The organism is Acinetobacter puyangensis (assembly GCF_900096995.1).
GTDB lineage: Bacteria > Pseudomonadota > Gammaproteobacteria > Pseudomonadales > Moraxellaceae > Acinetobacter > Acinetobacter puyangensis.
This window is the reverse complement of record NZ_OANT01000001.1, coordinates 807,399-865,069: the sequence shown is the minus strand read 5'-3', so window position 1 is coordinate 865,069 and position 57,671 is coordinate 807,399. Positions and strand designations below refer to the sequence as shown.

General features: G+C 40.0%; 46 protein-coding genes, 3 pseudogenes and 1 CRISPR repeat array (2 of these 50 cut by a window edge). Of the genes and pseudogenes, 28 read left to right on the top strand and 21 right to left on the bottom strand.

All coding sequences use genetic code 11. From position 1 onward, the window contains the following. Both csy3 and cas6f read left to right on the top strand, forming a co-directional pair. Positions 1 to 41, top strand: partial view of a type I-F CRISPR-associated protein Csy3 gene (csy3, locus tag CRO21_RS03980; RefSeq protein WP_097078009.1) — the end only. It extends 976 nt beyond the left edge of the window; 41 of the gene's 1,017 nt are visible here — the last part of the coding sequence; its start codon lies beyond the left edge, outside the window; the stop codon is at positions 39 to 41. Positions 42 to 43: 2 nt separating this feature from the next. Then, positions 44 to 637 (top strand): type I-F CRISPR-associated endoribonuclease Cas6/Csy4, encoded by a 594-nt coding sequence (gene cas6f / locus CRO21_RS03975; RefSeq protein WP_097078008.1) that lies wholly within the window; start codon positions 44 to 46, stop codon positions 635 to 637. 132 nt (positions 638 to 769) lie between these two features. Beyond that, positions 770 to 7,163: a CRISPR direct-repeat array (repeat unit 28 nt; unit sequence GTTCACGGTGGCATACACCGCTTAGAAA). A 183-nt stretch (positions 7,164 to 7,346) separates the two neighbouring features. Here cas6f and CRO21_RS03970 read toward each other — a convergent pair. Further along, positions 7,347 to 9,678: pseudogene (locus CRO21_RS03970) on the bottom strand (TonB-dependent receptor). Between the two features lie 346 nt (positions 9,679 to 10,024). Then, a complete protein-coding gene (locus CRO21_RS03965; protein WP_097078007.1) occupies positions 10,025 to 10,909 on the bottom strand; it encodes an SDR family oxidoreductase in 885 nt (294 codons plus the stop codon). Between the two features lie 425 nt (positions 10,910 to 11,334). Here CRO21_RS03965 and CRO21_RS03960 point away from each other — a divergent pair. After that, positions 11,335 to 11,871: pseudogene (locus CRO21_RS03960) on the top strand (hypothetical protein); the annotation flags it as partial. Positions 11,872 to 11,904: 33 nt separating this feature from the next. After that, positions 11,905 to 12,174: pseudogene (locus CRO21_RS17635) on the top strand (hypothetical protein); the annotation flags it as partial. 84 nt (positions 12,175 to 12,258) lie between these two features. On the opposite strand, the gene katE reads toward CRO21_RS17635, so the two are convergent. Beyond that, complete coding sequence (gene katE / locus CRO21_RS03955; protein ID WP_228150359.1) at positions 12,259 to 14,415, bottom strand: catalase HPII; 2,157 nt, start codon at positions 14,413 to 14,415, stop codon at positions 12,259 to 12,261. Positions 14,416 to 14,432: 17 nt separating this feature from the next. Further along, complete coding sequence (locus CRO21_RS03950; protein ID WP_097078005.1) at positions 14,433 to 15,836, bottom strand: iron-containing redox enzyme family protein; 1,404 nt, start codon at positions 15,834 to 15,836, stop codon at positions 14,433 to 14,435. Between the two features lie 676 nt (positions 15,837 to 16,512). Between CRO21_RS03950 and CRO21_RS03945 the strand changes: the two genes are divergently transcribed. Then, positions 16,513 to 17,187, top strand: a complete 675-nt coding sequence (locus tag CRO21_RS03945; RefSeq protein WP_097078004.1) for a DUF421 domain-containing protein — start codon at positions 16,513 to 16,515, stop codon at positions 17,185 to 17,187. Positions 17,188 to 17,218: 31 nt separating this feature from the next. On the opposite strand, the gene CRO21_RS03940 is transcribed toward CRO21_RS03945, so the two are convergent. Continuing rightward, the gene (locus CRO21_RS03940; RefSeq protein WP_097078003.1) at positions 17,219 to 17,647 is read right to left on the bottom strand and encodes a hypothetical protein; all 429 of its coding nucleotides are present in this window, start codon (positions 17,645 to 17,647) and stop codon (positions 17,219 to 17,221) included. Between the two features lie 269 nt (positions 17,648 to 17,916). Further along, positions 17,917 to 18,192: a hypothetical protein gene (locus CRO21_RS03935; protein WP_097078002.1), complete on the bottom strand. Its 276-nt coding sequence runs from the start codon at positions 18,190 to 18,192 to the stop codon at positions 17,917 to 17,919. A gap of 477 nt (positions 18,193 to 18,669) precedes the next feature. Between CRO21_RS03935 and CRO21_RS03930 the strand changes: the two genes are divergently transcribed. From CRO21_RS03930 to CRO21_RS03910, 5 genes are all read left to right on the top strand, one after another. Further along, entirely contained in the window at positions 18,670 to 19,656 is a 987-nt protein-coding gene (locus CRO21_RS03930; protein ID WP_097078001.1) for an acyl-CoA dehydrogenase, read from the top strand. Next, positions 19,644 to 20,429, top strand: coding sequence for a PIG-L deacetylase family protein (locus CRO21_RS03925; protein ID WP_097078000.1), 786 nt, complete (start codon positions 19,644 to 19,646; stop codon positions 20,427 to 20,429). Before CRO21_RS03930 ends, CRO21_RS03925 begins: the two co-directional genes overlap by 13 nt. Then, on the top strand, positions 20,419 to 21,021 hold the full coding sequence (locus CRO21_RS03920) for a class I SAM-dependent methyltransferase (protein ID WP_097077999.1): 603 nt from the start codon (positions 20,419 to 20,421) through the stop codon (positions 21,019 to 21,021). The genes CRO21_RS03925 and CRO21_RS03920 overlap by 11 nt, the downstream gene beginning before the upstream one ends. Further along, the gene (locus CRO21_RS03915) at positions 21,018 to 21,671 is read left to right on the top strand and encodes a glycosyltransferase family 2 protein (RefSeq protein WP_097077998.1); all 654 of its coding nucleotides are present in this window, start codon (positions 21,018 to 21,020) and stop codon (positions 21,669 to 21,671) included. Before CRO21_RS03920 ends, CRO21_RS03915 begins: the two co-directional genes overlap by 4 nt. Positions 21,672 to 22,082: 411 nt before the next feature. Further along, on the top strand, positions 22,083 to 23,270 hold the full coding sequence (locus CRO21_RS03910; protein WP_097077997.1) for an MFS transporter: 1,188 nt from the start codon (positions 22,083 to 22,085) through the stop codon (positions 23,268 to 23,270). A gap of 141 nt (positions 23,271 to 23,411) precedes the next feature. Here the strand turns inward: CRO21_RS03910 and CRO21_RS03905 are convergent, their stop codons facing one another. The 5 genes from CRO21_RS03905 to CRO21_RS03885 all read right to left on the bottom strand — a co-directional run bounded on the left by CRO21_RS03905 (position 23,412) and on the right by CRO21_RS03885 (position 28,680). Next, a complete protein-coding gene (locus CRO21_RS03905; RefSeq protein ID WP_097077996.1) occupies positions 23,412 to 24,839 on the bottom strand; it encodes an alpha,alpha-trehalose-phosphate synthase (UDP-forming) in 1,428 nt (475 codons plus the stop codon). Continuing rightward, positions 24,827 to 25,678 carry a trehalose-phosphatase gene (otsB, locus tag CRO21_RS03900; RefSeq protein WP_097077995.1) on the bottom strand — a complete coding sequence of 284 codons (852 nt, stop codon included), beginning with the start codon at positions 25,676 to 25,678 and terminating at the stop codon, positions 24,827 to 24,829. The genes CRO21_RS03905 and otsB overlap by 13 nt, the downstream gene beginning before the upstream one ends. Before the next feature lie 361 nt (positions 25,679 to 26,039). Next, a complete protein-coding gene (gene fba, locus CRO21_RS03895; protein ID WP_097077994.1) occupies positions 26,040 to 27,074 on the bottom strand; it encodes a class II fructose-bisphosphate aldolase in 1,035 nt (344 codons plus the stop codon). 116 nt (positions 27,075 to 27,190) lie between these two features. Then, positions 27,191 to 27,466 (bottom strand): hypothetical protein, encoded by a 276-nt coding sequence (locus CRO21_RS03890; RefSeq protein WP_097077993.1) that lies wholly within the window; start codon positions 27,464 to 27,466, stop codon positions 27,191 to 27,193. Positions 27,467 to 27,486: 20 nt separating this feature from the next. Beyond that, positions 27,487 to 28,680 (bottom strand): phosphoglycerate kinase, encoded by a 1,194-nt coding sequence (locus CRO21_RS03885; protein WP_097077992.1) that lies wholly within the window; start codon positions 28,678 to 28,680, stop codon positions 27,487 to 27,489. A gap of 143 nt (positions 28,681 to 28,823) precedes the next feature. Here CRO21_RS03885 and CRO21_RS03880 point away from each other — a divergent pair, with 143 nt between their 5' ends. Beyond that, on the top strand, positions 28,824 to 29,207 hold the full coding sequence (locus tag CRO21_RS03880; protein ID WP_097077991.1) for a DUF2237 family protein: 384 nt from the start codon (positions 28,824 to 28,826) through the stop codon (positions 29,205 to 29,207). Beyond that, the gene (locus CRO21_RS03875; protein ID WP_097077990.1) at positions 29,207 to 29,797 is read left to right on the top strand and encodes a Maf family protein; all 591 of its coding nucleotides are present in this window, start codon (positions 29,207 to 29,209) and stop codon (positions 29,795 to 29,797) included. The genes CRO21_RS03880 and CRO21_RS03875 overlap by 1 nt, the downstream gene beginning before the upstream one ends. A 3-nt stretch (positions 29,798 to 29,800) precedes the next feature. On the opposite strand, the gene CRO21_RS03870 is transcribed toward CRO21_RS03875, so the two are convergent. Continuing rightward, positions 29,801 to 30,202 (bottom strand): type II toxin-antitoxin system VapC family toxin, encoded by a 402-nt coding sequence (locus tag CRO21_RS03870; RefSeq protein WP_097077989.1) that lies wholly within the window; start codon positions 30,200 to 30,202, stop codon positions 29,801 to 29,803. A 1-nt stretch (position 30,203) separates the two neighbouring features. Beyond that, on the bottom strand, positions 30,204 to 30,509 hold the full coding sequence (locus CRO21_RS03865; RefSeq protein WP_213064394.1) for an antitoxin: 306 nt from the start codon (positions 30,507 to 30,509) through the stop codon (positions 30,204 to 30,206). Positions 30,510 to 30,705: 196 nt separating this feature from the next. On the opposite strand from CRO21_RS03865, the gene CRO21_RS03860 reads away from it, so the two are divergent. Continuing rightward, entirely contained in the window at positions 30,706 to 31,872 is a 1,167-nt protein-coding gene (locus CRO21_RS03860; RefSeq protein ID WP_097077988.1) for a cupin domain-containing protein, read from the top strand. Between the two features lie 53 nt (positions 31,873 to 31,925). Here the strand turns inward: CRO21_RS03860 and pstB are convergent, their stop codons facing one another. From pstB to CRO21_RS03840, 4 genes are all read right to left on the bottom strand, one after another. Beyond that, a complete protein-coding gene (pstB, locus tag CRO21_RS03855; RefSeq protein WP_097077987.1) occupies positions 31,926 to 32,843 on the bottom strand; it encodes a phosphate ABC transporter ATP-binding protein PstB in 918 nt (305 codons plus the stop codon). A 13-nt stretch (positions 32,844 to 32,856) separates the two neighbouring features. Then, entirely contained in the window at positions 32,857 to 34,254 is a 1,398-nt protein-coding gene (gene pstA, locus CRO21_RS03850; protein ID WP_097077986.1) for a phosphate ABC transporter permease PstA, read from the bottom strand. After that, complete coding sequence (gene pstC / locus CRO21_RS03845) at positions 34,251 to 35,630, bottom strand: phosphate ABC transporter permease subunit PstC (protein WP_097077985.1); 1,380 nt, start codon at positions 35,628 to 35,630, stop codon at positions 34,251 to 34,253. The genes pstA and pstC overlap by 4 nt, the downstream gene beginning before the upstream one ends. 103 nt (positions 35,631 to 35,733) lie before the next feature. Further along, a complete protein-coding gene (locus CRO21_RS03840) occupies positions 35,734 to 36,765 on the bottom strand; it encodes a substrate-binding domain-containing protein (protein WP_097077984.1) in 1,032 nt (343 codons plus the stop codon). Positions 36,766 to 37,083: 318 nt separating this feature from the next. Between CRO21_RS03840 and ppk2 the strand changes: the two genes are divergently transcribed. From ppk2 to CRO21_RS03785, 11 genes are all read left to right on the top strand, one after another. Beyond that, a complete protein-coding gene (gene ppk2 / locus CRO21_RS03835; protein ID WP_097077983.1) occupies positions 37,084 to 38,004 on the top strand; it encodes a polyphosphate kinase 2 in 921 nt (306 codons plus the stop codon). A gap of 79 nt (positions 38,005 to 38,083) precedes the next feature. After that, positions 38,084 to 38,563 carry a 23S rRNA (pseudouridine(1915)-N(3))-methyltransferase RlmH gene (gene rlmH / locus CRO21_RS03830; protein WP_097077982.1) on the top strand — a complete coding sequence of 160 codons (480 nt, stop codon included), beginning with the start codon at positions 38,084 to 38,086 and terminating at the stop codon, positions 38,561 to 38,563. Positions 38,564 to 38,604: 41 nt separating this feature from the next. Continuing rightward, complete coding sequence (locus CRO21_RS03825) at positions 38,605 to 39,192, top strand: hypothetical protein (protein WP_097077981.1); 588 nt, start codon at positions 38,605 to 38,607, stop codon at positions 39,190 to 39,192. 156 nt (positions 39,193 to 39,348) lie between these two features. Next, positions 39,349 to 40,314: an ABC transporter ATP-binding protein gene (locus tag CRO21_RS03820; RefSeq protein ID WP_097077980.1), complete on the top strand. Its 966-nt coding sequence runs from the start codon at positions 39,349 to 39,351 to the stop codon at positions 40,312 to 40,314. Continuing rightward, a complete protein-coding gene (locus CRO21_RS03815) occupies positions 40,311 to 41,084 on the top strand; it encodes an ABC transporter permease (RefSeq protein WP_097077979.1) in 774 nt (257 codons plus the stop codon). The genes CRO21_RS03820 and CRO21_RS03815 overlap by 4 nt, the downstream gene beginning before the upstream one ends. Further along, positions 41,084 to 41,896 (top strand): NADPH-dependent 7-cyano-7-deazaguanine reductase QueF, encoded by an 813-nt coding sequence (gene queF, locus CRO21_RS03810; protein WP_097077978.1) that lies wholly within the window; start codon positions 41,084 to 41,086, stop codon positions 41,894 to 41,896. Before CRO21_RS03815 ends, queF begins: the two co-directional genes overlap by 1 nt. A gap of 48 nt (positions 41,897 to 41,944) precedes the next feature. Beyond that, on the top strand, positions 41,945 to 42,610 hold the full coding sequence (locus tag CRO21_RS03805) for a hypothetical protein (RefSeq protein ID WP_097077977.1): 666 nt from the start codon (positions 41,945 to 41,947) through the stop codon (positions 42,608 to 42,610). A gap of 129 nt (positions 42,611 to 42,739) precedes the next feature. Further along, positions 42,740 to 43,885 (top strand): rod shape-determining protein RodA, encoded by a 1,146-nt coding sequence (gene rodA, locus CRO21_RS03800; protein ID WP_097077976.1) that lies wholly within the window; start codon positions 42,740 to 42,742, stop codon positions 43,883 to 43,885. A gap of 25 nt (positions 43,886 to 43,910) precedes the next feature. Next, a complete protein-coding gene (gene mltB / locus CRO21_RS03795) occupies positions 43,911 to 44,894 on the top strand; it encodes a lytic murein transglycosylase B (RefSeq protein ID WP_228150349.1) in 984 nt (327 codons plus the stop codon). A gap of 328 nt (positions 44,895 to 45,222) precedes the next feature. Further along, the gene (locus tag CRO21_RS03790) at positions 45,223 to 45,852 is read left to right on the top strand and encodes a septal ring lytic transglycosylase RlpA family protein (protein WP_097077974.1); all 630 of its coding nucleotides are present in this window, start codon (positions 45,223 to 45,225) and stop codon (positions 45,850 to 45,852) included. Between the two features lie 358 nt (positions 45,853 to 46,210). Then, positions 46,211 to 46,678: an Mpo1 family 2-hydroxy fatty acid dioxygenase gene (locus CRO21_RS03785; RefSeq protein WP_097077973.1), complete on the top strand. Its 468-nt coding sequence runs from the start codon at positions 46,211 to 46,213 to the stop codon at positions 46,676 to 46,678. Positions 46,679 to 46,732: 54 nt separating this feature from the next. Here CRO21_RS03785 and CRO21_RS03780 read toward each other — a convergent pair whose 3' ends face one another. From CRO21_RS03780 to CRO21_RS03765, 4 genes are read right to left on the bottom strand one after another with little or no spacing between them, the layout of a single operon-like run. Beyond that, complete coding sequence (locus tag CRO21_RS03780; protein ID WP_097077972.1) at positions 46,733 to 47,467, bottom strand: proteasome-type protease; 735 nt, start codon at positions 47,465 to 47,467, stop codon at positions 46,733 to 46,735. 16 nt (positions 47,468 to 47,483) lie between these two features. Then, positions 47,484 to 48,263 carry a transglutaminase family protein gene (locus tag CRO21_RS03775; protein ID WP_097077971.1) on the bottom strand — a complete coding sequence of 260 codons (780 nt, stop codon included), beginning with the start codon at positions 48,261 to 48,263 and terminating at the stop codon, positions 47,484 to 47,486. Next, positions 48,260 to 48,862: an alpha-E domain-containing protein gene (locus tag CRO21_RS03770; RefSeq protein ID WP_097077970.1), complete on the bottom strand. Its 603-nt coding sequence runs from the start codon at positions 48,860 to 48,862 to the stop codon at positions 48,260 to 48,262. Before CRO21_RS03770 ends, CRO21_RS03775 begins: the two co-directional genes overlap by 4 nt. Positions 48,863 to 48,886: 24 nt before the next feature. Further along, positions 48,887 to 50,398, bottom strand: coding sequence for a circularly permuted type 2 ATP-grasp protein (locus tag CRO21_RS03765; RefSeq protein WP_322853226.1), 1,512 nt, complete (start codon positions 50,396 to 50,398; stop codon positions 48,887 to 48,889). A 247-nt stretch (positions 50,399 to 50,645) separates the two neighbouring features. Here CRO21_RS03765 and CRO21_RS03760 point away from each other — a divergent pair, with 247 nt between their 5' ends. The 4 genes from CRO21_RS03760 to CRO21_RS03745 form a co-directional block, all read left to right on the top strand. After that, the gene (locus tag CRO21_RS03760) at positions 50,646 to 51,683 is read left to right on the top strand and encodes a helix-turn-helix transcriptional regulator (RefSeq protein ID WP_097077968.1); all 1,038 of its coding nucleotides are present in this window, start codon (positions 50,646 to 50,648) and stop codon (positions 51,681 to 51,683) included. A 141-nt stretch (positions 51,684 to 51,824) separates the two neighbouring features. Continuing rightward, the gene (gene lon, locus CRO21_RS03755; protein WP_097077967.1) at positions 51,825 to 54,251 is read left to right on the top strand and encodes an endopeptidase La; all 2,427 of its coding nucleotides are present in this window, start codon (positions 51,825 to 51,827) and stop codon (positions 54,249 to 54,251) included. 194 nt (positions 54,252 to 54,445) lie between these two features. Next, positions 54,446 to 55,699 carry an exonuclease SbcCD subunit D gene (locus CRO21_RS03750; protein ID WP_097077966.1) on the top strand — a complete coding sequence of 418 codons (1,254 nt, stop codon included), beginning with the start codon at positions 54,446 to 54,448 and terminating at the stop codon, positions 55,697 to 55,699. 9 nt (positions 55,700 to 55,708) lie between these two features. After that, a protein-coding gene (locus CRO21_RS03745; RefSeq protein WP_097077965.1) for an AAA family ATPase crosses the window boundary here: on the top strand, positions 55,709 to 57,671 show its 5' portion. Its footprint extends 1,661 nt past the window's final position; the window shows 1,963 of its 3,624 coding nt (coding positions 1–1,963); the start codon lies at positions 55,709 to 55,711; the stop codon falls past the right edge of the window.

Here is a 57,671-nt window from a genome sequence, read left to right as displayed (position 1 = left end):
TAGTTCGTGGTGGTGTTTTTGGCCAAAGTGGTAAGGAGTAATTATGCTCTATTACCAAGAAATCACCCTCATTGACCAAACTGAAATATCTTTATATTTCATCTGGTCCAAACTTTATACTCAACTCCACCTCGCTTTTGTCGAACATAAAGACGAGCAGGAAAAGATTCACTATGGGGTTTCTTTTCCACAATATCGAATTGATGAAAAAAAACATATTGGTTTTTTAGGTTCAAAAATTCGTATTTTCGCTAACTCTGAAAATGAACTACAACAGCTTTATCTCGATAAATGGCTTGATCGTTTCACAGATTATGTACATACCACAAGCCCAAGAGAAGTCCCACAAGCAAAAATTACAGGATATGCTTGTTATTTTAAAGCAAATCCTAAATTGACGACTGCACAACGGATTGCACATCAGGCAGCTCGACGTAATATTTCATTAAATGAAGCAGAAGCCCATTTTAAAGATTTAAACCAACAGCCTAATGCTGAACCTTATATCAATTTAAAAAGTTTAAGCCATGATATAAAGTTTAGACTTTATATCGGGAAAACCCTCGCTGATGAAGCGAATAATGAAAAATTTGGGACATATGGACTCAGCCGAACAGCGACTGTTCCTGAGTTTTAACCCAATATTTTTTGATCTCTTTAACAGCTTAATAAAATCAATAAGTTATAGCTTTGCTTAAAAACTTTGGGTATTTATTACTTTTTAGAGTTAAGGCACTGTTATAACTTTATTTTTTGCTTTATGATTACTGTTCACGGTGGCATACACCGCTTAGAAAACCCCAGCGTTTGACATCCTCTTGAGAGAAGAGTTCACGGTGGCATACACCGCTTAGAAAATTAGCAGGTTCAGTAATTTTTTCGTAACGTAGTTCACGGTGGCATACACCGCTTAGAAATTTAACATTGGCAAATGTCTTAAAAATGACTAGTTCACGGTGGCATACACCGCTTAGAAATACTTCAAAAAGTCCTGATACAAATATGGTCGGTTCACGGTGGCATACACCGCTTAGAAACTGATGATATTTTTAAAAGAGGTAAGCAATTGAGTTCACGGTGGCATACACCGCTTAGAAACTAAGCCTGTATTAATTCGTCGTCCTGCAAAAAGTTCACGGTGGCATACACCGCTTAGAAAAGCAGGGTCATATTTTCCACCAAAGCCTGTATGTTCACGGTGGCATACACCGCTTAGAAAACTCACAAACAATACTAGCCCAAGAACAAAACGTTCACGGTGGCATACACCGCTTAGAAACATGAAATCGTTTGACCATGAAAATTGTAATCGTTCACGGTGGCATACACCGCTTAGAAATATTTATCAATTGCTTATTTAATTCAACACACGTTCACGGTGGCATACACCGCTTAGAAAAATTAATAATGCAGACAATATTACAATTAAAAGTTCACGGTGGCATACACCGCTTAGAAACTGCGGTTGAACACTTGCTGTTGTTACACCATGTTCACGGTGGCATACACCGCTTAGAAATCTTGTCACCCGTAGATTTACAAACTGTTGTAGTTCACGGTGGCATACACCGCTTAGAAAGCCAATCGCCAAGCCTTGACCTATGGTTAAAGGTTCACGGTGGCATACACCGCTTAGAAAGTATCTATGAACGGGGTAAAAAAGAAGGTGATGTTCACGGTGGCATACACCGCTTAGAAACAACTAACCTTTGGCAACTTATTCGTTATCAAGTTCACGGTGGCATACACCGCTTAGAAACAACTAACCTTTGGCAACTTATTCGTTATCAAGTTCACGGTGGCATACACCGCTTAGAAAATCTTTAGAGTGGACTTAAGTCCGATATATCGGTTCACGGTGGCATACACCGCTTAGAAATTACACAACAGTTTGTAAATCGACTGGTGCAAGTTCACGGTGGCATACACCGCTTAGAAACCACTGGTTCTACATTCTCATATACATTTTCTGTTCACGGTGGCATACACCGCTTAGAAATTCTACATTTTCAGAAGTTGCTTCAGATCAAAGTTCACGGTGGCATACACCGCTTAGAAAGCCTGAAAATACAGGAACTTGTTTTACTTGATGTTCACGGTGGCATACACCGCTTAGAAATACACAACAGTTTGTAAATCGACTGGTGCAAAGTTCACGGTGGCATACACCGCTTAGAAATGATAATCTTGTTCTCGTTGTTCTGTAGTACGGTTCACGGTGGCATACACCGCTTAGAAACAAGCTCGGATTGATCAAAAGAGAATGTAACCGTTCACGGTGGCATACACCGCTTAGAAATTCCATAGCTACAGCAAGATTGCCAGCCATTAGTTCACGGTGGCATACACCGCTTAGAAAATAACAGGTGACATTAAGAATGTCAACTTGTCGTTCACGGTGGCATACACCGCTTAGAAATTCATGCTGAGCAGATGGCATTAAGTGGAACTGTTCACGGTGGCATACACCGCTTAGAAAGAACCATGCGCAAACACATATTGCACGACATGGTTCACGGTGGCATACACCGCTTAGAAAACACCAAAGAAAGAACGTGAACAGCTTTTATCGTTCACGGTGGCATACACCGCTTAGAAATGCTGCGTCCCAACTTTTCGACGAGGCGCGTCGTTCACGGTGGCATACACCGCTTAGAAAATTGACCACACTGGACGCATTACAAGAACAAGCGTTCACGGTGGCATACACCGCTTAGAAATCTGTATTTCTAATGCATGCTTAATTGTGCTAGTTCACGGTGGCATACACCGCTTAGAAATATGAAGGTTAGGCATATCAGAAGAAATAGAAGTTCACGGTGGCATACACCGCTTAGAAAAAAGGATGCGAACGGCAATGTCTTGTTTTCTGGTTCACGGTGGCATACACCGCTTAGAAATGTACGCGCTGTTGCTCTGTTCCAAATCCCGTGTTCACGGTGGCATACACCGCTTAGAAAAAAAGTACGGCTTTGAAGTCATGAAGACTAAAGTTCACGGTGGCATACACCGCTTAGAAACTGCTAAGAATGCTGACCATATTACTGTTTATGTTCACGGTGGCATACACCGCTTAGAAAGTAAAGCTTGATGAAGCCGATCACAAGTATTTGTTCACGGTGGCATACACCGCTTAGAAAAGACATGTATTTTTTACAATCAGACTGCGAAAGTTCACGGTGGCATACACCGCTTAGAAAGAATATAAAAAGAATTCTTAGCATTAATCATCGTTCACGGTGGCATACACCGCTTAGAAATTAACATAAACTTTACGAGCAAAACGCTTGCAGTTCACGGTGGCATACACCGCTTAGAAATTCAAGATGAATAATACTACCAGCCCCAACTCGTTCACGGTGGCATACACCGCTTAGAAATACCGTTATAATGCGCTTTATCGCGCTAATCAGTTCACGGTGGCATACACCGCTTAGAAAGTCGCTGCCCAATGCGGGCCAATCATGGGCTCGTTCACGGTGGCATACACCGCTTAGAAAATTATTGCCACTCCTCTAGCCCTTCAGCCAAAGTTCACGGTGGCATACACCGCTTAGAAAAGAAGGTGTAACGCTTGATGAAGCCCTAATAAGTTCACGGTGGCATACACCGCTTAGAAAGAACTCGTTCCAAATCCCCAATGCATTTGTAGGTTCACGGTGGCATACACCGCTTAGAAATCCTATCACTAGGGCATATATGCCTAGGAAAAGTTCACGGTGGCATACACCGCTTAGAAAACCCCATGAGATGCGATCCGAGTATTCCACCAGTTCACGGTGGCATACACCGCTTAGAAATGACCAACCTTTGGTGAGAGAATCAACCTTAAGTTCACGGTGGCATACACCGCTTAGAAAAAGATGCAGCAAGCTAGGGAACAAGGTTTAATGTTCACGGTGGCATACACCGCTTAGAAATCGTTAAGTATTGCAGCAGCATGCATTAATCCGTTCACGGTGGCATACACCGCTTAGAAAAAAGTCTTTAGATAGATGAGAAAGACGAACCGGTTCACGGTGGCATACACCGCTTAGAAATGATAAAGAGCAACAAATACAACAAATATTAAGTTCACGGTGGCATACACCGCTTAGAAAATTACTCGCACACCAGCCACCACACCCTAAGGGTTCACGGTGGCATACACCGCTTAGAAATGAACCCCTGAAAGATTTTCACCCTAACCACTGTTCACGGTGGCATACACCGCTTAGAAATTGCAAACTTGGCAACGTATGGCAACCAGTGAGTTCACGGTGGCATACACCGCTTAGAAAAGTCGAGCGTTAATTGTGTTGTTAGTCGTGGTGTTCACGGTGGCATACACCGCTTAGAAAAATATTTGCAAGGTACATACGGCGAAGGAGAAGTTCACGGTGGCATACACCGCTTAGAAAAAGGACAAGTTGCACAGCTTGTAAATCACCCAGTTCACGGTGGCATACACCGCTTAGAAATGGCTAAATCCTGATGTGGCGTAAAATGCCAAGTTCACGGTGGCATACACCGCTTAGAAACGGATAATCTTTGTAAAACTGCCCATACGTGTGTTCACGGTGGCATACACCGCTTAGAAAATTACCCCCATATTATAAAAGGGGGCAGCTTCGTTCACGGTGGCATACACCGCTTAGAAAGGGGCAATTTTAAGTACAAATACCGTTGAACAGTTCACGGTGGCATACACCGCTTAGAAAGGACGGAATTTTTTAAGACTATTTCGGACTCGGTTCACGGTGGCATACACCGCTTAGAAACAAATATTGCATAAACATCTTACCTTTTATATGTTCACGGTGGCATACACCGCTTAGAAAAACCTCATGATCTTGAAGATGAACACGTACACGTTCACGGTGGCATACACCGCTTAGAAAATACGTTCCTAATTCCGTTGAAGTCAGTACAGGTTCACGGTGGCATACACCGCTTAGAAAATTTTTACTCAAATGACGAAAGTAGCTCGTACGTTCACGGTGGCATACACCGCTTAGAAAAATCAGCTTTTAAAATAAGAACAGCACCATTCGTTCACGGTGGCATACACCGCTTAGAAACAACAACAAATCCATACGGCGCGGGTCATAACGTTCACGGTGGCATACACCGCTTAGAAAGACGATTGAACTTGTCGAACCAAAGGTCAAATGTTCACGGTGGCATACACCGCTTAGAAATTCGGAAGATTCCGGTTTTTATTCATTGGGTTGTTCACGGTGGCATACACCGCTTAGAAAATATTCAATTTACGAACTAAATCAGAAAGCGGGTTCACGGTGGCATACACCGCTTAGAAAGATGGGTTCTAGTTGATAAACCCTAAATTGGCGTTCACGGTGGCATACACCGCTTAGAAACAATTAAATGAGTATGATCAAGCGGGCTGCCGGTTCACGGTGGCATACACCGCTTAGAAACCTAGGTGGCTGCGATGCCCGTCATCATATTTGTTCACGGTGGCATACACCGCTTAGAAAAACTGCTGGTTTTACAAATTTCAAAGCATCAAGTTCACGGTGGCATACACCGCTTAGAAAGTCCGACGTCGACGCAAGCGCCGCATCCAACAGTTCACGGTGGCATACACCGCTTAGAAATGCATAGGACAAGGTTCTAAATTATAGGCTTGGTTCACGGTGGCATACACCGCTTAGAAAGGCATTTAAAGCATCAACTTTCGCATTCAAAGGTTCACGGTGGCATACACCGCTTAGAAAAGTGGAAAATCCATATTTGGTAAAGTATCAATGTTCACGGTGGCATACACCGCTTAGAAAATCCAAAGAAAAATATGCATTATTGCAGCAAGAGTTCACGGTGGCATACACCGCTTAGAAAGCCGAGAACTGGTAAATCACTCTATATGGTCTGTTCACGGTGGCATACACCGCTTAGAAAATAAACGATCTGCATCTTAAATGATGTTGATAGTTCACGGTGGCATACACCGCTTAGAAAGACCCTGTGTATGTGAAATTTGTACCGGAAATGTTCACGGTGGCATACACCGCTTAGAAACATGGAATATTTTCCCGGAAGACTACGCCACCGTTCACGGTGGCATACACCGCTTAGAAACATCGCCAATTTGATTGCATTTTGGGGACTGAGTTCACGGTGGCATACACCGCTTAGAAAAAACACCACCATCCCAACCTGTTGTCGTACGAGTTCACGGTGGCATACACCGCTTAGAAAGATGTAAAAATGTTCATAAACTGGTGTACCGAGTTCACGGTGGCATACACCGCTTAGAAAAGTCAAAGGATTTCAGAGTGATGTGTTAGATAGTTCACGGTGGCATACACCGCTTAGAAAAACCCATACATATTAAATGGCGTTTCATAATAGTTCACGGTGGCATACACCGCTTAGAAATAACTTTTCAGCAGAAAAAAACAAGGATAGTGGTTCACGGTGGCATACACCGCTTAGAAACTGATTCCAAGCCCAATCTGGTGAAATCAAATCGTTCACGGTGGCATACACCGCTTAGAAACAGTTCTTTACGGATATTTTCAACAATGCCGTGTTCACGGTGGCATACACCGCTTAGAAATAGGGCAATCACAACGATTGCAATAATTACAAGTTCACGGTGGCATACACCGCTTAGAAAAATCATGCGGTTGATTCATCTCACTGGAGAAAGTTCACGGTGGCATACACCGCTTAGAAAAGACACCACCAGTGTCGATGTATGCTGTGGTGGTTTACGGTGGCATACACCGCTTAGAAATTTGTCTGCATCAATGATCAATGCTTTGTTTGGTTCACGGTGGCATACACCGCTTAGAAACTTACTTACATCAAAAGCACCAGATTTAGTTTCGTTCACGGTGGCATACACCGCTTAGAAAATGCGAGCAGGGGAGTTAATGGGGCTTGAATGGTTCACGGTGGCATACACCGCTTAGAAATTTGATTCCTTTACTGTTATTGTTGTAATTGAGTTCACGGTGGCATACACCGCTTAGAAAATTTAAGTAATTTTCCATACGTTTTGATAAGTGTTCACGGTGGCATACACCGCTTAGAAAACAAGGCATGGCGATTGATTTTGAATCAGCTGGTTCACGGTGGCATACACCGCTTAGAAAACCACCCGTTCGCGTAGTGATTGCTGATGTTGGTTCACGGTGGCATACACCGCTTAGAAATTTACGGGATAGAGCATCTTAAAAGCGTCGTGGTTTAGGTGGCATACACTGCTTAGAATCCTTAAAAATTCTTTACTCTACCGCATAGGTCGCTTACAAAGATGTAAAACTTCATCAAGACAACCTAATAATCCTTAAGATCATAGGCTGTCTTGATGTTATCAAACAAAAATTATTCAATACTTAAAGTTTCATGCTTACACCAATTTGAAATCCACGCCCGGGAAGTGGTGCAATATATTTTAATGGTGAATTTTGTGGTCGGGCATCTTCATCTAACAAATTTGAACCATTTAAAAACACATCAAAATCTGCATTATGTAGTTTTAAATGTTTACGAATTTGTAGATCAACCATGTTATATGCAGGTAAAGGAATTTCCTGAGATACATTTTTACCCAGATACTGAGGTTTATCATAATAAATACTGGATAATCGGGCCGACCAATCATTTTTCTCCCATTCAATATTTGCCCCATAACGGTTGGTCGGCATATTCGGTAAATAATTGCCGTCATTAAACAGGCTATATTGATTCGGATTAAGGTTCTTGTTTTTGACTAAATCTGCAAAAGCAGAAAGAATCAAATTGCCATAATAGTTTAAATCAACTTTTTGTTTGACATCAATTTCAAAACCAGTAATTTCAGTATCTACCTGTGTCCAATATTTGAGCGGCAAGCGATTTGCTGTTTGTAAACCTGAATGGGTCAGATATAGATAATTATCATATTTCATCTTATAAACAGTCGCCTCAAAATTGAAATCCTTATAATGAATCAACCCTGATAATTCTAGATTCTTAGATTTTTCTTCTTTAAGATTTTGATTCCCTTCTTCTTGTAGCATAATCGAATAATGCGCATTACTTGCATATAACTCATTAATTTCCGGCGCTCTTTCCGAAACCGAATAACGTAATTTTACGTCCGATTAAATCATTAAATTTTAGATATGATCCAACATTAAAACTATCCAGATTAAATTTACGATCCTTTAATTCTACATTGGGTGAATTTCTGGACGTCTTAAAATCACTGTCCTGAACTTTATGCTCTACCCGCTCTGTACGATAGCCTGCGTCTAATTCTAACCAGTTAAAGTCCAACTTTTCTTTAATAAATATTGCCTGCGTTTGTGTGTTGAGATCAGGTAGATAACGTAACTCCCCCTGCCCTTTAACTTTGCGATCGACGTAATTCAATCCAATAAAACCACTTAACAATTTCATCGGTTGATGTTTGAGTAATAACTCTGCCTGTTGCGTATCAAATTTATAGCGATTGGCAATTTCTGCCCCTAAATATTCACTAGAAGTGTTGATCAATTTATTGGTGTTAAACTGGATTTGGTTTAAAAAAGGTGATTCAAAATTTAACTGGCTTTGTAGTGTATATTTTCGTTGGTCAGTTTTGACACCAACGGGCAATCCATCATCATAATGGGCTTGAAATGATTTATTTTCCAGCGAAAATCCCGGTACCCCATATTCACTTTTTTTCGAATCCGCACTGATACCAATATAGCCGCGATCAAATAAATAAGTGCTCCCAATGGCATAATGCTGATTTTCAAAATAACTATTCCCCAGTTTATTTTTATAGTCGGGTGTCACATCTCTATTGATTTTATTTTGAGTATATTTGGGTGTATCCGGAACATAATCAGGGTTTTCCGGATTGATATAGTTTTTACCACTCCAAACAGAAGTGGGTTGATCGGTATAAAATGAAAATGTACCATCTGCCCAGTCTGGATTTTCTGTCATAAATTGATCAATATAAGGCTGTGAAGCAGTGTTATATACCTGTTGAACCCGCGCTTCTTTTTGGCAGGCATCAGCCAATGCAGTATTGGTGCCCCCACTGACAGGAAATAAAGCAGTATTACATACGCTTGCTTTGCTATTTCCGGGAATTTTATAAGAAGAAATATCCTGCGTAGAAAACAAAAAATTGGTCGAAAAATTATGCTGATTATTTAAATTAAGCTTAAACCCCTTGGCATTAAAATCATTCCAGCCTTTTTTTGCCACTACTTCCAGATTGGCATTTTTATCCGACATATCCATATCAATCAAGCCTGTATCAATATTGACACTTCCACCAATGGCATTACCGCCATAACGCACACTATCTGACGATTTATTGACTGTGATGGTTTGGCTAAACAAAGGATCAAAAGGAATGCTAATATCACCGCTGATAGCATTCATACCATAGATTGATGCGCCATCTTCCAGAATTTGTACACGATTCCCACTTAAACTTCGGATGACTGGTGCTCCTGCATTTGGACCAAAAGCACTGCTTTGTACGCCAGAGATATGTTTTAGTGCATCTCCCAAAGTTTTATTATCTGCATTCCGGTTTTCAACCTTTACCACATTGTCCACCAAAGTAAGTTGTTCTGCATTAACCTGAATCAGCGGTAGAGAAATAATTTCTTCTGTTTCAGAAGCATGTGCATGATGGATTGACAGTAAAATTGCAATGGATAAAGCATGAGGGCGCACAGTAATCTCCTATTTATACTAATTGTTATGTTATAATATTACATTATGTTATACAACTGTTATTCTACTGTGTATCAGGCATCGACCATTCGCGTTACAGATACACTGGCTTATTACGGCTGCTTTAGATGCCTATGCAGGCGAACGGCATATTTATAAAAGACTAATGCAAAAATAGCGCGAACGTTTATTGATATTTATTTTCTTGGATTATTTATAAAATGATGGAAACCAATTTTCATTTTAGATCATTGGCCCCATCATTTTTGTTTAAATCATTTCTATAGATATATGAGACTAAATATTATAGAAATCAGATATATTCTTATATGCTATATACCATTGATTATCCATTCACAATCGTTCCACCATTGACATGAATGACTTGTCCGCTAATATAACTGGCATCATCAGAACATAAAAATAAATAGGCTGGCGCAACCTCGCTGGGTTGCCCCATTCTTCCCATCGGAGTATCTTTCCCAAATTGTGCAACAGTTTCAGCATCAAAAGTACTTGGAATTAAGGGTGTCCAGATCGGCCCGGGAGCAACGCCATTCACACGTATACCTTTTTTCTGTTTCATCAGATTATTGGAAAGGCTACGAGTAAATGTGGTAATGGCACCTTTTGTACTGGAATAATCAATGAGCGCATCATTTCCCTGATAGCTGGTAATACTGGTACTATTAATGATGCTATCGCCCTCATGTAAATGCGGTAGAACATACTTGGTTAAATAAAATATCGAAAAAATATTAGTATGAAAAGTTTTGGCTAATTGCTCATCGCTAATGTCTGTCAGATCAGATTGAGGATATTGCACCCCAGCATTATTAATTAAGATGTTAATTTTACCAAATACCTTGATTACCTCCTCCACATGCTTTTCAGCGGTTTGGCTATTGCTCAGGTCGCCTTTTAACAATAAACATTTACGCCCCTCTTTTTCTACCCATTGTTTGGTTTGTTCTGCATCTTCCTGCTCTTCTAGATAAATAATTGCAACATCTGCCCCTTCCCGAGCAAATAATACGGCAACCGAACGACCTATCCCACTATCACCCCCACTAATCAACACCACTTTATCTTTTAACTTGTCACTTCCCCGATGCGAAGCTTTAATAATTTCTGGTTCAGGATCCATTTTGTCCTGTAGACCTGGTTGATGAGTTTGATGTTGTTTTGGTGGTACTGAAGGATATTGATTCTCTTGATTTAAATTGACCATTTTATATTTACCTTAATCTATAAAAATAGGGTCTATTTAAAGTAGCAAAAAAAATCGTCTTATGTTTTTTATAAATGTTTTATCAAGTAATCTTATATAAATAAAATATAATGATATGTGACATAAACGATATTTTTGCAACATTAATTTTCTCCACCAACAATAAATGCATTAATAATGCTTAAATTTCAAAAATATAGATAAATATATTAAATTGAAAAATTACATTGTTGTCTTTTTTAACATATATTTAGTAACATCTTAAGTGAATAACAAACAACAGAATTGACATATATTCACCTAAAAAAATATTCACAACCTATATTGTAACAACATATAGGTTTATATTCATAAAAATGCCATTTATATTTAAGTTATTGAGCAATTTATTATGGTTCAATTTTAATAAATCAAGGAGTAAAGAAATGACAAATTCTCATATTGATTCAAATAAATTAAATCCAGATTCAGACAAAGAAGCATTAACCCCGGAACAACGTGATGCATTAAATGCTGATCCGATAACCGATGAACCTGGTTCTCATCCTGTCGGAACTGGTATAGGCACTGCTTTTGGAGCATCAGCAGGCGCAGCAATAGGCTTGGCCGGTGGTCCAGTAGGTGCTGTGATCGGTGGTATTGCAGGTGGTATTGCGGGTGCGTTGGCAGGTCATAATACTGCGGAGAAATTTAATCCAACGATTGAAGAAGCGTATTGGCGTGATACTTATACCAAACGGCCTTACTACCAATCCGCTGCCGAAAAATATGGTACACTGGATTATGACCAAGACTATGGTTCAGCTTATCGTTTGGGTTATGAATCTCGCATTCATTCACCTGATTATAATTTTGAAGATATCGAACCTGAACTTGCCACAAAATGGGAGCAAGCGAAAAATAATTCCCGTTTAAACTGGGAAGAAGCGCGTGAAGCCACGCATGATAGCTGGAATCGAGTCAATGGTTATCTCAATACCGCAGATGGTGATCCAGAAGATATTTATTGGCGGGAAAATTATATTTATACCCCTTATTATCGTCGTAATCAGGAAGTATATGGCGATTTAGATTATGATCGGGATTATCGAAATGCCTATCAATTCGGTTATGAAAACCGTCCGAATTATGATAAGAGTAAAAAATTTGAAGACGTAGAAAATGATTTATCCAGCAAATGGGAACAATTTAAAGGCGAATCGCGTTTAAAATGGGAACACGCAAAATATGCAGTGCGTGATGCATGGAATCGCTGGACCAATTAAATACAGATCAATTCGAGATTAAAGATAGAGAAAATACCCTGAAAATTAATTTTCAGGGTATTTTTATTAAATGATAAAATTTATTTAAGCCGGAATACTTTTAACCACTTCCTCTCTTGACCAGACACGATGATGACGAATACGCTCTGTTAATTCCTTTTTAACAGCAGTAAATTTATCCGCACTCAATACGCCTTCATCCACCTCTAAATCCAAAATTTCAGTTAAGCCAGATTTATCACCCAGTAAAACAATCGGCTTAAGATGTTTATAGGCTTCAAGAATATAATGCTTGGCAACCCCATCTTTTTGCACTTTATCCAGATTATCACCATCCACAACGATAACAGCATCATAGGTAATCGAAGGCTCAGCCTTTTGCATCCCATCTGACGCAACCAGTTGCCCGTTTACATCTTTTACTGGTGCAGGTAAAGGTGTTAATACATGGGCGACGGCATGCTCCTGTGCTGCCCAGTCTTTAATCGCTGCAATATTGTCGGGATTTACACCATCATGAACCAATACCGCAATTTTTCTGGCGACAATATCTTCCGGTATAAACGCCAGCATGGAAAGTTTTTTAGATTTTTCTGCAACTTTAGGCAAAGTCTGGTCAGTCTCAACTTCAATTCCCAGATTATCCCCAACCTGTTTAGCCAAATCCAGATCAATCTGCGCCAAAACCTCCTGCACTTCTCTTTCCCGAATATGTTGACGCTGCACTTTGCTCAATTCAAAAGTATAGGCATCGACAACATGGCTTTGTTCATGTGGCGCTAGACTTTGATAATACAAACGTGCCTGAGAAAAATGATCGGCAAAAGATTCACTTCTCTGGCGAATTTTATGACCATCAATGCGCTCCTGATAACTTTCAAAACCGCCATTTTTTTCGGCTGGTGGAGTTTCAACCGGCCAGTTATTATCAATCGAATTTGGTTGATAAGATGCTTGTCCTTTGTGAATAGTAGTTTGATGTATGGCATCCCGTTGCTGATTATGAAATGGACATACCGCTTTATTGATTGGAAGTTGATGAAAATTAGGTCCGCCCAATCGACTGATTTGCGTATCTGTATAGGAAAATAAACGCGCCTGGAGTAAAGGATCATTACTAAAATCGATACCCGGAACGATATGTCCTGGACAAAATGCAATCTGTTCAGTTTCAGCAAAGAAATTATCGACGTTACGATTCAGTACAAATTTGCCGATGGGAATCACAGGCACCAATTCTTCCGGAATGATTTTGGTCGGATCAAGAATGTCAAAATCAAAATCCATTTCGTTTTCTTCTTCGACAATTTGTATACCGAGTTCCCATTCCGGATAAAAGCCATTTTCAATCGCTTCATACAGATCTCGTCTATGGAAGTCCGGATCTTTTCCTGCCAGTTTTTGTGCCTCATCCCAGACCAAAGCAGCTAATCCCTGTTTTGGCGTCCAATGGAATTTTACAAAACGACCTTTGCCCTGTGCATCAATCAAACGAAAGGTATGTACCCCAAAACCCTGGATCGAACGCAAATTTCGTGGAATCGCACGATCCGACATCGCCCACATCACTGCATGCGCAGATTCCGGTACCAAAGAAACGAAATCCCAGAAAGTATCATGTGCTGAAGCACCAGTAGGCACTTCAGTATGTGGTTCCGGTTTTACCGCATGCACAAAATCGGGAAATTTAATACCGTCCTGTATAAAAAATACCGGTGCATTATTTCCGACCAGATCAAAACTTCCTTCCTGTGTATAGAATTTAATGGCAAAACCACGGATATCTCGTACTGTATCAGCAGAACCACGTGGTCCCTGTACAGTTGAAATACGGACAAAAACCGGTGTTTGAATATCTGGATCAGTTAGGAATCCAGCTTTGGTAAATTTTTCATTGCCCGCATAGGCTTGGAAATATCCATGTGCCCCGACACCACGCGCATGTACGATGCGTTCCGGAATACGCTCATGGTCAAAATGAGTAATTTTTTCTCTTAGAATAAAATCCTCAAGTAAAGTTGACCCACGTGTACCCGCCCTTAAACTATTTTGATTATCAGAAATCTTGACGCCTTGATTGGTGGTCAATGCCTGATGCGAAGCATCACTACGAAATTGATCTAACTGATCCGATTTCAGACTATGGTTTTCTTTATCCGGAGAATCTGTTCCAGCGACTTCACTTGCATTGTTCTGTTTTGACTGATGCTTACTCATATGGCTACCTTCATAATTGGCTATACGTTAAAAATTCAGATTTAAAGCTGGATTAAGTGTGGAAAGAGTAATGTGGTATAAACCTGGGCACTCCATAAACCCATCTTTTGATGATGTGCATGTGGCGCAAGATAAGGAATCAATTGCGCCATCTTGCATGAAATATCGGGTGAATGATTAATAATTGATTGTCTCTTGTCATGCTCTAACTGTGAAAAATAATCAAAACTGAATGTACTCATTTCGTGTAAATGGTGAGCTGTGTGCTGGTGAGAAAGCGTTCTAAATCTGGAAGGAAAATCCCCTCGAATCCAATCATAAATAATTTGTCTTTCTGCTAGATTAAATACTCCGAACATGCGTCCACTTTCGCTATGGATTAATCTCCAGAAACGACTTTCTTCCGGATCACTACCAAATTTGATCCATTCTGATTCGGCTAAATATTCAATAAATAATTCGACTTGCTCTGGGCTGGAAAGCCATTCGTTCACAGTCTTATAATGAAAAATACATTTATTATTATGAATAAGTGATCCGGTCACGGCTTTTTTCTTTAAAATTTTATGCACAAAATTATTCAGATTCAACTCACGAATAATTTGAGTACTGCCAATTCCCAATTGATTGAGTGCATAACCCTGCTTGAGCTTTTGATAAAAACTTTCCTGATCTTCATATTTAGAAGCAAATTTCTCAACCATTTTAATGGAACGATCCGCATGACCATTATCCAAATTATCAATGGTAATATGCAGGTTAAAATAAGATGAATCAATTCCCAATTCGGCAAGTTCAAAATTGGTAATTAATAAGTGTAGTGGTAGCTGCTCATATTCAAGATTATATCCCATAATTTCTGGTAAAAATTCCGCAGGTGCGTAACCTAAAGCCAGCTGTATCGCAGCCTGTTGATAATATTCATCTTCAAGATATAAGTTCCACTCATCAAGGCCCAAACATTTTAAAAGATGATGATATAAACATACGTGGTTGGCGGTCGCTTTCCCTGTCCCTAGTTCTTCAAGATAAATCAAAATCAAATCATGTAAATCTTCATTATTCCAGTAATTAACTGCACTATATAACCATGCACCATCGACCTGTTTAAGCGGTGCAATTTTGGTTAAAAACTCAAATGCCTGCCCTGTATTGGTAAAATATTGTCTTTTTCCACCATCTTTACGCATACCAAGATAATTTTGATATGCTTCACGAGTTACTTTATTTTCTTGTTCAAACCACGTTCTTAATTGATCCAATGAAGGGAATTGTAAATTTTTCATATTAACTTTATCAAGTTCTCGCAGCAGAAAACTTTTCGATTTTATATTTTTATCTTCAATCGAAATATCTCCATCAAGAAAAAAATTAACCAATTCATAGTAATTTTCAGGCACTTCCCGTAATAGTTTTAATAATCTTTCTTTTGCAATTGTTGGCATTTTAACTTCCTTATAAGTTCATATTTAAGTTATTTATATTAAATGTACTAATTTATTTTATAGGATAACTTTGTAAAGTTAAGTATCCAAAATTACATTCAAATGTAAACAATCTAACTTTCAATTGATTATAAAGCCAATATTTTACAATGAAACATTTAGAATCATTATAAAGTAAAATTATAATTTGACTCATCATAAAATTAAATTTAAAACACTATATTGATAACTTTTTTTAAAAATAACTGAATAAAATTGAAATAGATTAAGTGAGACTAAACATGTTTGAAGAACAATGTGGTAATATGATGAGTAATTCAAATCAAAATTAACAAAAAACCTATTCCAAATCAACAGGGTGAAGAACCCTGTAGTCCAGATCATTCTGGTCATCAACCACAACAAAATGATCAACAATCGACTCAAGGAGATGATAAAACAGAAAAATTAAATCAGCGTGATCTGTAACAGAATTAATTAGGTTATGAACAGGCCAATAGTTTCATCTCGAGTCCTTAATTAGCGCTATAGCATATAATCAAGCTAAAAATATCGTATAAAATACTTAAAAATTAAATTTCTTTTTTAGGTCTAATCCTAAAATTAAAGGTTAAATCTTTATTTTTTTATAATATTTATTTATGCTAGTCCAATACAAAATTGAGTAATTATTAAAATGGATCTTTTTAAAATATTTATTTACGATACTTCTTTTGATTTTATGCTGGAAATACTCATCCGATGTACAGTCATGTTTATTCTTGTGCTTATATTCCTACGTATTTCGGGAAAACGAGGCATCAGGCAACTTTCTATATTTGAACTTGCTATTATTTTATGCTTAGGTTCTGCGGCTGGCGATCCAATGTTTGTGAAAGATGTTCCGATTATTCAAGCCTTTTTAGTCATGTGCAGCATTATTATATTATATCGTATGACCACATGGCTGATGATGAAAAATAAAAGAATAGAAAAATTGTTAGAAGGTGAACCTTTATATATTGTAGAAAATGGTATGTTAGTGATCTCAGATGTCAAAAAAGAAAAATATTCTCATGATGAGTTTTTTGCGGAAATGCGCCAACAACATACCGAACATTTAGGGCAAGTAAAATATGCGTTATTAGAGACAGATGGATGTTTAAGTATTCTTTTTTATTCCCCTGAAGATACTCGTTGGGGATTGCCTTTATTTCCTAAATCTTATTTTGTCGCAACAGATTATGAAAAAGAATTATTTTATTCCTGTATGTACTGTGGAATGACTCAGTATTTGCAGCAACTTGATCAGGTTTGTTCACGCTGTGATCATGCACAATGGGCAAAATCATTTAATTGTCCACATGCCTAGATATTGAGCTAGACATGTAGAATAAAACAGATTAAGTCGTTTTCCCGTTGACAAAATACTCGACTATTTTCTCTGCATGATTTATCGATGGAGAAGCAGATATTAAGTCTTGATTTACCTGATCTGGCAATTTATTCTCGGTCACCACTAGAGGCGGTAATCTGCGCGTTCCCCCGGTAGTAATTTTCTCTACAAATCCTGCCAACCATAAAATAAATTCCTGGGAATTTTTAAATTTTGGGATCAAGCTTAAATCCAGTTTAATTTGACTTTGCGATCCACTCATTATCAATGTATCGAAGTCAATACGATTGTATAAGAGTTTTAATTCGCTACCTTTAATTTCATTTCTGATCTCAATCATTAATGTATTGAGATCTGTATGAGTTTCACCTATAAACCCCTTGTTTTTTTCAAGTTTTTTATAAACTTTTTCTGCTACTCTTAAATATTGTGGCATTTTCTTAACCCTAGAATTATAAAGTCAAAATGGAGTATGAATGACTTTAAGTAATTAAATGTTAGTATTTTTGTAATTATTATTTAAAATAAAACATCATTGTTACACATTAATTACAATACATGCCTATAGACAAGATTCCTACCACATTATTTCTTTCAACAAGCCATTTTTATCAATATAAATAATTTTAAAAATAAAGCCAGCTTTATCATAAAAAGCTGGCTTTATTTTAACAAAATCTATAGCTTATAACTATATGCCTTGTTTTAAGGGGTCGAATTTGTTGATGTCGTCCCAGTTGTTGTGGTATCACCTAATGCTGTCGGAGATACTTCATCAGCCACCTCACCAGCACGAGGCGCATCACTATTATGTACTGGCGCTTGGACATTCGGTGTGCCAGCATCGTTGCTATTTTCCTCATGAAGTGTATGCGGAGTAGTCGTTTCAGGTTCATTGACTGGATCATGATTTTTTCTATCCTGACATGCAGTCAACCCCATGATCAACCCAATACTTAATATAGGAATAATTTTAAACATATAAAACCTCACAAAATAGAGTTAAACTGTTATTTTTAATTTAAAGTAGATTTCTGAATTAAAATACCATAGAGATGTTTCAATATCTTATAATGTACCCAATATATTTTACCACCCACCACAAACTCATGATTTAAAACAAAATACTAAACCCGACAAATTACCAATCCGTTTAATTTCTTTACAACAACTTACTATTTTAAAGTAATTATTGCGTATAAATATCCTCTCTACAGTACAATTTCTGATTTTTATTCGAGTTAATAAGATAAAAAATTTAAATATTCTTCACTCAATTTCTATAGTATAAAATTATTTTTAGAAATTACATCTCGTTATTTAAGTTACAAATCACTCTATTTATCACTAAAATTATTTACTTAGTATATGGCATACATTGTTAATATTAAATTAATATATGTGTAGATCATATTTTTGACTTAACAATATGTATTCTAAAATAATATGAGAGTTTAAATGACAAATTTTAAAACGATTTTAATGAAATTTGAGCAGGAACAATGTTTTTCCCCCTTAAATTTATCTAATACCTTAAAAAAGCTGGTTTTATTTTCAGCAAAGATTCCACAGCCGGGCAGTGGCCAAACCTACCAGCGTTGGCAAATTCTGGCAAATCTTGCAGCCACTGACCTAACCTTAGCAAAATGGTTTGAGTCCCATCTGGATGCCTTAAGTATCCTGCATGAATTAGGACATGAAGTTGATCCCCATAAGTTATGGGCCGTCTGGGCAGCCGAAGGTGGTCCCAATCCGATCAGGTATCATGATGGATATTGTGCTGGAATAAAACCATGGTGTTCTGCGGCAGCACTGGTCGATTATGGCTTAATGACTTATCGGGACCAGAATGATCAATCACAATTGTGTATTCTCGACATGCAGCAATCCACCATCAATTTTAATGATGAAGATTGGCATGCTATAGGAATGCAAGCGACCCAAACCGCAAAAATCAGCTTGCAACATACTGCGGTAAAAAATGTTGGAGAACCGCAACAATATTTAACTCGAGCCGGTTTCTGGCATGGTGCTGCGGGTGTGGCGGCTTGTTGGTATGGAGCAACTGTACGTTTAGCAGACTTTCTACAGCAGGCTTGTCAGGAAAAATCTAATCCGTTTCGCATGATGTATTTGGGCAAAGTCAGTCAGACACTTGCGGTGACCCGACAATATTTTAAAGATGTTGCCCAACAGATTGATCAATTCCCCGATGAAAACCACGAATTTAAAATCCGAATTTTACGCGCTCAGACCGAACTTGCAGCACTCATTGTACTCGAACAAGTCGGACAAGCCTTAGGGGCAAAACCTTATTGTGAAAATGCCATTTTTGCCCGATTAGCTGCGGACTTACCGGTTTTTATTCGCCAGAGTCACGCTGCTTTCGATCTGGAACGTATCGGTCAACTTGCCTTAGAGGAGACATCTACATGGACTCTATAAAACATGAGATTGTCGATGACCGGATTATTTATGGTAATGGCACGGATAAACAAAGCTGGCTCGACTGGAAAAACCTGTCTGAATTACCCCAACTTGATATTACACAATGGGTATCTGAATATAAAAGAGTGGTTATTGTCGCCCCACATCCCGATGATGAAATTCTAGGCTGTGCAGGATTATTACAACAGCTTGCTGCATTCAATCTTGAGATTCTTCTACTCGCTGTGACCAATGGAACGCAAAGCCACCCACAATCCAGTCGCTATTCTACACAACACTTAAATCATATACGTCCGCAGGAATCACTGGCTGCGTTAAATGTGCTGGGTCTAGGTGGTCGTGTTCAGCGCATTGCATTGAATTTAGAAGATGGTCAGGTGCATGCGCAGCAAAAGCAGCTCTATGATGCTTTAACGGCACAGATCAGCAATGAGGATTTACTCATTTGTACCTATGCAAAAGATGGCCACCCTGATCATGAAACCACAGGACAAGTCGTTCAAACTTTTGCTAATCAACAGCATCTACCCTGTTATCAGGTATTGATCTGGGCTTGGCATTGGGCCAGTCCAAATGATCCTCGCATTAACTGGCAACAGGCATGGCAACTCATCCTTACCCCTGCTCAACTTGAATTAAAACGTCAGGCCATTGCGTGTTTTAAAAGCCAGACCGAAGCAGATAGCAGCATAAACCAACCGCCTATTTTGTCAGCCTCCACCATTGAACGTATTTTACAGCCACGTGAGGTCTATCTTTATGCAGGATAAATTAGCTTATTTTGATCGCCTGTATCATGATAATACAGATCCGTGGGGCTATGCCCAGCGCTGGTATGAACAGCGTAAACGACAAATTTGTCTGGCTGTACTGTTAAAGCCGATGTACCAGCATATTCTGGAAATTGGCTGTTCCAATGGTTTTTTTAGTCAATATCTGGCTGCTCATGGTCAGCAACTTACCTGTGTTGATGCCAATACCACCGCCATTCAACTTGCCAGCAATCGATTGAAACTTTTTAAACATGTACAAGTACTGCAAAAACAAATGCCTGAGCAATATCCAACCCAACCATTTGATCTGATTGTACTCAGTGAAATGGCTTACTATCTAACTGAATCTGAATTAATTCTGCTAATTAAAAAAATTCAGAACAGTATGCAGCAGACACAGGGCACCCTTTTATGCTGTCACTGGCGGCACCCTATTTCAGGTTTTGAACTCAATGGTGATCGGGTACATGAACTGATCCATCAACATTTAGAGATACCGCATTATTTAAGTTTAAATGATCCGGATTTTCTGGTGGATATCTGGACATATGAGCAAAACAGTCTGGCACAACAAGAGGAATTAATATGATTGGTATCGTGATTCCTGCGCATAATGAAGAAACAGATTTACCCGCCTGTATACACGCCATGCAAATCGCCATTGATGAAATTGGCTCACTCGCCATAGACGTCCGTATTCTGGTGGTATTAGATAATTGTACCGATCAATCCTTAAATATTATTCAACAGGCTGGTATCGATTATCTGCAATGTGATGCGCAATGTGTCGGTATCGCCCGTGATCTTGGTATACGTCAAATGATTGCAACAGGCGCACAATGGATTGCCTGTACCGATGCCGATAGTCGTGTTGATCGATACTGGCTGCAACAGCAATTACAGCATCAACCTACCGATGTCATCTGTGGCGTGATAGAACTGGATTGCTGGCAACACTTGAGTCAAACAGCCAGAAAAAAATATTTATCCCATTATCAGGACCGTATGGATCATCGCCATATTCATGGTGCAAATTTAAGTTTTAGTGCGACAGCCTATTTACAGGTCGGTGGTTTTGAAGCACTCACCTGTCATGAAGATGTAGGGTTGATTCAACGCTTTTTAGATGAGGAATATCAAATCATCTGGAGCAATCTAGTTCGGGTCACCACAAGCAGCCGTTTAAATGCACGTGCACCGAATGGGTTATCTGCATTTTTAAAGCAACTGGAAGCATAGTATAATCCCTATTCTTTCACTCTCTATACAAGTTAAAATTAGATTTTTTATTTCTTGAATAAATACTGCCATCAATACAAAAAATATTATACTGTTCTTAAATTTTCAGTTTTTAAATAAATTACAATCCATTGTTTTTAAATTAAAAATTTATTTATTCACAGGGAAAAAATCTATTAAGAAAACGGATTTTTTTCTATTCATTACTGCGGATTCAATGAGCATTTTCTCAGTTACAAAATTATTTTTCTACTTGCCAAAAAAGTGATGTACAACCTTGCAAATTGTGTATAATTCCGCCAAATAAAGCCTCTGTAGATTTGTAGCTAGTTCTATAAACATACAGAGGTTTTTTCTATGGATAGAGCTTTGGAATGGAATGCCCTGTACATTTAATGTGGTGGGACACAGATGATTTTTTCCAAAACAGCATTTTTCGATACCTCGACCGATCTCAATGCACAATGTTTATCAACCCGACTGAGTTTTTTCAGTCTAGGGCTCGGTACTGCTGCCTGGGCGCCACTCATTCCGTTTGCACAGCAAAGATTACATCTTAGCCATGCCGACTTTGGTCTATTGCTGCTGTGTATGGGCATCGGTTCCATGCTGGCCATGCCGGTGACTGGAAAATTGATCAAATATGTTGGTTGTAAAGCGATTATCGGTCTGGCAATCCTCGCCATTGCGCTTATTGTACCTTTATTGACGATTTTTAATACGGCCTTACTGATGGCTGCCCTGTTGTTTGTTTTTGGTGTTGTGGTTGGTAGTCTGGGCGTTGCCATTAATTTACAGGCGGTCATGGTAGAAAAAAATAGTCCCACTAGCCTGATGTCTGGTTTTCATGGTATGTGCAGTCTGGGCGGTTTAGCAGGTGTAATGCTGGTCACTGCTTTATTGTCCATCGGCATCTCACCGTTGATTAGTGCCTTTGCCATCAGTGCAATATTATTGGGTATTGGTATGCTGGCAGTACCGCATTGCCTGACAGAACTTATGGATGAACCTCCTGTAGATCCAGTGGCTGAAACAAAACCTGCTCAGCGCCTGCCTAGTCCGTATATTATTTTAATGGGTATCGTGTGTTTTATTGCTTTTCTGTCCGAAGGTGCAGCAATGGACTGGAGTGGAATTTATCTGATTAGTGAATTTGGCATCAATGCCTCTTTTGCAGGTCTAGCCTATACTTTTTTTGCCATCACCATGACTCTGGGACGTTTTACTGCGCAATACTGGCTAAGACTATGGGGTGAAAAAAATATTATTAGCTATAGTGCAGCAGGCGCAGCATTGGGTCTGGGAATCATCATTGCTGCACCACATTGGAGTGTGGCACTTCTAGGCTATGCCGTACTGGGTTTTGGTTGTTCCAATATTGTGCCAGTGATGTTTTCCCGTGTAGGTCGGCAGAACATCATGCCAAAAGCTGTGGCCTTATCTGTAGTGTCTACCATCGCCTATAGTGGTTCACTGAGTGGCCCTGCGCTGGTTGGCTTTTTAAGCGAAATGATTGGCTTAACTACCGTGTTTATGTTGATGGCAGTTTTACTGGTCAGTATTACCGTCCTAAATCGTTTTACTCAGGTAAAAGCCTGAAAATTATATCTAATTATGCCTTAAATTAAAAAACCAGTAACCGATGACAGTTACTGGTTTAATTATAAATATAATAACGATCTGAATGATACCGATCATGTCCTTTCAGATAACGGACAAATTTCAAATACCACCACATACTTAGAACACTATATGCGCTGTACGATGTATCGGCTGTTTAATGCAATGCTCAAATAATTGATGATTATGCATCAGATCCCATAGAAACTGATTTCGCCAGTCATTAATATCAAACTGATACAACCCCTTAATCAATTGTTGATAACGCTGTATACGTTCTGCTTTTGACATTTCCATCGCTGTCTTTAATGCTTCACGCATATCAACAGGATCAAGAGGATCGACAATCAGTGCAGCGGACATCTGTTCGGCAGCGCCTGCATATTTTGACAGAATCAATACGCCTGGATCCAAGGGATTCTGGGCAGCAATGTATTCTTTAGCCACCAAATTCATGCCATCACGTAATGAGGTCACCCAACACATATCGGCAGCACGATACACTTGCATCAATACATCATGTTCGATCACCTCTTGATGATAATCAATGGGTTGCCAATCATCACGAGAAAATTGTCGATTGATTCGTTCTACCTGCTGATTTAAAGAACGATTCAAATCCTGATACGCCTGAATATCCAGACGACATGGACAAGCAATCTGTAGAGCCGTCAGTTGGGTCTGATAGTGTGGATAATGAGTAAGAAAATCAGCTAGCGCATCAAAGCGTTGCAATAAACCTTTTGAGTAATCAATTCGCTCAACCCCGATTATGGTTTTTTGTGCCAAAGGTTTATTCAGCATAGCCTGCACCGACTGATCTGTTTTTATGCTCAGCTCCTGAATGGAATCTGGATGGATACCGATCGGATAACATTTTATCGTGGTTAAATGGCTTTTATAACTGATTAAATGTGCATTAATCTGCATGGCCTTTAACAAAGAGGTGCATACCTGCATACAGTTTTTCTGATCATTTTCGGTTTGTAAACCAATCACATCATAATCGTGTAAATCTTCAATCAATGCAGAAGCACGTGGCAACATTTGCCACATGTCAATTGGCGCAAATGGAATATGCAAAAAGAAACCAATCTTGTTATGCATGCCTAATTCGCGGCAATAACGGGCCATACTGAAAAAATGATAATCATGAATCCAGATCACATCATCAGGTTCAGCAATTTGCGCAAGTTTTTGTGCAAACAAATAATTGACCTGTTGATAAGCTTCGTATTCATCATTTTTAAATACAATCAAATCAGCTCGATCATGCATTGCAGGCCAAAGTGTATTATTGGCAAAGCCACAATAATACTTACGATAATGCACGTGTTGTAAAGGACAGGTAATATATTCTACTTGCCCACACTCGACATGCTCAAAAACCGAAGCCTGACCATCTTCAACTTGCGTACCATTCCAGCCTAGCCATACGCCGCCAATTTCATTTAAAGCATCATGAAGTGCCACAGCCAAACCACCAGCAGAAGGTTGATCCGAATGCGGTAAACTGACTCGGTTTGACACCACAATTAATTTAGACATATTGATTCTCCATTTACCAGTTGAGACTTTGTTATAAGGCGTGTAGCTAAAACTTCTGAAAATGACGCCAGAAAATCTGCGACTTTTTCAATATTCTCAAGCCTAAATCTAGCTTGAGTTTCTCCCTGTCCGACTTTTATACTGATGCCGTCCAGCCTATTTATTTTTATAAAACCTGTTTCATCGGTACGATCATCACCGATAAATATAGGTAAAACCTTCGGTATATTTAAATAATTTAAAATGGTTTGAATGGCTTCTCCTTTATCAGCCTGTTTTGGTAATAGCTCAAACACATATTTCCCTTGATTTAATTTCAAGGCAGAATAACGTTGCAGAAGCGTTTGCATAATCTGCTGTGCGATTTCTGCAAATTCAGGATATTGCCGATAATGCAAAGCTACAGCATATTTTTTATTTTCAATCAACAGCTCAGGAGAAGATTGACACAATACTTTTAATTCTTGCTGTATTTGTACAAAATCATCAGCCTGTACATCGGTTTGCAACGTCGTGGTTTGATCCATCTGAATTTCTAATCCATGCGTCCCTGCAATGGGCACTAGCATCGGACTAAACAGCTGTTGAGCAACCTGAACTGAACGACCTGTCACAGCAATAACAGGCACTTTATGCTGTAGAATCCGCTGAATCACCTCAAGCGTATTTTGTGGAATAAAGGTATCTTCAGGATCAAGCTGAAAATCTGCTAAAGTGCCATCGATATCAAGGAATAGACAATATTTATTTTGCTGGCTAGAAATAAAATCAACCAAATCATTCGGTGAACAATAATATGAATCATAAGATTGAAGATTTTTAACGTACTGGTTACCCATTATTAGAATCCTATTTCAACTTTATTTATTATCATTATATTAAGCAGATGATGATTTCAATCAGATTTATGATTAAGTCACCATAAGCATAAGTAAACTTACATCTTCACAATTTGAAATAAATTTATCATGTTTCATTTTATGACATAAACGATATTAAATAGATTGGTCTTGTAAGCTTTAGTTAAGTTCTAAAGAATTAATATATTGCGAATTTATTTTATATTATATATAAAATCATCATGTTATCACGCTATTATGATTTTCAGAAAAATCTAAATCAATATTGCTATTTTTAAGCTGCAATAAAAAACCGCCTTAATCTGAAGATTAAAGCGGTTTTTGTTACAATAAAATTAAATTAATAACGCTCGACCATTTTCTCTAACGAAATTGCACGAATTTGATCTGCATGACCTGCTGTACCAAAAGCAACATAACGGTCAACACACACCTGTTTCATGGCATCAACAGTTTTTGCGAGGTATTTACGTGGATCAAACTCGGCCGGATGTTCTGCCATAAAACGACGGATGGCACCGGTAGATGCCAAGCGCAAGTCGGTATCAATATTGATCTTACGCACACCGTGTTTAATTGCTTCAACCAGTTGTTCAACCGGAACACCATAGGTTTCGCCAATATCGCCACCAAACTCGTTAATGACTTTTAACCATTCCTGTGGTACCGAACTTGAACCATGCATAACCAAATGCGTATTTGGCAATGCTGCATGAATTTCTTTAATACGATCAATCGCCAGAATGTCCCCTGTCGGTGGACGGGTAAATTTATAGGCGCCATGCGATGTTCCCACTGCAATTGCAAGTGCATCAACATTGGTGTCTGCAACAAATTGCTGTGCTTCTTCTACAGAGGTCAGCAGTTGAGAGTGATCCAGCACGCCTTCTGCCCCAACACCGTCTTCTTCCCCAGCCATACCGGTTTCAAGGCTACCCAAACAACCGATTTCGCCTTCTACGGAAACACCACAGGCATGTGCCATGGCAACAACCTGACGGGTAACGTCAACATTATATTCATAGGTGGTTGGTGTTTTACCATCTGTACCGAGTGAACCATCCATCATGACTGAGCTAAAGCCCAATTGAATTGAGCGTTGGCAAATGGCTGGGCTGGTGCCATGATCCTGATGCATCACCACAGGAATATGCGGCCATTCTTCTACTGCCGCCAGAATAAGATGACGCAAAAACGGTGCGCCAGCATATTTACGTGCACCGGCAGATGCCTGAACGATGACAGGAGAATTAGTTTCATCTGCTGCCATCATAATGGCACGCATTTGTTCTAAGTTATTCACGTTGAATGCAGGAACACCGTAAGTATGTTCGGCTGCATGATCCAACAATTGGCGTAATGAAATGAGTGCCATAATATCCTCCAAAAACTTGCCGTATTTTACCTTGAGAATGATTTTAATTCAGCTAAAAATACGTTTTTTATATAAAAATCCTCGCATAAGCGAGGACTTGTCAACAAAACGGCCTATTACTGTGCAGGTTGTTCTGTTGCGGATTCAGTTGGTGCAGCTGCTGCATCTTCAGAGGTCGCTTCTGTTGCATCAGTTGTAGCAGCCTCATCAGTGGCAATTGCTTCCGGATTTGGCTGATCGACAGAATCAATCGCTGCTTGTTGTTCTGCTGATGTTGCGGCGGCTGGCGCAGTCTGTTCAGCAGTATCTGTAGCAGGTGCTTCTTTTTTGCTACAGGCCACAGCAACTAATGGAAGTGTAATCAATAAACCCGCTAATAATTTAATGTTCATAGAAAAATCCTAATTCAAAATTAATTCTTGGCACGTTGCAATAACGCTGCAACCGCTGGTAAAGTTTTCCCTTCAACAAATTCCAGAAATGCGCCGCCACCTGTTGAGATATAACCGATTTGATCTGCAACCTGATATTTATCAATCGCAGCCAAAGTGTCACCACCACCTGCAATCGAAAATGCAGCACTGTCTGCAACAGCTAAAGACAAAGTTTTGGTACCTTCACCGAATTGGTCCACTTCAAATACACCAACTGGACCATTCCACAAAATAGTTTTCGATTGCTTGAGTATCGCGGCAAAATTCTGGGCAGTTTCAGGACCTACATCTAAAATCATATCATTATCAGCAACATCTTCTACTTTTTTTACAGTCGACTGACAATTTGATAACGAACCTAAAAAGTCTTCAAAGTGAATGCTCGTTGCATCTGCGACGACAACATCTGTAGGCAACGGTACACTTACTTTTGCAGCAATTTGTTTGGCTGTATCAACCAGATCTGCTTCATATAGAGATTTACCAACGTTAAAACCAGCCGCAGCGAGGAAGGTATTGGCGATACCACCACCGACAATCAGTTGATCACAAATATTGGCCAGAGAATTTAACACATCGAGTTTGGTAGAAACTTTGGAACCTGCCACAATCGCCACCATAGGTTTTTCCGGAGTTTCCATGGCACGGCCCAATGCATCAAGCTCGGCTGCCAATAAAGGTCCTGCGGCAGCTTGTTTGGCATAACGTGCGGCACCTTCGGTTGACGCTTCAGCGCGATGTGCAGTACCAAAAGCATCCATCACAAAGACATCACAAAGTGCTGCATATTTTTGTGCCAGTTCTGGATTGTTTTTCTTTTCTCCATGATTAAAACGGACATTTTCCAGTAGCACCACCTGACCCGGCTGCACTGCAACACCATCGAGATAATCTGTAAACAATTGAACTTCCTGCCCTAACGCTTCAGTTAAATAAGCAGCAACAGGCGCAAGTGATTGTTCTGGTTTTGGCTCGCCTTCTACTGGGCGACCTAAATGAGAAAACACCATCACTGCCGCACCTTGATCAAGCGCTTGTTTGATGGTAGGTAAAGCTGCACGCAGACGGGCATCACTGCTGATTTTGCCATCTTTCACGGGAACATTTAAATCTTCACGAATTAAAACCCGCTTACCAGCCAAATCCAAATCTGTCATGCGCTGAAAATTCATATACTTCTCTCTTTTTGTCTAAATAAAATTGGGCAAATTTTAAATCATTCTCAATAAAAAGGTAGTTATATTTCGATATTGTATGAAAATCATGGTAAATATCATTTATCATGATAGTGCTTTATCGTTTTTAGGTGTGTTGTATGTCGTACCATCCCGATCCAGAAATCAATCGTTTAAATGTACTGGGTGAACCTTTAGCCAGTTGCTGTTTTGATCCCATCACAGGCTATTATCGAGATGGTTTTTGTCATACCGGCTATAGTGATTACGGTTTACACACCGTATGTGCCCAGATGACTTCAGAATTTTTAAGTTTTTCACAACGACTTGGCAATGACTTGATCACGCCATTGCCCGAAGTCGGCTTTGCTGGATTAAAACCGGGTGATTTCTGGTGTATCTGCGTTGAACGCTGGGTTGAGGCCTATCAACATCAGGTTGCGCCGCCCATTAAAATACAGGCTTGTCATCAAAGTGTACTAAAATTTGTCGATTTAAATACCTTGATGGAATATGCAGTGTAATGGCACAACAAATTATTCTCGCTTCCAGCTCTGTTACCCGTAAAGCATTGCTTGATCGTTTAAATCTAAACTATCTTGCCATCAGTCCTGACATTGATGAACGTGCTCAAGCGGGTGAAACCGCTCAACAACTTGCCTATCGTCTAAGTATTGAAAAAGCCAGTGTCATTGCAGCGCAATATCCGGATGCCATTGTTATTGGTTCCGATCAAGTGGCATGGCTGGCCGAATCTCCTACAGAATTGATTGGCAAACCCTATACCGAACAGGCGGCAATCCAACAATTACAACGACAAGCTGGCAAAGTGCTTAATTTTAGCACGGGCGTTTCGGTACAATGTTTGGCAAAAAATTATCGTCAAATCAGCGTGATTTCTTTTCAGGTTAAATTCCGTAGCTTATCAAACGATGAAATCCAGCGTTATGTTCACTTCGATCAACCTCTGCAGTGTGCAGGCAGTTTTAAATGTGAAAGTCTGGGCATGACTTTGTTTGAATCAATGCACGGCGATGACTATACGGCATTGATGGGTTTACCACTGATTCAACTGTGTCAGTATTTGCGGGAGTTAGAGGTTCATTTACCTTAAATATTAACAACCACTCACCCAGTTTTCCCATGTTAAATTCGGATAGTCTTTAAAATCTGCTTCATTATTGGTCACCAGAATACAATCTGCTGCAACTGCATGAGCAGCAATTAATCGGTCTAAAGCATCCTTACGCCTGTCTGGAATGGCTGCCCTTAATTTTGCATAGCTAAATGTAATCGTTTCATCAAAGGATAATACTGGGATATCCTCTAAAAGCCCTAAAATTGCTTGTTCTTCTTGTTCTCGATATTTTGAAATGAATGCACCAAAACGCAACTCTGCCAAAGTAATCACTGAAATCACCGCATCACCATAATTCAAATGAGCAAACTTCTTTGCCACATGAGCAGGGTCATTTTTTATTAAATAAATACAAATATTGGTATCAAGCATATAACGCATATTATTTGTCCTGGGAATCTGCTGTTATTTCTCTTATTTGCGGATCATTATCCTCATCCAATATACCCGACCAATCCCGTTCTTTTTGCTCATGAAGTTCTCGTCCATTTGGCATAAAATCAGGTGAAAATGCTTTAAACCTAGCCATTAACCCTGCTAAAGATCGCTTTTGAATCGGGCGAATTACCCACTCTCCATTGCGCCACTCTATTGTTACTTCTTCCGGAATTTCAGGAGGTAATAAATCTTTAGGAATCCGTATCGCAAAAGAATTGCCACTTTTGAACATTTTCGTTTTAGTGTTCATTGTTATTCCTCTCAAATCGCACTGTAAATACAGTATATACAACCATCAAAAAATAGACAAATTATTAAAAACCGTCATCCTAAAATAAGACAACCGTGACACTTCACTCAAAAAAAGAATCAAACAGCGCATCACAACTTGCAGCATTGTTGAACTCAAGTAACAATATGCAATCTCTTGCGTATTGGCGATTTTCATGTCCGAACAACTTTCCATTTTAGGTGGTTTAACTGCCGAACAATTCCTCGCAGAATACTGGCAGAAAAAGCCGCTTTTGGTCCGTAATGCCCTGCCTGAAATTGTCGGTATGTTTGAACCAGATGACATCAAGGAACTGGCGCTAGAAGACTATATTACTGCCCGTCTGATCACTCAAAATGGCAAACAGCATGATGAATGGAAGGTGAAAAACTCACCGCTGAATGCAAAGGATTTTAAAAAACTACCGCCCTACTGGACCTTACTGGTTCAGGCTGTTGACCATTATTCCATTGAACTGGCGGAACTCTGGAAACAGTTTGCCTTTATTCCGCAGTGGCGACGCGATGATATTATGGTGTCTTATGCGCCTAAAGGCGGCTCAGTTGGTCAACATTTTGATTTTTATGATGTATTCCTATTGCAAGGCTTTGGACATCGTCGTTGGCAACTTGGACAATGGTGTGATGAATCCAGTGCGTTGATTCCTGATCAACCGTTAAAATTATTGACAGACATGCAGATTGATTTTGATGAGGTACTGGCACCGGGCGATTTACTTTATGTCCCACCTCGTCTTTCGCATTATGGTGTAGCACAAGATGAGTGCCTCACTTTTTCCTTTGGCTTTCGCATGCCCAATCCGGCACAATTGATTGATCGTGTCAGTGACCGCTTTGCCGAGCAAATGACGACCAAAACACCGATGATCGATATCAACAGATCATCTTCTCAAGACATTGGTGAAATCAAACAAACTGAATTTGACGAGTTAAAACAAAAGTTATTACAGCTTATTGCGCATAATGCAGGCTTTGAATCGGCAGTAATGGAACTGATCAGTGAACCTAAATATCCGGATAACATTCCCGAACTGGATGAAATGCGACTGGATGACTTAAAAGAATTGGAACATCAGGGATTTTATATCACCCTTGAACCTGCCAGTCGCTTACTGTATCGCGCACTGTCCGACCAAAATCTGGAGTTCTGGGCAAATGGTGAAAAGCTGGAAATTAGCTCTAGCGCACAAGATATTTTTAAAACACTGGCAGATGGCGAAAATATTCTTTTAGATAATATTTTAACAGACGAAACTCAGGCTGAAGATATTTTAGATGCAATCAATCAGGCGATATTGATGCTGAATGAACCCGAAGAATAAAAAAAGAGCCACGATCGGCTCTTTCCCTTCATACCTAAACGCTAACTAAACAATTAACCGAAACGACCTGTAATATAGGCTTCTGTTAATTGATGGTCAGGTTGGGTAAATACTTTCTCAGTGGAGTTCACTTCAATCAAATCACCCAGATGGAAATAGGCGGTGCGGCTTGATACACGTGCCGCCTGTTGCATAGAATGCGTTACAATCGCAATGGTATATTGATTAGATAATTCAGAAATCAATTCTTCCACTTTTGCTGTTGCAATCGGGTCAAGTGCCGAACATGGTTCATCCATCAGAATCACTTCCGGGCTAACCGCAATGGTACGTGCAATACATAGACGTTGCTGCTGACCACCAGATAAACCCGTACCAGGCTGATTCAAACGATCCTTCACTTCTTCCCATAGGCCGGCTTTACGCAAACTATTCTCGACGATCTCTTCAAGATCGTATTTGTTTTTTGCCAGACCATGCAGCTTGGGACCATAAGACACATTTTCAAAAATAGATTTTGGAAACGGGTTCGGTTTCTGGAATACCATACCCACTTGCGCACGTAACAGTACCACGTCCAGATTCGGATCATAAATATCACGGCCATCAAGTGTAACTTTACCCGTCACACGACAGCTATCAATGGTGTCATTCATACGGTTTAAAGTACGCAGGAATGTGGATTTACCACAACCTGACGGACCGATAAATGCAATCACTTCATTTTCATAGATATCAAGATCAATGCCCTTAATCGCTTCAGCTTCGCCATAGTACACATGAACGTCCTGTGCACTAATTTTGACACTTGCATTGTTTTTTTTCTGCTTATTCTGCACATCAAACTGTGCAGAGGCATAATGTGTATTTGGACTCTGTGCAATCACATCGTTGGCGTTGGGCTGAGACGTACGTGGATTATTCACTGCTGTATCCTGTGTATCAATATTCTTTATTTCAGTTGTTAGCATAATCTTTCTCCAATTACCAACGAACTTCGAACTTTTTACGTAACCAAATTGCTAGGCTGTTTAAACCAATCATCAATGCCAATAGCACAATGATTGCAGCGGCAGTACGTCCCTCAAAGAAATTACGTAATTCATTACCCTGCCATAAATAAATCTGTACAGGTAATGCAGTTGCCTGATCAAGTGGTGTAGATGGAATACTGGCAACGAATGCACTCATCCCGATTAATAACAATGGCGCAGTTTCACCGAGTGCCTGAGCCACACCAATAATCGCACCGGTTAAAATACCCGGTAAAGCAAGTGGCAAGACATGATGAAATACGCTTTGTACTTTAGAGGCACCCAAGCCTAAAGCCGCCTGACGAATAGAAGGTGGAACCGCTTTTAATGAAGCACGTGTGGTAATAATCACTGTTGGCAATGTCATTAGACTGAGCACCAGACCACCGACCAAAGGCGCAGACAATGGTAAATGGAACCAGTTGATAAAAATCGCTGCGCCCAATAAACCGAAAACGATCGAAGGTACAGCAGCAAGGTTATTGATATTCACTTCGATAATATCTGTCAGCCAATTTTGTTTTGCAAATTCTTCTAGATAAATCGCACTTGCTACACCAATCGGAATCGAGATAAAGATCACGATCATCATCATAAATAATGACCCCATGAAAGCACCGGCCAAACCACTGAGCTCTGGTGCACTACGAGAATCCGGATTAGTAAAGATCTGGGTATTAAAGCTTCGGGTAATGATGCCGTCTGCTTTCATTTCATCCGCAAGATGACGAATTTCAGGACTCAGTTGTTGTTGCTCATCCGGTAAATCACGATCAATTTTCCCTGTTAACCAGACATCAATATTGGCAGCAGTCAAGAATTTAATCTCTTCTTTTTTACCGATCAGATTCTGATTGGCCAATACCATGTCACGCAAACGATAACTTTCCGAACTACTGAAGATGTTAATAATCTCATCTTTCTGGCTGGCAAGTTTTGGATCTTTGGCGATCACACTGTTGACCAATAAACTATCCCAATCCACCATGGCAAACTCACCTTGCCAGGCAATGAAACGCTCTTCAAATGCGGCTGGAGATTCACCCGAACGTGGTATAGGCTTTGGCCCCACCTTGATCTCATTGGGATCAAAATAGACAGTGGTTGTCATTGAAGATTGCCAGAATGCCGGTAAGCCACGAATCAAGATGCTTCCGAATAACAAGGCAACAAAGAACAACCCAATCATCACTGCGCTAAAACCCATCGATTTAAATACTTTTTCTTTACGATGACGTTTGCCTAAAGAAGCCTCGATACGACGACGACGCTCTTGCTGTAATTCTGCTGCTTTTTTGGGATCAAATTCTGGCAGCTGATCCACTGTTGGATTATTCGAAGTACTCATTCGTATTGCTCACGATATTTACGCACAATGTAAAGTGCAATAATGTTCAGACCCAAAGTAATCACAAATAAGGTCAGACCTAAAGCAAATGCCACCAATGATTGCGGGCTGGCAAAATCTGTATCGCCGGTTAACTGATTAACGATTGTTACTGTGACAGTAGAGATCGCCTCTAACGGATTGGCATGCAGTAATGGACTATTCCCGGCAGCCAGTACCACAATCATGGTTTCACCAATGGCACGAGACGCTGCCAATAAAAATGCCCCCACTACCCCGGGCAATGCTGCCGGCATAACAACTTTCAAAATGGTTTCAGATTTTGTCGCTCCGAGCCCCAAAGAACCATCACGTAAAGAACGCGGTACCTGAGTAATAATATCGTCTGACAAGGAGGAAACGAACGGGATAATCATGATTCCCATGACAAAACCTGCGGTCAAGGCACTGGTCGCATTAATATTTAAACCCAGCACTTCCCCCATATGATGGAAAAATGGACCAATCACCATCAAAGCAAATACACCATATACAATGGTTGGAATCCCGGCCAAAATCTCGATAATCGGTTTTACAATCGCGCGAAAACTAGGTTTTGCATATTCTGCGAGATAAATCGCGGTCATCAGACCGACTGGTACAGCGACCAGTAAGGCAATAATACTGACCATGATTGTGCCCCATAACAAAGGCAACAGACCATAACTTCCTTCGGCCGATCCAGTGGTACTAAAGCCTGGATTCCACTCTGTACCCAAGAAGAAATCTGCCGGACTAACAAAATCAAAGAAATGTAATGCTTCACTGAGCATCGACATCACGATACCGACAGTGGTTAAAATTGCGATACCAGAACAAAGAGCCAAAGCAATACTAATGATTTTTTCGACTTGATTACGTGCACGGAATTGACCGGAAATACGCTGTCTTGCATAGGCCAAACCGAATAAAGATACAGAAATAATGATTGAAAATTTAGCAATTAAAGCAATCATTTGATAATTTTTTAATTTTTGTGCTGCGGCAACCTCATAAGCTTGTGCTGTATCACTTACCCCAAAGCCTGAAGCAATCGATTGGACGCGGCGGACCAATACGTCTATTTCTGATGCAGATAAACCGCTTACCACTTGCGCAGGCAGTTGGCTAAGTGCAATATGTTTTAAAATAGATGGCTCTGCAATATTCCAAACAACTAATAAAATCGCAGCGGGAATCCCACACCACAACGCCACCAAACTACCATAATACCCCGGACGAGAGTGCAAAATTGCAGAATTATTACCTTTACCAGCAATCGACTTACTTCGTGTTAAGCCGATCTGATAGGCAACTGCAATAATTGCGAGTAGGATGCCGATTAGTAATAAATTCATCGATGCTCCAAGTTTGCTGTTTTACTGGGTCACAACCCATATTCTTTTATTGACGAAAAGCCGATGATAGAGCAACCCCATCATCAGCTTCATTGTTCAGCAATTACTTCACTGTTTTTCCGGCTTTAAAATCGGCCAGGATCTTATTACGTTCGGTAGAACTTAATGGAATTAAGCCAGCTTTTGACAACTTACTGTTTTTACCGGACACTTTTTCACTTAAGAAAAATGTTGGGAATTGTTCTAAACCTTTAATGGATTTCAAATGCTCGCCTTTTACATAGATAAACAAAGGACGAGATACAGGATATTTACCACTTAATACAGTCGCTTCAGATGGTGTAACACCATTGACTGTTGCAACACGTAAACGGTCTTTGTTTTCATCATAGAAACTTAAACCAAACACACCGACAGCACTAGGAGAAGTTTTCAGACGCGCCAATGTTTCTGTATAATCACCGGCAATCTCAACCACACGACCATCTTTACGGAAAGAAGTACATGCTTTCTTACGTGCATCATCATCCAGTTTTTTGAAATAATCGTATGCCTCACAGCCTGCATCTACCATTTTTTCTTGGAATACTTCACGCGTACCGTGGTTAGATGCCGGAATTACCAAAGTAATCGGTTCTTTTGGTAATTTTGGATCAATCTGATTCCAGTGTGTATATGGATTAGCAATCAATTTGCCGTTTGATGGCATTTGTGCAGCCAGTGCAGCAAACACATGGTAAGGTTTTAATGCATAGGCAGCTTTATTTGAGTTTGACGCAAAAACGATACCGTCATAACCAATTTTCACTTCCTGAATTTTAGTTACACCGGCTTTTTTACAGCTTTCAATTTCACTTGATTTGATTTTACGTGAAGCATTTGCAATATCAATAGTGTTATCACCAACACCTTGACAGAACTGGCGTAGACCACCAGAAGTACCGCCTGAACCAACAACTGGCGTTTTAAATTGCGGATAAGTATTACCGAACTCTTCTGCAACAATACTTGCAAATGGCAATACCGTAGAAGAACCTGCGATTTGAATAGTTTCGCGCGCAGCATGTGCAGTTGTCAAAGTCGTTGCTGTTACCACAGCCAAAGCCAGACCTAATTGACGTTGAGTTAAACGCATTCTTATCTCTCTTTTCTAAAAATAGATGATGGTTGAGAAGCCGTTTTGGCAATGCTTCTTGTGTATGCTTATTGTGAAATTTAAATATGACAATTAAGTGACAAAAAGATGACCTTTTTGTGAAAGGCTTGTATCAAGCGCATTTATGCACGATGCATAATTATTTTGAAGGGCTGTTAGATTTTTATTTTATCCCAAATCTCATGTTACTTCAAAGACTTTCCATCACTACATATTCACATCTTGCCATAGCAATAATTCCCTAAATAATTTATGGTTATTACATTAAATTATGACATTGACCCAAGAGGACAGCGAATGACCAACCATCAATTAGAACCATTTGAACATGTAAAAGAACCTGAAGGCGAAAAATTGCCAATTTTTGAAAATGCTGTTCTCAATTATACCGGACGAAAACTCTCCGAAGATGGTGCGGTTAATGACCTCCCTGAAAGCTATCCTTATAAAACCCGAATGACGCGCAAAACCTATGAAGCGCAAAAGAAATTATTACAGATTGAATTATTAAAGGTACAAAGCTGGGTCAAAGACACTGGACAAAAAGTCGTCTGTATATTTGAAGGAAGAGATGCCGCAGGTAAAGGCGGAACCATTAAACGCTTTATGGAGCATTTAAATCCGCGGGGTGCAAGAGTAGTGGCATTGGAAAAACCCAGTGAAGCCGAACGAGGTCAATGGTATTTTCAACGTTATATCAAGGAATTACCGACTGCTGGAGAAATGGTGTTCTTTGACCGTTCTTGGTATAACCGTGCCGGTGTCGAACGTGTTATGGGATTTTGCCAGCCTCATGAATATTTACAGTTCATGCGCCAAACACCGGAAGTGGAACGTATGCTGGTCAATAGTGGTATTCATTTATTTAAATTCTGGTTTTCGGTAAGTCGGGAAGAACAATTACGTCGTTTTGTCGCACGTCGTGATGATCCATTAAAACACTGGAAACTATCTCCAATTGATGTGCAATCGCTGGATCGTTGGGATGATTATACTGAAGCAAAAAACCAGATGTTTTTCCACACCCATACAGGTGATGCACCTTGGACCATCATCAAATCCGATGATAAAAAACGTGCCCGTTTAAATTGTATCCGTGCTTTTCTACATCAACTCGATTATCCGGATAAAGATTTAAAAGCCATCCAAAAAGTCGACCAACTGATCGTACATGTCCCCAATGCACAAATGAAAGGTCATATGGAAACCAACGACTAAGTTCTTTTTTAAATTTTTTATTTAATTACTCGCCAAGCTGACTCATAATACTTGGCGAGTATTTTTTTATTAAAAGTTTATGAAAATTCGGATATTAACCATCGGACAGAAAATGCCTGCCTGGGTTTTACAGGGCTTTGAAGATTATTTCAAACGCATCCAACCTTTCGTCACCACACAGCTGGTCGAATTACCCATGGCAAAACGAGGCAAGAATGACTCCCCTGCCGATATTTTAAAATATTGCCAAATCGAAGGTGAAAGTATTTTAAGCAATATCAAATCCAACGAGTTATTGATTGCGCTGGAAGTGGGTGGCCGGGAATTAAGTACCGAAAAACTTGCCGACACCATGCAGGACTGGATGTTACAAGGACAGGATGTGGTACTGGCAATTGGCGGTCCGGATGGCTTATCTGACGATATCCGCAAAGCCGCAGCATGGCACTGGTCTTTGTCCAAACTGACATTGCCGCATCCAATGGTACGCATTATACTGATTGAGCAGCTGTATCGTGCCATGAGCATTAATCACCACCATCCCTATCATCGAGCTTAATGCTTAAATCTACTGATTAAAATTACTGACTGGAGCATGTTGTGACGGATACACCGCAACCCAAAATGATGGAAAAATTTGCACAGGAATACGTCACCGCAAATTATCGCTATATTTCTGCATATAATGAACTCAATGCCAGAACCTCACAACGGCAGCAGGCATTGACCATTTTTATCACATTTTTTATTGGTTTGCTGGCAGCACTGATTGCAGCACACAATGTCACCACCAACTTGAATTCGCATATTGAATGGATCATGTTTGGCTTTCCGGTCGCATCTGCAACCTTTGCTTTTTTAAATTATAAGTATGAGCGTATCATCACCAATTTACGCAGTTTCTTGTCCTCTTTAGAACGCTATCACGATGCCCATCTGGAGATACCCAGCTATAACACCAATCAACAATGGGTCAATGATTCCAATCATGCCCGACGTTTTCATGATTATGCCTGTGCTATTCTGATTCTGGCCTGTAATAGCATTGGAATTAGTGCATTTTATGTGTTATTTCCCGAACACGTTGCACAATCTTATTTTGTCATTTTCTTTGTGGTATTGATTGCCATGTTAACCGCAATTCTGCACTGGTTTTTACCAAAATTCGGTTATCAACCACCTGCGTAAAAAAAGCACAATATTTGATAAGATAAATTATTAATCGCTAACGGTATAAAATGATTTTTATGCGATATTACTTACATCGTCATTACAGATGACACTTGGTTTCTTGTCACAATTAGCGCACAATATCGTCCTTTGATTTACAAAGGGTGCAAAAACATGTCTGATGCCTTGGTTTTAAAAAATCTTTGCAAAACCTATAAAAATGGTTTTCAAGCCTTAAAAGGTATCAACTTGACTGTACCGCAAGGTGAGTTTTATGCACTACTCGGACCCAATGGTGCAGGAAAATCCACCACCATTAGTATTATCAGTTCCCTTACCAAAAAAACATCAGGTTCGGTTGAAATTTTTGGACATGATCTGGATACGCAGGCATCACTTGCCAAACAATATTTAGGCGTGGTACCACAGGAATTCAACTTTGGACAATTTGAAAAAACCTTTGATATTTTAGTTACTCAGGCAGGTTATTACGGCATTCCCAAGAAAATTGCCGAACAACGTGCCGAGCATTATCTGGAAAAACTGGGACTTTGGGAAAAACGCAACAATCAGGCACGTTTGCTCTCAGGCGGAATGAAACGTCGTCTGATGATTGCCCGTGCCATGATGCATGAACCCAAACTCATGATTCTGGATGAACCGACGGCCGGTGTCGATATTGAGCTGCGTCGCTCGATGTGGGATTTTCTCAGTGAACTCAATAAAAATGGTACGTCTATTATTCTGACCACCCATTATCTTGAAGAAGCAGAAATGTTGTGTCGCCGCATTGCCATTATTGATCGGGGCGAAATCAGGGAAGATAACAGCATGAAAGCCTTTCTCAATCAATTGTCAGTTGAATCCTTTATTTTTGATCTGGAACAACCACTTGAGCAAATCGAGATTAATATTATCGGTTTTAGCTTTAGCCTGCTTGATGCCATGACCTTACAAGTCACCATGGACAAATCACACAGTCTAAATGACTTATTTGCCATCTTTGAAGCCAGTGGTATTCAAATCAAAAGTATGAGAAATAAATCCAATCGTCTGGAAGAGTTATTTGTGAATCTGGTGGAGAAAAATCTGACCGAAACACATGTCGTTGAGAATAATGTACAAGGAGAAGCATCATGAATGCTGAACAACTCCGTATTGCATTTATGACCTTGTTACGCAAGGAAATTCGGCGTTTTCTACGGATCTGGCCACAAACCCTGTTACCACCTGCGATCACCATGAGTCTGTATTTTGTGATTTTTGGCAATCTGGTGGGTTCACGGATCGGAGAAATGGGCGGCTATAGCTATATGCAGTTCATTGTGCCAGGTCTGATTATGATGGCAGTCATTACTAATAGTTATAATAATGTCTGCTCCAGTTTTTTTAGTGCAAAATTTCAGCGCAGTATTGAAGAACTGATCACCAGTCCAGTCCCAAATCACATCATTTTGCTGGGCTATGTCCTCGGTGGCGTGGCGCGTGGTTTATGTGTGGGATTAATCGTGACCATCATGAGTCTGTTTTTTACCCAGCTCGAACTGCACAATATTTTCGTGACGATTTATACGGTACTGATTACCTCGATGCTGTTTTCAATTGGTGGTTTTATCAATGCAGTCTATGCAAAATCCTTTGATGATATTTCGATTATTCCGACATTTGTATTGACGCCACTCACCTATCTGGGTGGTGTATTCTATGCCATTAGCAGTTTGACGCCGTTCTGGCAAAAACTGTCGCTGATTAATCCTATTGTGTATATGGTCAATGCCTTTCGTTATGGCATTCTAGGCCATAGTGACGTGAATGTCTGGCTTTCGCTTGGTGTGATCAGTGCAGGCTGTTTTTTAATGTATGCGATCGCTTATCAACTATTAATTCGTGGTACAGGAATGCGTGAATAATGAGTGTAGAAACATCACAACTGGGTAAAGAAACTGAATATCCAACACAATATGCACCTGAAGTGTTATTTCCGATTGTACGTCAGCAGGCAAGACAGGCTTATGCCAATATCGCAGGCATACAACAAGGGATAGACTGGTGGCATGTCTTTGAAATCTCTTGGTTGGATCTACAAGGCAAACCTCAGGTTGCCATCGGACGCTTACACATTCCTGCCAGTTCGCCCAATTTAATCGAATCAAAATCGTTAAAATTATATTTTAATAGCTTTAATTTTGAAAAACTGAGTCGCCAGCAGTTTATTGATACGGTAGAACGTGATCTGACTCAGGCAGCTGGTGCATCAGTTCAACTTGAATTACGTTCAGTGGATGATCTGGCCATCACCATACCAGAGGGGATTTGTCTGGATGAGTTTGAACCCAGTACAATTGAATATCATCCCAATGCACAACTGCTCAAGCATGATTCAGGTCATGATGATGTCATAGAACAAAGCTACTATTCACATTTATTAAGAAGTAACTGTCCAGTCACCAATCAACCCGATTGGGGCACAGTTTTTATCCGATATCGTGGTAAAAAACCTTGTGAAAAGGCATTGTTAGCCTATATTATCTCTTACCGTCAGCATAATGGTTTTCACGAACAATGTGTCGAACATATTTTTGCTGATATATGGACCCTGCTTCAACCACAACAACTCATGGTTTATGCAGCTTACACTCGTCGAGGTGGACTAGACATTAATCCCTGCCGAGTGTCTGATCTATCCTGGATGCCAACGCCTATACGTTTGGCGCGACAATAGAGCGTGGAATACGCTTTCACAAAAAATACAAGTTTATCGAGGTTAGTTATGCCAAGCTTCTTTGGATTTATCCCATCAGAAACATTATTAAAAGATATTAAGGAAGCGCAAGCGAATCGCAATAGCAGCGAGCCGACGTATCCACTTCGTGATAAAATTGCCATGCAATTAAATGACGAAATTCTTGATAATGTATTGACCAACATGATTCATCATTTTCCGCCTAGCGAAAAAAGAGATACCGCCGAAAAACTGGTGGGTTATGTCAAATCAACCGTGCATGTGTTGCTAAAACAATTGTTAAGCAAAACGCCTAATGAACAGGTGCTACAGTCTCTAGCATTTATTGAACGTAGCCTGTTTACGGATGAAGAAGGTCAATTACGTGTTGGTGCACCATTAGATGCAACCGTTGCTGCACAGCTTAAAAGTAGCTTTGCTGCAATTTTAAATGGTGGCAATCCTAAAGAATTGCGTCCCGTTCTGGTTGAGCAATATAAAAAGTTTGCAGACCAACTGGTGCATCACTTTATGATTGATTTTAATAAAACCCTAGATCTGGGTATGATCAAACGCAAAGCCGCAGATATTGGTGCCAGTGCCGTGACCAAAGCGATTCATATTGGTATCGATAAGCTAATTCCTAGCCTCAATAGCGAAGAATTAAAAGTGCTTGCCCGTGAGCATGATGCGTTAATCCATCAAACCCACTAACACACGTTAATTCCGTTTAAAAACCTGACAAATGTCAGGTTTTTTTGTTTCAGCACATTTTCTTGTGCTTAATCGAAAGTTGTGACTGTGTTAGCATAAGTCGGCTTTTTTTACTTCTTTAAAGTACCTATGTCTCAGCTTACGCCCCCGAATAGATTTCTTCGTTATGCGCCACGTGATGGTTCGCAGGTTCGCTATCCTTTATCTATGTGGGAGCGTATTCATTTAGACCCTTGGCTGTTAAGTTTTTTATTATTAAATGCCTTATTGGGCCTTACAGTCCTCTACAGTGCATCTGCGCAAGATACAGGAATGGTATTAAAACAAGCCATGAGTTTTGGGATTGGCTTTATTGTCATGTTTATCATGGCACAAATTCCTCCAAAAATTTATCAGGGTTTTTCACCCTATTTTTATGGCATTGGCGTGATCTCGTTAATTGCTGTGGTGATCTTCGGTGAAGTCCGTATGGGCGCACAACGCTGGATTGATATCCCCGGATTTGGTAGTGTTCAACCCAGCGAATTTCTCAAAATTGGTATGCCAATGATGGTGGCATGGTATCTGTCACGCTATCCCCTTCCACCACGCTTTAAACAGGTTTTTATTAGTCTGATTCTGATTGGTATTCCTTTTTTGCTTATTGCAGAACAGCCTGATCTGGGTACCTCCCTTCTGGTTCTGGCAAGCGGCATGTTTGTGTTATTTTTAAGTGGCTTATCCTGGCGTTTGATTTTGGCTGCACTGGGTGCGGTAGCAATCATTATCCCAATTGCATGGGAATTTTTACTGCATGATTATCAAAAACGTCGTGTCTTAACCCTCTTTAATCCCGAAGCCGATGCTTTAGGCTCTGGCTGGAATATTATCCAGTCAAAAACAGCGATTGGTTCTGGTGGATTCTCTGGTAAAGGTTTTTTGGAAGGGACACAATCACATTTACATTTTTTACCCGAAGGTCATACTGATTTCATTATTGCTGCCTATTCTGAAGAATTCGGTCTGATCGGTATCGCTGTACTCATGCTGATTTATTTTGCCATTATCATTCGTATTTTTCAGATTAGCCTATATAGTTTTCATAATTATGGCCGTCTGGTCTCAGGTGCATTAGGCTTGTCTTTCTTTGTTTATGTATTTGTCAATGCAGGCATGGTCAGTGGTATTTTGCCTGTGGTAGGCGTTCCGCTACCCTTTATGAGTTATGGCGGTACAGCGATTATTACACTTATGGCAACCTTTGGATTGATTATGTCCATACATACACATCGTTAATATTTAAAATTAAGGAGTTACTATTTTGCTTAAACAATTAGCCCTCACGACAATACTTACAGCCTTTACACACACTGCGTTTGCAAATGACTTTGCTACTCACCCAAACTATTTTGCATTCAAACAAAAAACCATGCAGAACTATGGCTTGTCATCTGAACAAATCGATAATGCCATGTCTGGTGCCAAACAAATTGACCGGATCTTAAGTCTTATGAGTAGCCCCGGAGAAAGTAAACCATGGTATGAGTATAAAAAGAACTTTCTGGTTGAAGGGACCATTCAGCGTGGTGTACGTTTTAAAAATCAGTATGCAGACACCTTACGGCGTGCAGAACAAGTCTATGGCGTACCACAATCAGTCATTCTGGGTATTTTAGGTGTAGAAACTGGTTATGGTGCCAATAAAGGCTCTTTTGTAACCCGTGATGCGCTGGCAACACTGGCTTTTGGCTATCCCCGCCGTGCCGAATACTTTGGTGATGAACTATCTGCCTTAATTGCATGGAGTTATCAGGACGGACGCCCAACCTCCAGCGTTGTTGGTTCTTATGCCGGTGCTATTGGCTATCCACAATTCATGCCAAGTAATATCAATAAGTTTGGTGTGGATTTTGATGGCAATGGACATATCGATTTGATGAATTCAGCAGTAGATGCTATTGGTTCAATTGCAAATTATCTGGCAAAAAATGGCTGGCAAAAAAATCAGCCAATTGGTTTTGCCGCATCTTATTCTGGTAACAATCCCGATGACATCATTGCCAAGCCATTTGAGCTGGGAAATACAAAACCTTATGGACAAATGAAACAATTGGGTTTACAGCCACTCAATCCAATTGTCAAAATTGATCCACTGGATATGGTCAACGGTATTCAACTGCAAGATGTACAAGGCATGATTTACTATATTATTTACCCGAACTTCAATGTTATTACCACCTATAATAACAGCCGTATGTATGCAGCTGCGGTATGGCTATTAGGCGAGGAAGTCAATAGTCGCTAGGGCTAGAGTATCGTGTGTTACAATTTAGAAACCGACTTTAACCAGAAAGCAAGATATTTTTTTGTTAATTAGATCACATTTTACACTAAAAACATATCTTGTTACATTTTAGTATATTTTTTAATCAAAAAAATGCTGCTTTGTAACTTTTTGCCAAACTTTCTGTAACAATGATAGACAAGGTTAAAACTTTCCCCCTATCATCTGTGCATTCTAAAGATCGCATCATGCATATTTTATGCGATCAATTTGCCGATTGTTTGTTCAGTGAATTGTTTGTTTATTTGCCGGACTAAGAAGCATTGGTCGTATACTATGGAGTAACCGCATGCAAAAATCTTTCAAACATCTACTGTTTATTTTTACAAGTACAGTAGCACTAACGGCACAAGCCGATATGCTACCGACTCAGAATCTTCACAATAATAGTGATAATACCAGTTTATCTTCCCGTGTGATTGATAAAGATATTCAAGCATTAAGTGATAGCTTATTTAAAGGTAATGGTAATGCTTTAACAGGCTTAAGTATTACTGAAACATCAAACAACCGTATTGTCAATAAAGAAACCGTTGCCGCAAAAGTTCATGTCCCTGCTGATGAACCTGGCTTACTAGATCGTTTAAATACTGTTGCTTCTAATACCGTAAAGAAATTTAATCAAAGTGGTCTGGCTTCTTGGTATGGTCGTCAATTCCATGGTCGTCCTACCGCCAGTGGTGAACGCTTTGATATGAATGCAATGACTGCTGCACATCGTAGCCTTCCCTTGAACTGTTATATTCGTGTAACCAATAAGAGCAATGGTAAAAGCGTCGTTGTTAAAGTCAATGATCGTGGTCCTTTCCATGGTAACCGCGTACTTGACTTATCTTATGGCGCAGCGCAAGCCATTGGTTTGGCTGGTTCTGGTGTAGGTAATGTCACCATTGAACGTGTAGATGGACCAAACTCATAATTCAGGATTGAAATGTAATTCTGCTTTATATACCGCCCTTTTTGTGGCGGTTTTTTTGTGTCTGAGATATTTAATGCCAAATTCAAGAAATTTTTAGCACTCTTCCATCTATATTATCATTGTCTTATTCAATAAAGGATTCTGCTCTTTATTTCTCTTAAATCAAATACCCTGCCCTATTTCCTCAAATAACAGTACTGAAATAGGTGTCAAATTGATATTAAGCGTAAAATAACAACAGATACTGAAAAACAGCATTGCTAATAGCGAAACATTAAAATTAGAGTAGTTGCTCTTATTTCCTCATCTATAGTACATTAGCATTATTGCAAGTATGGATACCAGCGAGAGGAATACAATGAAAACAGTAGAGGAATGGTTTGGCGAGTATAATGAAAGCCACCAGAATAAAACCAATAAACTCATCCACTGGGTGTGTGTCCCAGCGATTTTATTTAGCATCATCGGTATATTAATGCATTTTAGCGCATTGCTTACTGCACTACTGCTCGTCCTAACTTTGGTTTTTTATACTCGCTTAGATCTGGTCTTAGCCGTTGCCATGGCTGCGTTAATTTCAGCAATGGCGACCCTTATTCATGTTTTACCGGTTGGTGTAGGTTTTTATGTTGCCGTATTTATCATTGCATGGATTGGTCAATTTTATGGCCACAAATTAGAAGGCAAAAAACCATCTTTCTTTAAAGATCTACAGTTTTTATTGGTGGGTCCGGTCTGGTGTATGGATGCTTATCTTGCAAAAGTTTTTCCGCGCTGGAAAAGACGTAATCCTCAACGTTTGACGATACAAAATACCACCGCTTAATCATAAAAAATAACCCCTGAGATAATCAGGGGTTATTTTCCAGGCCGTAAGAATTTAATTAAAATAATCCGCTGTTGGTTCTGGCAATATTTGCAAACCTTTCTTTAAGGTATCAGACCATTGTTGACTAATATTTCGAAAATATGGATCATTTTCAAATACCCGTTTACCTTGCGGAGTTTTCAAACTATCAACCGGATAAACCAAAACATCCAACGGCATACCTACCGAAACATTGGAACGAATAGTCGAATCAAAAGAAATCAGCGAACAACGTAAAGCCTCATCCAGCGATGTATAAAAATTTAATGCCCGATCCATAATTGGTTTGCCATATTTGATTTCACCAATCTGAAAATAAGGTGTATCCACCGTTGCCTTGATAAAATTCCCTTGCGAATAAATATTATAAAGTTCAGTTTCCTGTCCAGAAATCTGCCCACCTAAAATGATGCTACAGCCATATAAACTTTCCTGTTCCGGACTGTCGGCAATATTTTTAATCACTTTACGCAAACATTGTCCGACCAGTTCTGCTGCTTCAAACATGGTTGCAACACTATATAGATTTGGTTCGATCTTGGCTGCAATCTGATGCTTTAAATGTGCAATCACGGCTTGAGTGGTTGCAAGATTACCTGCTGTTTGCACAGCCATAAATCTTTCATTTTCCACACCAAAACTAAATAGTTTACGAAAAGAAGAAATATGATCAACGCCTGCATTGGTTCGTGTGTCACTGACAAAAACCAAGCCTTCTTTTAAACGTAAAGCGACACAATAGGTCATCTAAGATTACCTTAATTTAACACACCAATACCTGCACTACCGTTTGCATGGTTTCTTCCGCACCTTGACTGCGTACACCACGAATCGGAGCAACATCCGCATAATCACGACCGACAGCAAGCTGTACATGCGCCTGAGGCGTAAATAACTGATTACTTACATCATAGCAATGCCATTTACCCTCTTGATATACTTCTGCCCAGGCATGACTGGCCAAATGGCTGCCATCTTCGACATAAAGATATCCAGACACATAACGCGCAGGAAAGCCAAGGTATCTGGCCAATGCAACAAATACTTGCGCATGATCCTGACATACACCCTTCTTCTGCTCAAATGCTTCTGCTGCGGTCGTTTCGACCTGCGTTAGTCCGGTATTATACGGAATATGATCGAGAACTGCTTCTGCTAAATCAATTAAATTGTCGTGTTTTTTCTCAAATGAATGCATATGTGCAAACTGCATCATTTCTGGACTACATTGTGTGGCATGTGTTGTCTGTAAATAAATTTGCGGATTGATATGATCATCAATGCTAAATTGCGCCTTGTCATCTAAATCAATCAGTCCCTGCGCCATAATAATCAACTGCTGATAACTAAAACGCTGCGAACTGGTTAACCATAGATTGCCAAAGCCATCTAGTTGTTGCAATGTTTGACCGGGAACACTAATGCCCCATTGCAATACTTTTTGTCGACTAGAATCCTGAGGCAACAAACGAATATACTGTACCGAACTTTTTACAGGCTGTTCATAACGATAATGGGTTTGGTGATTAATTAATAATTTCATTCGCAAACCTCAAACATTGTCGCCAGATCATCAGAAAAATGATACAGTGCAGCCATATTTTGCTCTTTTCTCAATGAATGCCAGCTATCCTTACAGGCATGCCAACCATAGGTTTTTAGTAAGCCTAGAATTTTTTCTATTTCCTCTAACTGTGTATCGGTGACCTGTTCCAAACGACACTGATGATCGAGATCTTCAACCGCACGGCCTAAGGCATAAAACAAGAAGACTTGTTCAACTTCACCTTCCAGCACTTCTGCACATTCATTAACGACGTCACACAGGGACACTGCCTTATCATCAAGAATTTTTGTTAACCGGTTCAATTCTGAGTAGGTTTGAGGACTTAATACCGCACGAAGCTGCTGAATATCATCACGTACATTATGAAATTGTGCTGCGATTGAAAAAGGCTGTTCCGGATCCAGAAAAAGTGCATTTAAACTATTTGCATCCCAAGCAGGCAAACAAAAAACATGGGCATATTCAATTGCTTCTTTATCATCCTGAAATGGCAATAAACTACATGCTTGCTGGATACGGGACAAATACCGACCTAACCAAAAAATATTTTGTGCTGCTGAGCTAAGTAAAATCATTGTTATACTCCCTACTGTGTGCGGTTATATCTTCGTCATTTCATCTCTACGTTCTACAACCCAAGTATCTTTAATGCCACCACCTTGTGATGAATTCACAACCAAAGAACCTTCTGTCATGGCAACCCGGGTTAACCCACCTGGAACGACACGCATTTCCTTTTGAGAACTGAGAACAAAAGGACGCAAATCGATATGACGATCTGAAAAACCCTGCTCAGTTAAAATCGGTGTTACGGACAATGCCAATGTAGGTTGTGCAATATAGGCATGCGGTTTAAATTTAAGTTTTTGTCTAAATTCCTCGATTTGTGACTCATCGGCTTGCGGACCAATTAACATACCGTAGCCACCAGAACCTTGAGCCTCTTTTACCACCAGTTTTTCAATATTATTCAGCACATAATCCAAATCATCTGCTTTACGACATTGATAGGTCGGGACATTTTTAAGAATAGGCTGCTCATTCAAATAGTAGCGAATCATGTCATCGACATAGGGATAAATCGATTTATCGTCGGCCACACCTGTACCGGGTGCATTGGCAATGACCACAGTACGATTACGATAGGCTGACATTAATCCTGCAATACCCAAAACGCTGTCAGGCCGAAACGCCAGTGGATCAAGAAAATCATCGTCCAGACGACGATAAATGACATCAACCTGTTTGCGTCCATGCACAGATTTCAAAAATACCTTGCCTTGTTCTACAAACAAATCCTTGGCATTTACCAATGGTACACCCATTTCCTGCGCCAAAAAGGCATGTTCAAAATAGGCACTATTAAAGTGTCCCGGTGTTAATATCACGATCACCGGATTTTCAACATCAGTACTTTCAATCAAGGTCTGTTTCAATAATTGTGGATACTGACTAATGCCAAGCAAATGATATTTATCACAAATATCGGGCATTAATTTTTCACTGATTTTTCGACTTTCCAGCATATAAGATACGCCAGATGGAGTACGCAAATTATCTTCCAGAACAAAAAAATCCCCAGTACCATCCCGAATAATATCGACACCACTAATATGTGAATAAATCTGACCCTTTACATCAAAATTCAACATCCATGGTTGATATGCCTCATGTTGCAACACCTGTTCCGCAGGAATCACACCATCTTTTAAAATCGCTTGCTGATGATAAATATCATGTAAAAATGAATTTAATGCCTTAACCCGTTGCTTACAACCATCAGATACAATATCCCATTGTTTTTTCTCAATAATCCTCGGCACAATATCAAATGGAATGGTACGTTCCGTACCTGCTGCATCGCTATAAACGGTAAATGTAATTCCTTCATAAATAAAATGTTGTTTTGCTTGTGCGTTTAACTGTTCAATTTCTTCTAAAGACTTCTCTGAAAGCCATTGTTGAATCTTGATAAATTCATCACGAATAGAACCATCTGCATGGCGCATTTCATTAAAAAATTTCGATTCACTCTGTGTAGCAAGAGCCTTCAAGGTCTCTTCAGTGTTGGGCGTTAATGCATCCGTCGTATGTTCAACTGTTCCGAGCATATATCCCCCTTCTATCTTGTGGTTTACCTGTTGCATTAGGTTAAATGCAAAATGAATGCCACAATGGGTTTTAGAATGATTATAGTGTGTTTTTTTCACTCAAAATGAGTTACTTATCATTCTACACACAAACCTTACAATATAGTTGCAATGAGATTTTTTGTTACATTGACAAGCCATATAGAAATTGTGCAAAATTTGCTACATCTCCTTCGTCCCTTTATTCCATAGCAGACAGAATTTAACGATGACAGAAAAGACTAGAAGAATCAAAGACAAAAAAGATAGTCACGTGCATGAGAAGGAAACAGGCAATAGCCTGTATCGGCAATGGCAGATTTTATCTCGTTTACCGAATGGTAAATGGATTGGCACCAGAGAATTACAACAACAACTGACACGAGAAGGCATTGAAATTAGCCTGCGTACGGTACAGCGTGATCTCAATCAAATCGCCGAGCGTTTTCCAATTGAAAATAATGGTGCGACACCACAAGGCTGGCGCTGGAAAACAGATGCACCTTTACAAAGCTTGCCGCATATGAATAGCTCGCAGGCTGTAACCTTTATGATGGTAGAAGAACATCTTAAACATTTATTGCCACCCAGTTTACTGGCAGAAATCAATCCCTGGTTTGATCTTGCACGGCGCAGTTTATCTTCACAACAAAATAATGTCCGCCAATGGATTAACCGTGTACGTATTATTCCTGCGACTCAACCGCTTATTCCACCCACCGTCGATCGCAAAGCACAAACTGCGATTTATGAAGCCTTGTTACAGGATCGACAACTAGAATGTATTTATGTTGGACGATCAGGCGCAAAAGAAGAAAAAACATATATTCTCAATCCTTTAGCATTGGTTCAACGTGGTGCAGTCATTTATCTTTTATGCACCCGCTTGGATAAAAATGATGTGCAAACTTTTGCATTGCACCGTTTTAGATCAGCCAAGGTGCTGGACTCTCGTGCATTACATCCGATAAACTTTGATGTGGATCACTATATCGATTCTGGTGTATTAGGATTTAGAATCCATTTAGATGAGCCAACACATGACGTCGATCTTAAAATAAATTTAAAACGTGAATACTCCACCACATTTTATGAATCGAAATTATCCAAAAATCAGAAAATTGAAGAAATTAGCCCTGATATAGTGCAAGTTTCAGCAACCGTCCCGCTCAATTCTCAACTGATCTGGTGGCTACGTGGTTTTGGTAAAAAAATTGAAGCCATTGAACCGGCATATATCGCAGATTTAGTGTGGGAAGAACGTTAAATATGCATTATATTTCATCAAATCTTGTAATTTTGACCAAAAAAGTTTAATTTTTTTTATAAATACCCTTGTATTTTTAAATAAATCCATCACTAATAAAACCATGACAAAATAACTTGTCACTCTACCTTAGGAGTGCCCATGACTGAATTCACTACAGCGCAAGTGACCCAAGAGGAACATATCCCTGGAACTTTGCCTTTATTAGCATTGCGTGATGTCGTTGTATATCCGCACATGCAAATTGCACTCTTTGTGGGCCGTGAAAAATCGATTAATGCGGTTGAAGTGGCCCGCAATGGTGACAATCTGGTCTTTGTCGTTGCTCAAAAAGATTCTTTGACCGAAGACATTGATCAGGAAAACCTTTATCAATATGGTACGGTTGCCCGTATCGTACAAGTTGTTAATCATGAAAATGATGACAACTGTATCAAAGTATTGATTGAAGGTTTACATCGTTCAAAATTAGAAAAAATTATTGAACTTCCGGATCATCTTGAAGCTGAACATAAACTCAGCCCAATGCATGTGGAATTGGACAAAGAAACAGAACAAACCCGATTACAGGAACTCAATGCCTTATTTGCACAATATGCAGAAGCAAAATTACGTAATGCACGTGAATTGATTTCTTCGGCTGCAAAAATTGATGATCTGGCACAGCTGTTATTCTTTGTTGCCACACGCGTACCACTGAGTATAGAAGTCAAACAAAAGTTCCTTGAGCTGGATGAATTTGAGAACCATCTTAAAGACTTGATGACTTATCTATTGCAACAATCTGAAGAACAACAGATTGAGCAAGGTCTACATGACAGTGTCAAACGCCAGATGGAAAAAAATCAGCGGGAATACTTTCTGAATGAAAAAATGAAAGTCATTCAACGTGAACTGTCTGACATGAATGGCGGAGCTGAAGATGATGTCGCTGAAATAGAAAAACGTTTGGAAGAAGCCGATTTACCGGAACATGTCCGTAAAAAAGCTGAAAATGAGTTCCGCAAGCTCAAAGCCATGCAACCTGCTTCCAGCGAAGCTGCCGTGGTCCGTAACTATCTGGAAGTCATTCTGGATACCCCGTGGAACACAGCAAGCAAAGTCAGCATTAATCTTGGCAAAGCTCAGGAAATTCTCGATGCCGACCACTATGGTCTGGATGATGTGAAAGATCGTATTGTTGAATATCTGGCAGTACAATCTCGCGTCAAAAAATTACGTGGCCCAATCCTTTGCTTGGTAGGTCCTCCGGGTGTCGGTAAAACCTCTCTAGGTGAATCCATTGCTAAAGCCACTGGCCGTAAATTTGTCCGTATGGCTTTGGGTGGTGTCCGTGATGAAGCAGAAATTCGTGGTCACCGTCGTACCTATATCGGTGCGATGCCTGGTAAGATTGTGCAGTCACTCACCAAAGTAGGCGTTAAAAATCCATTATTCCTACTTGATGAAATTGACAAAATGGCACAGGACTATCGTGGCGATCCGGCATCAGCCTTGCTTGAGGTACTTGATCCATCACAAAACAATAAGTTCAATGATCATTATTTAGATCTTGATCTGGACTTATCCGAAGTGATGTTCATCTGTACTGCCAATAGCATGAACATTCCAGAGGCATTGCTTGACCGTATGGAAGTCATTCGCTTACCAGGTTATACCGAAGAAGAGAAAGTCAATATTGCCGAGCGTTATCTGGTGCCAAAAGCCATTAAAGATAATGGCTTACGTGGTAAAGAACTGACTGTGCATGAAGAAGCGATTCGTGACATTGTGCGCCACTATACCCGTGAAGCAGGTGTGCGTAGTCTGGAACGTGAAGTATCCAAAATTGCCCGTAAAGTGGTAAAACAGGCTGTTGGCAATAAAACCAAAAATCTGCATATTGATGTCACACAGGAAAACTTACCTGAATATCTTGGTGTACATAAATTTGATTATGGTATTGCCGAAGAACAAGCTCAGGTCGGTCGTGTTAACGGCTTGGCATGGACTTCAGTCGGTGGCGAGTTACTCACCATTGAAGTTGCAGCAGTGAAAGGTAAAGGTAAATTTATCACCACCGGTTCTTTGGGTGATGTGATGAAAGAATCTATTACTGCGGCAATGACAGTCGTTCGTACCCGTGCCGATGAACTGGGCATTGAAGCATCGCGTTTTGAAGAAACTGATGTGCATGTTCACTTGCCTGAAGGTGCAACACCGAAAGATGGTCCTTCAGCAGGTCTAGCATTGACCACTGCCCTTGTGTCTGCCTTTACCGGCATTCCGATTCGTGCAGACATTGCCATGACAGGTGAAACCTCGTTACGTGGTCATGCGCTTCGTATTGGCGGGTTAAAAGAGAAATTGCTGGCTGCACACCGTGGTGGTATCAAACTGGTGTTTATCCCACAAGAAAACGTACGTGACTTGAAGGAAATACCGGAAAATGTCAAAGAAGGTTTGGAAATTAAAGCCGTAAAAAGTATCGATGATATTTTACCATTGGCTTTAACTGAAAAACCAAAACCTTTAGCCAAAACACCGATTGTGAAAGCGATTGATGAAGGGAAAGCGGCTAGGCATTAAGTTATTGTAAATCCAAAGAAACCCTGCTTCTAATGAGCGGGGTTTTCTTTTATAAAAATTTAACTTAGTCAATTTTTTAAAGTCACAAATTGAAAAATACCTTTTCGGACTTACGCTCTATTCTGGAATCGTGCTTACTCAACTTGTAATTTATGCTACCTTATCCCCAACATAGATTGGGAAGTGCTTGAATCATGGCTGTACATTTTCTTCATACTTCAGACTGGCATTTGGGACAATTATTTTACAATTATTCCCGCCATTATGAACATGAACAATTTCTGGCATGGTTACTGAGTCAAATCAAACAGAAACAGCCGCATGCCCTGCTCATCGCTGGTGATATTTTTGATGTAATTAATCCCAGTTCGCAAGCACAAAAACAACTCTACCAGTTTTTAGCCGATGCTCACGAACTTGCGCCGCATATGCAAACGCTAATGATCGCTGGCAACCATGATTCTGGTTATCGTATCGAACAGGTCGAACCATTACTGGAAAAGTTTAATGCCAAAGCAGTCGGTATTATTCACTGGAATGCAGATAAAACACTGAATACCGAACGCCTGATTTTACCCATTTATGATGCCTCTAAAAAAATTGTGGCATGGTGTGTTGCTCTACCCTTTTTACGTCCTGCGGAAATTACCGGTTTTAATGAACAGTCGCACGATCATCAATCTGCCATTGAATATGTCCATCAAAGCCTGATTGCCGAAGCACAACGTCGTAAAACCCCTGAACAAGCCCTGATTGTTATGTCTCATGCCCATATGCAGGGCGGTGAAGAATCCGATTCAGAACGTCGGATTGTGATTGGCAATCAGGAAGCGCTATCGACGGATTTGTTTACCGATGCAATTGACTATGTGGCGCTGGGGCATTTACATAAGCCACAAAAAGTACAGCATGCACATATTCGCTATAGTGGCTCACCGATTCCCTTATCGTTTAGCGAGATCAATTATCAGCATCAAGTGATTGAAGCGTGGATTGATCCGACATTAAATGAACAACGTTTTCGTTATGAGGTATTGGCAATTCCACGCTCGGTACAACTGCATCGGATCAGCGGTGAACTTGAACAAGTGATGCAACAGCTTAAAGCCCTGCCACAAGGCGAGATTAACGACAGTGAACAGCGCGAATATGTTGATGTGGAATATCATAGCACTACGCCACCGCCACTGGATTTAAGACAACAGATTGAACTTGCTTTGCCAGCAAACCGCTACCGTTTATTACGAATTTGCCGTAAACATACCTCACAACACGCGGATGACGCACAACACTCTAAAATCGACTTGGCACCGCCAACACCCGAACAGCTTTTTTCAACACTTTGGGATAAAATGGGTTTTGAACTTGATGATGTTGTTGAACACGATTTTTTAACCTTATTACATGATGCCGAACAATTACAACAGCAACAAAAAACCGGGCTTTAGGAATAGCTGATGAAAATTTTACGTTTACAGCTATGCAATTTGGCCTCTTTATCCGGTGAACAAGAGATTAATTTTGAAGCAGAACCTTTGGCCCATGCCGGTTTAATTGCGATTACCGGGAAAACCGGTGCCGGTAAATCTACCTTACTGGATGCGATGTGTCTGGCGCTATTTGATCAGATTCCACGCTTAAATGGGGCTGTCGGTACATTACTCGATGCCAGTGGACAAGGCATTTCGGTTAAGGATTCCAAACATATTTTGCGCCGCGGGGCGACCCAAGGTTTTGCCGAAGTTGAATTTTTGGCACTGGATCAAAAACGCTATATCGCACGCTGGGAGATTCGACGAGCCAGAAATAAACTGGACGGTAATTTAAAATTGGATCGTGCCATTCGCTGTGTTGAGGATGGTCGGGTACTCACGCAGAAACTTTCCGAATGTACACCTACCGTACAAAAACTAATTGGTCTGAGTTTTGAGCAATTTACCCGTGCAGTGTTATTGGCACAATCGGAAGTTGGTGCGTTTTTAAAAGCCAAGGATCAGGATCGTGCGGATTTGCTGGAATATCTGACCAATTCCAATATTTTTAGTTTGGTCAGCCAATTATCATTTCAAAAGACCAAACAGTTTAAAGATGAATTGGATAACCTGAAAAAAGTTCTGGGACACATCGAACTCTTATCCAGTGAACAAATTCATGCCTTGGAACAGGAAAAAACCGATTACACAACACAAATTCAGCAAAAACAACTCGAACAAAAACAACTCGAACAGGCTGAGCACTGGTTTAAACGACACAACGAATTACACAGCAAAATTGCCGAAAAACAGACACAATTACAATACTGTCAAAATCAGCAAAGCCAAATCAATGTCGAAAAAGAGTTGCTTAAATATTTAGAGGAATTTGCAGAAATTCGTGCAACCTTACTGGAACTTGATAAAGCAATTCAGCAAAAAACGCATTTCACCCAGAAATTACAGCAAAGTCAGCAGCATTTTCAACAGATTAAGCTGCAATATGACACCACCCAGCAGCAACATCAATACAGCGAACAGCAATTAAAACTACATAAACAAAAGGTCATTAGTTTACAATCTGCCTTGCAACAAGCGCTGGATTATGATGCCGAACGCTTACGCATCGGGAAAAATTATAAAGAGAAAAAACAGGATGTTGAAGATAATCAAAGACAACTGGCATTACAACAACAGCAATTAGAAAATATCAGTGGACAATTACAGCAAGTACAACAACTGCAACAACATACCCTGCAACAACTGCAAAACAGTGAAGATATTGCTGCATTTGCAGAAGAACCCAAAGCCGGTTTGGAGAAGATTGATCTTTTTCTGCGGCAATATCAGCAATTACAACAACTCACGGCTCATAGTCAGGATCAGTTCAAGCTGCAAGATTTTGCGGCAAAACAACAGGCATTAAATGTACAGATTCACCAGCATGAACAGCAGTTTGGGACCTTGGATCAAATTGAACAGGCCGCTGCCAACCAGCAAACACAATGGCAGAATTTACAACAGCAACAACATGCAGCCAATGCCTTTGCTCGTAGTTTGAATAACTGTCTAGAGCTTTCCAAACAATCCCATACACTAGATTTGCAAATTAAGACCTTGCACAGCGCACAAACGGAATTGACCCAACAACAGCAACTCGCAGAACAGCACTATCAACAGGCCGAACAACAGGTGCAGCAGGTACAACATGTGCTGGCAGAGCAACGCCTATTACAGGCTGAACATATTGAAAACCTACGTGCCTCGCTGCAACCAAATCAGCCCTGTATGGTTTGTGGCAGTTTGCAACACCCTTTTGTTGAACATGCCGAAACCTTGCAACAAGCTTTATCACAGATTCAAAGTGAACAAGAACAACAGGCGATTGACAGCAGAAATCATGCCTTACAACAATTTCAACAGACCAAACAACAAGTGATTGAATGCC

Bases quoted from the DNA above. Each gene is read 5' to 3' on its own strand.
- CRO21_RS03820 (WP_097077980.1), top strand. From the start codon at position 39,349: ATGTCTGATGCCTTGGTTTTAAAAAATCTTTGCAAAACCTATAAAAAT.
- CRO21_RS03760 (WP_097077968.1), top strand. From the start codon at position 50,646: ATGACAGAAAAGACTAGAAGAATCAAAGACAAAAAAGATAGTCACGTG.
- CRO21_RS03815 (WP_097077979.1), top strand. From the start codon at position 40,311: ATGAATGCTGAACAACTCCGTATTGCATTTATGACCTTGTTACGCAAG.
- CRO21_RS03870 (WP_097077989.1), bottom strand. From the start codon at position 30,202: ATGCGTTATATGCTTGATACCAATATTTGTATTTATTTAATAAAAAAT.
- CRO21_RS03880 (WP_097077991.1), top strand. From the start codon at position 28,824: ATGTCGTACCATCCCGATCCAGAAATCAATCGTTTAAATGTACTGGGT.
- CRO21_RS03860 (WP_097077988.1), top strand. From the start codon at position 30,706: ATGTCCGAACAACTTTCCATTTTAGGTGGTTTAACTGCCGAACAATTC.
- CRO21_RS03940 (WP_097078003.1), bottom strand. From the start codon at position 17,647: ATGCCACAATATTTAAGAGTAGCAGAAAAAGTTTATAAAAAACTTGAA.
- cas6f (WP_097078008.1), top strand. From the start codon at position 44: ATGCTCTATTACCAAGAAATCACCCTCATTGACCAAACTGAAATATCT.
- CRO21_RS03805 (WP_097077977.1), top strand. From the start codon at position 41,945: ATGCCAAGCTTCTTTGGATTTATCCCATCAGAAACATTATTAAAAGAT.
- CRO21_RS03890 (WP_097077993.1), bottom strand. From the start codon at position 27,466: ATGAACATTAAATTATTAGCGGGTTTATTGATTACACTTCCATTAGTT.
- CRO21_RS03865 (WP_213064394.1), bottom strand. From the start codon at position 30,509: ATGAACACTAAAACGAAAATGTTCAAAAGTGGCAATTCTTTTGCGATA.
- queF (WP_097077978.1), top strand. From the start codon at position 41,084: ATGAGTGTAGAAACATCACAACTGGGTAAAGAAACTGAATATCCAACA.
- CRO21_RS03775 (WP_097077971.1), bottom strand. From the start codon at position 48,263: ATGAAATTATTAATTAATCACCAAACCCATTATCGTTATGAACAGCCT.
- CRO21_RS03935 (WP_097078002.1), bottom strand. From the start codon at position 18,192: ATGTTTAAAATTATTCCTATATTAAGTATTGGGTTGATCATGGGGTTG.
- CRO21_RS03770 (WP_097077970.1), bottom strand. From the start codon at position 48,862: ATGATTTTACTTAGCTCAGCAGCACAAAATATTTTTTGGTTAGGTCGG.
- CRO21_RS03930 (WP_097078001.1), top strand. From the start codon at position 18,670: ATGACAAATTTTAAAACGATTTTAATGAAATTTGAGCAGGAACAATGT.
- CRO21_RS03910 (WP_097077997.1), top strand. From the start codon at position 22,083: ATGATTTTTTCCAAAACAGCATTTTTCGATACCTCGACCGATCTCAAT.
- rodA (WP_097077976.1), top strand. From the start codon at position 42,740: ATGTCTCAGCTTACGCCCCCGAATAGATTTCTTCGTTATGCGCCACGT.
- CRO21_RS03780 (WP_097077972.1), bottom strand. From the start codon at position 47,467: ATGACCTATTGTGTCGCTTTACGTTTAAAAGAAGGCTTGGTTTTTGTC.
- pstB (WP_097077987.1), bottom strand. From the start codon at position 32,843: ATGCTAACAACTGAAATAAAGAATATTGATACACAGGATACAGCAGTG.
- CRO21_RS03875 (WP_097077990.1), top strand. From the start codon at position 29,207: ATGGCACAACAAATTATTCTCGCTTCCAGCTCTGTTACCCGTAAAGCA.
- CRO21_RS03945 (WP_097078004.1), top strand. From the start codon at position 16,513: ATGGATCTTTTTAAAATATTTATTTACGATACTTCTTTTGATTTTATG.
- fba (WP_097077994.1), bottom strand. From the start codon at position 27,074: ATGGCACTCATTTCATTACGCCAATTGTTGGATCATGCAGCCGAACAT.
- rlmH (WP_097077982.1), top strand. From the start codon at position 38,084: ATGAAAATTCGGATATTAACCATCGGACAGAAAATGCCTGCCTGGGTT.
- CRO21_RS03920 (WP_097077999.1), top strand. From the start codon at position 20,419: ATGCAGGATAAATTAGCTTATTTTGATCGCCTGTATCATGATAATACA.
- pstA (WP_097077986.1), bottom strand. From the start codon at position 34,254: ATGAGTACTTCGAATAATCCAACAGTGGATCAGCTGCCAGAATTTGAT.
- CRO21_RS03950 (WP_097078005.1), bottom strand. From the start codon at position 15,836: ATGCCAACAATTGCAAAAGAAAGATTATTAAAACTATTACGGGAAGTG.
- CRO21_RS03885 (WP_097077992.1), bottom strand. From the start codon at position 28,680: ATGAATTTTCAGCGCATGACAGATTTGGATTTGGCTGGTAAGCGGGTT.
- otsB (WP_097077995.1), bottom strand. From the start codon at position 25,678: ATGGGTAACCAGTACGTTAAAAATCTTCAATCTTATGATTCATATTAT.
- CRO21_RS03765 (WP_322853226.1), bottom strand. From the start codon at position 50,398: ATGCTCGGAACAGTTGAACATACGACGGATGCATTAACGCCCAACACT.
- CRO21_RS03925 (WP_097078000.1), top strand. From the start codon at position 19,644: ATGGACTCTATAAAACATGAGATTGTCGATGACCGGATTATTTATGGT.
- CRO21_RS03965 (WP_097078007.1), bottom strand. From the start codon at position 10,909: ATGGTCAATTTAAATCAAGAGAATCAATATCCTTCAGTACCACCAAAA.
- CRO21_RS03840 (WP_097077984.1), bottom strand. From the start codon at position 36,765: ATGCGTTTAACTCAACGTCAATTAGGTCTGGCTTTGGCTGTGGTAACA.
- CRO21_RS03785 (WP_097077973.1), top strand. From the start codon at position 46,211: ATGAAAACAGTAGAGGAATGGTTTGGCGAGTATAATGAAAGCCACCAG.
- ppk2 (WP_097077983.1), top strand. From the start codon at position 37,084: ATGACCAACCATCAATTAGAACCATTTGAACATGTAAAAGAACCTGAA.
- CRO21_RS03905 (WP_097077996.1), bottom strand. From the start codon at position 24,839: ATGTCTAAATTAATTGTGGTGTCAAACCGAGTCAGTTTACCGCATTCG.
- CRO21_RS03790 (WP_097077974.1), top strand. From the start codon at position 45,223: ATGCAAAAATCTTTCAAACATCTACTGTTTATTTTTACAAGTACAGTA.
- pstC (WP_097077985.1), bottom strand. From the start codon at position 35,630: ATGAATTTATTACTAATCGGCATCCTACTCGCAATTATTGCAGTTGCC.
- CRO21_RS03915 (WP_097077998.1), top strand. From the start codon at position 21,018: ATGATTGGTATCGTGATTCCTGCGCATAATGAAGAAACAGATTTACCC.
- lon (WP_097077967.1), top strand. From the start codon at position 51,825: ATGACTGAATTCACTACAGCGCAAGTGACCCAAGAGGAACATATCCCT.
- CRO21_RS03750 (WP_097077966.1), top strand. From the start codon at position 54,446: ATGGCTGTACATTTTCTTCATACTTCAGACTGGCATTTGGGACAATTA.